This is a genomic window from Aerococcus kribbianus (assembly GCF_026805545.1).
Taxonomy (GTDB): Bacteria; Bacillota; Bacilli; order Lactobacillales; family Aerococcaceae; genus Aerococcus; species Aerococcus kribbianus.
The window spans coordinates 57672-115342 of sequence record NZ_JAPRFR010000002.1; the positions used below are offsets into that span (position 1 = coordinate 57672).

A 57671-nucleotide genomic window follows, 5' to 3' on the forward strand; every position below is an offset into this window, starting at 1 on the left:
ATCGAGCATCTCTTGCACTAAAATTTTCATGCGTTGAATTTCATGTAAAGAGGCGGTTAAGGATTCTTCTAATATCTCGGGGTCTTTCTTGCCCCAACGATTAAGTAATTTGAGATGTCCTTCAATTACAGCGACAGGAGTTCGTAATTCATGAGACACATCTTCCACAAAATTAACCTGCTGTTTGATATAGGAATCCATTTTATCCATCAAATCATTTATGGATTGAGAAATATCAGTCATCTCACCATTATAATTATCAGCATTTAAACGTAAATCAGAGATAGTATCCGCATTAATAGCGACTAATAATTGTTTCATTTGTTGGATGGGGAGTAAAAATAAATAAGCCAAAGAAAAACCAATAAATAAGGCCAATAATCCACTAGCAATAACATAAAGCCACCAATAATTAGGCATAGCTATCCCTAGCTTAAGTGCTTGAAAATATGTAATGGCTGGCCATAACATAGCCGCTAGAAAAATAATCAGGCTTAAGAGGAAACCCCATTTCCATAGCAAAGAAAAGGGGTTAAAAATGGTTTTTATAAATCGTTGTAATCGTTTCTTCATTCGTCCGCTGTCCTCATCACATAACCTGTACCACGTACTGTTTGAATATAGCCCACTTGGTCAGGTAGATCAATCTTGTTGCGGAGATAACGAATATAAACATCAACCACATTAGTCTCCACTTCATTAGAATAGCCCCAAACCTTATTGAGGAGTTCAATCCGTGGCAAAACGACATTGATATTTTCCATCAAAGTTACCAAGAGTTCATATTCTCGTTTGGTCAAGTTAATTAATTCATCACCACGATGAACAATCCGATTTTCCTTCTCAACTGTTAAATCACGGAAGGTTAAAGTCGTTTGTTTTTGTCGTTTATGGGTATCTTCAATATCAACACGCCGTAATAAAGCACGGATACGAGCTAATAATTCTTCGATAGCAAAAGGTTTAACAATATAATCGTCAGCACCATGATCTAAGCCAGATACACGGTCAATAACTGAGTCTCTAGCCGTCATAATAATGATTGGCACATCAGATTCTGGCCGTAAACGTCGGCAGACTTCAATCCCATTGATTTCCGGTAGCATTAAATCGAGCAAAATCAAGTCCCATTCATCATCAAGGGCACGTTCCAATCCCTTGCGTCCATTCATGGCAATTTCAGTATCGAAGCCTTCATGTTGAAGCTCTAACTCAACAAAACGGGCGAGATTCTTTTCATCTTCAATTATTAAAATACGTTGTTTAATCTTTTCATCCATAAGAAATCTCCAATCTAACCCCGTATTGACTCATGCTTAGGCATCGATTTCCTTTTCTTCATTCCATAAGAAGTGGTAGCTTCCTGTTGAGTCAACGCGTTCATAGGTATGAGCCCCAAAGTAATCACGTTGGGCTTGAATCATATTAGCCGGTAAGGTTTCAGTTCGATAACTATCATAATAAGATAAGGCTGAAGTTAATCCTGGCACAGGAATTCCGGCAGTAATTCCTGCGGCCGCCACTTGACGAGCTGCCTCTTGGTAGTCATCAGCAACAGACATGAAGTAATCATCGAGGAGGATGTTGTCTAAGTCAGGATTCTTATCATAAGCTAACATAATTTTTTCTAAGAATTGCGCCCGGATAATACATCCTGCTCTAAAGATTTTTGCTATTTCCTGATAATTCAAGTGCCAATCATATTCCTCACTAGCTACCCGATATTGGGCAAAACCTTGTGCATAAGACATAATCTTAGCAAAATATAAGGCCTGGCGAATTTTCTCCACAAACTCATTTTGATCACCAGAAAATGAATTAGCTGCTGGACCATGTAATAATTGACTAGCTTTTTCTCGTTCTTCTTTTAAGGCAGAAATATAACGCGCATAAACCGACTCTGTAATGGTTGGGAGAGGAACACCTAAATCTAAGGCTGATTGAGAAGTCCATTTGCCAGTGCCCTTATTACCGGCTCGGTCGAGAATAACATCTAGCATTGGTTGACCAGTTTGTGGATCCTTTTTAGTTAGAATATCAGCAGTAATTTCAATTAAGAAGCTGTCTAATTCACCCTTGTTCCACTCTGCAAAATAATTAGCAATGCGATCAACAGAAAGGTCAAGGTAACGACGCATCAAGTCATAAGACTCAGCGATTAATTGCATATCACCATATTCGATTCCGTTATGAACCATTTTTACAAAATGGCCGGCCCCATTAGGCCCCATATAGGCGACACAAGCTTGCCCATCACTTGGTGCTTCGGCAGCAATTTTTTCTAAAATTGGTGCCACTAGATCATAAGCTTCTTTTTGACCACCTGGCATCAGGGACGGTCCTTTAAGAGCGCCTTCTTCCCCACCGGAAACGCCCATACCAATAAAGTGAATACCTGATTGGGCAAGCTTCTCTGACCGTCGCATAGTATCTTGGAAGAAGGTATTCCCACCATCAATTAAAACATCTTCTTCATCTAGCAATGGTAATAAGTTTTCAATCATCTTATCAGTAGCTACTCCAGCCTTAACCATCAAGATAATTCGTCTAGGACGTTCTAAACAATCAACAAATTCTTCTAGGGACTGAGTACCCACTAATTTTTTGTCAGGATGTTCTGCTATAACAGCCTCCATTTTGCTGGTTGTTCGATTATAAATGGCTACTTCATAGCCACGACTCTCGATATTTAGGGCTAAGTTCTTCCCCATAACCGCCATACCGACAACCCCGATTTGTACCTTAGACATTTATGTTCCTCCTCAGCTTAAAAAACGATGATAAATCCTTTACTTATATTATCAAAAAATGAGAATATTGGAAAGTTTTCTTATTAGATAATCTTACCATATAATACGACATTGCAAGTAAATATGGTATACTGGGTAAGAAATTTCTAAGAAAGGGATTGTAAAAATGAGTAAACGTGAAAAAAGACAATTAAAGTCTGAAAAACAAGCAAAAATGACCGCTCAAGAAAAGCATGCCAAGAAAAAAGAAAAACGCCAAAAACGCGGGAAAATTTTTACTTGGGTCATGTTAATTGCAATCATTGCCCCAGTTCTCATCTCTGCTATTATGGCAGTTGGACGTTACTTTGGATTATTCTAATCGATTTTTGCAGCAAACTGGCCACTGCCAATGATTAATAATAGAAACAAAAAATGAGGCTGGGACAAAAGTCCCAGCCTCATTACAATATACGAATAGTATCTTCTAGTTGAGCTCGCACTCGCTATTAGCAGTCATTTGGTCCAAGGCTTCCGTCCTAGCGCTTTTCATCGCACCCTGTTGTTCTTAGTCTTTAACTTCTTCAACAGCAGCAAATGCTTTTTCGTAATCAGGTTCATTAGTGACTTCAGAAACAAGCTCTTGATAAGCTAATTGACCTTGGCTATCAATCACGAAAATTGAACGTGCTAATTTGTCGAGTTCTGGAATATACACGCCATAATCTTTACCAAATTTACTAGCTTCATTATAAAGCGGAATCACAGCTTCATGTTCATCGGCCCAGGTTTTTAAGGAGTCATTGTCATTTAAGGAAATGGTGACTACTGCAATATCTTCAGCAGCTATTTTAGCATAATCGTTAATCTTATCTGATTGAATCGAGCATACGCTAGTGTCAATATCAGGTACCACCGAAATTAGTAGGGTTTTTCCAGCAAAATCAGCTTTACTTACTGATTGCCCTTCAACATCTTGTACTGAAAAATCAGGTGCTGGTTGATTTAATTCTGGTAATTGTCCTTGTAAATCAACACTTTCTCCTTTAAATGTTACGCTTGTCATTCTAAAATCACTCCTTCAAAATTAGTTAACTATAGTATAACAAGGATTCAGAGGGAAGCCCAATCATCTGATTAGAGAAGGTCAGCAAAGTCTTCTGTTTGAACTTTGTTTTTACTATTTGGATAAATTTTTTCAACCTTTATATTAGCTACTGCGCGATCAACTAGTCCATTGATATCCAAACGCTCTTCATAATAAGCAATATCATCAAGACGTGGTTTAGTTTTTGGTGATGGAGGAGCAAAAACGGTACAACAATCTTCAAAAGGTTGTATCGATAAATCAAAAGTATTAATTGACTCAGCAATAGCAATAATATCTAACTTATCCATTGTAACTAATGGACGAATAATCGGTGTCGAAGTCACAGCGTTGATCGCGTACATCGATTCTAGGGTTTGTGAGGCCACCTGACCAATAGATTCTCCATTAACAATAGCTAAACCATTATATTGCTGGCGTAATTGGTCAGCAATCCGCATCATCATCCGCCGAGTAATCGTCATTAAATAAGCGGCAGGGACATGTTCTTTAATAGCTTCTTGGGTCTCAGTAAACGGAATTTCGACAAAGTTAATCCAACCACCAAAGTAAGTCAATTTTTCAGTTAAGGCTTTAGCTTTTTCCAAGGCTTGAGGACTAGTATAGGGTGGTGAAGCAAAGTGAATAGCTGTCAAGCGAATTCCCCGCTTCATCGCGAGATAACCCGCTACCGGTGAGTCAATCCCACCAGATAACATTAAAACCGCGTTTTGGCTAGTTCCTACTGGCAAACCACCAATGCCTTGGATCCAGTCAAAGCTCAGCAAAAAATCTTGTTTACGAACTTTGACACGAACAGTTAAATCGGGTTGTTTCATCTTTACTTGTAAATTAGGAAATGACTCTGCTAATTGTCCTCCCAAGTCACGGTTGATGGTATTGGTGTCATAGTCATAATCGTGGTCAGAACGAGAGGTAGCAACCTTAAAACTTTTAATACTTGGATTTTTTTCTAGCTCTTTTTCAACCAATTTAGTGGCATTAGTCATTAAAGCAGAATAATCCCTAGGCATTTCATAGGCCAAAGAATAACTTTGAATACCAAAGACATTTCCCAATCGCATTTCAACTTCCTCTAGTGGAGCCCCATTCAAATTAATAAACATAAAATCATATTCGCGTTGAATAGTGACTTGGGGATAGTCTTCCAATTGTTGTTTGATATTCCGACCCAGGGTATTAATAAAATCCTTTTTATTTTTTCCTTTAGTCGATAATTCACCATAGCGAATCATAATTTTTTCTTTCATAAATACTCCTTACTGAATTTTTGCAAATTTGGCAACCAACTTATCCATTACTTGAAGAAAATAATCAATCTCTTCCATAGTGTTATCACTACCAAAACTCAAACGACAAGCATAAGAAGCCCAATCACCAGCTACTCCCATGGCTTTAAGGGTAGAAGAAGCTTGATCAGTAGCACGACTAGAACATGCAGAAGTGGTTGAAGCATAGATTCCTTCATTTTCAAGAGCGTGTACCATGACTTCACCACGTACCCCTCTAAGAGCAAAACAGAAAACATGGGGGGCTTGATTGGGAGCAGAAAAGATTTTGAAATCAGAGTTTTTGCTCATATAAGCCCGAATTTTTTCTTGAAATTGTTTATGATTAGCATTTTCTTGGCTAGCATTTTCCATAGTCAACCTCATGGCCTTAGCCATGGCTACAATTCCAGCTAAATTTTCGGTAGAGGACCGAAGTTGCCCTTCTTGGCCACCCCCATCCAATAAAGGACTAAGTTTACGATTAGCCTGCTTATAAAGAATACCGACACCTCGAGGACCATTGAATTTATGCGCCGATAAAGAGAATAAATCCACCCGAGGATGAATAAGAATATCGGTAAATTTTCCTAGGCTTTGCACCCCATCAACATGGTAGTGAATACTAGGATAATCATTCAAAACCTCCCCAATTTCAGCAATGGGTTGAATAGCTCCTACTTCATTGTTGACTGCCATAATACTTACCAGAATAGTATCATCGCGAAGGGCTGCCCGCAAGTCATCTGCTGAGACAAGCCCTTGCTTGTTAACGGGTAAATAAGTGACATCAAAGCCTTGACGCTGCAAGTGTTCAAGTGACCGACGTACTGAGGGGTGCTCAACCTGACTACTGATGATATGACGTCCAAAATTGCCCTTTTCCATTGCCGTCCCTTTAAGAGCAAAGTTATTGGATTCCGTTCCCCCAGAAGTGAAGATAATTTCTTTGGCTTGGCAAGCAAACAGGTCAGCTATTTGCTGGCGAGCACTCTGCAAGAGTTTATTGGCTTGGTTACCCAAATCATGCAAACTAGAAGGATTCCCATAATAGGTTTCCATAGTAGTTAACATAGATTTAAGCACCTGACTATCAAGCTTAGTTGTTGCGGAATTATCAAAATAAATTTCGGTCATCAGTATTTTCCTTTCTGCTTTCCTCTAAACAAGAAGCAACCCTCCTTGCCTAAGCTTAGAGGGTTGACTTCCAACATTAAATGTTTTTATTGGCCTTATCTTCTTGGTAGAAGGCAATAATCTTATCTTTTGCTCCTGGTTCATGTTTTTCAATTTCTTGGGTCAAAAGCTCAAAAGCTTCTTGGTACTTAAATTCCTGATGGAATAGTTGGGTGGCTCGATCAATCACTTGGCCAATTTCTGGAGAGTGTGGCCGGTAGCGATTAGCATATTGAATGGCATCTTCTGTCAAAATAGCATAATCAACAAAAGCTTCCGTTTCTTGGTCTAATTGTTCTAAGGCTTCAGCAATAGCTTGAGACAGAGCTTCAATATCATTCATATCTAATTTTACTCGGTTCAATTTTGTAGATAATTCGACTATCTGATCATCTGTATCAAAATAACGATCTAAGAAGTCGTTAGGTAAGCCGGGGAGGTGATATTTCTCCACTGTTCGTTTAATATTGCGAATATCGAGTTCGTAAGCATAAAGATCATCTTTGGCATCACGTTCGCGTTGTCTTAGGTTAGATAGAGAAATTACAATTTGTGTTTGACCTTTGTCAATCTCATCTAATCGCTGGTCAATTTCTTTGTATCGATTTTCCATGTCGGAGTAAGCAATAGTATGGGCGCCTAATTCTTGATTAGTGGCATCGAGATGGTCTTTTTCACGTTCAATTTGTTCCCCATATTCTTGCATTTTACCCATCTCATTTTCATAGAGAAGGTAGGATTGTGCCACGCGATCAACTTCCAATATCCCATAACGGTTACTTTCCAAAACTTTTTCAACTTTACGTTGTAGACCGCCCTGATGTTTGCCAATATAATCCCGAGCATAAATTTCATTTTCCATGAGTGTATAAGTTTTATCAATTTGTACTTCTGATTTTTTCATCAAACTTTTAGCTTCACTAAGATCACAATCAGCAATTGCTTGATTAGCTTCCCCAACAAATTTTTCAGATTTGGCAATTTCTTCGTCAACAGCAACTGATTGTGGGAAGACAAAATTTTCATCTAACATTTGTTGGTAACCTGAAGCCATATCACTAAGCTGCTCTTCATATTCTTCTTTAACCTTTTGATTAAGCTCAGGTATTTCAGCCATCATGACTTCTAATTCATCAATATCAGCATTCACCTGGTCTAAGACCTCACCGGCTTCGATAAAGTCACCCTCATTCATAATTTGATTAAACTTGGTAAAGTCTAATTCAATATATGAAAGATTTTTCTCCAAAACTTCAGCTGAAGCTCCATAATTATAAGAGTGAGCAAGTAATTGTTTACGAATAGCCGCATAGCGATCATAGCTAGAGTCATAATTTTTCTCATTAGTAGCTTCACTGTTTAGAATATCTGACAGACGTTGATTAATAGCCTTAACATTATCTTCGGTTTCATTTAATAACTCTTCAACCTTACTTGCCGTTTGCCGTGCCTTAATCAAAGAAAATTTATCAGTATCTGCTTGAGCAGTCACTAAAGCTGCTTCAATCTCAGGCAACTTATATTGGTTAACCGTTTGCCAATTTGCCTGTTCACTCTCATAAACACGTCTGGTTTTTCCAGTAACATTTTTATTACGAAGAGTAAATAATTTGTCGGCAACTGGAATCGAAATGATATCTTGTTTCCGCTCATCTAATTCCATATTTGCTTGGGTCTGCTTGCGCCCCAAAAAATATAGAAGACCATAGCCCACTAAGACAATAATAATTAAAATGAGCAAAGCAATTAAAAAATTCACATGCGCTCCTCCAATTCAACTTAAGTCCGGCCCTACTTCCTAGATAAAAGCCTGCCATATAGACATAATTATAGCATAGACGCCAAGCATAATTAAAGACATCTCATTATTTATTTGTGACCTGGCAATTGATTAACATCTTTAGACATAAAAATGCCCAAGTAGGAAAGCTAAGCATGCTTAACTACTTGGACAGAAAATTTATTATGATTAGCCTAACTTGTTGTAGTATTCAACGATTAGGGCTTCATCAATTTCTTGGTTCATTTCGTCACGTTCTGGTAAACGTGTTAATGACCCTTCAAGTTTTTCTTCGTCGAATTGAACATATGGTACATGGCCATATAATCCTTCAACAGAATCCTTGATGATTTGTAATTCTTTAGATTTTTCGCGAACAGCGACAACTTGACCAACTTCTACATGGTAAGAAGGGATGTCAACGCGTTTACCATCCACAGTAATATGGCCATGGTTAACTAATTGACGAGCTTGACGGCGAGTAGAAGCTAATCCTAAACGGTAAACCACATTGTCTAAACGTTGTTCTAGTAAAATCATGAAGTTAACACCATGTTTACCTTCTTTGATTTTACCAGCTTGGATAAACAAGTTAGCAAATTGTTTTTCATTCATACCGTATAGGTAACGTAATTTTTGTTTTTCTTGTAATTGTGTCCCATACTCAGATAATTTACCACGACGGCTGTTACCGTGTTGGCCTGGAGCATAAGGGCGACGAGCTAATTCTTTACCAGTTCCAGAAAGTGAAATACCTAAACGACGAGACACTTTCCAGCTTGGTCCTGTATAACGTGACATTTATAAATTCCTCCATTTTATTATGATTGGAGTAAAATAATCACTGCCTTTGACCGCATTCGTGCAGTTCCCCTTAATTTTCTCCCCTTGCAGCCGCGGGATACTCATTCACCATTCTAGTGTTGAACTGTTGACGAGCTTGCTTCAAAGTTGCTGCATTATTTTACACAAAGACTAGAATAACCGAATCTCCTAATAATGTCAAGGTTAAATTTGCGAAATAAAATCTAAGGTTAGTTTTGCTGAATTCTTACCTGCCTGATCAATAAATTCATCAAATAAGATATTGGCATCCTGGCTGGCAGTATCAGAAATAGCTCGAATAATAAGACAAGGGATATTAAATTGATAAGCTACTTGGGCGATAGCTGCGCCTTCCATTTCCGTACATTGAGCACGCGGGAAGTCAGCCTTAATTTGTGCTAAAACTCGATTGTCGGCAATAAACGAATCACCAGTTAATACTAAGCCACTATGGACAGTATAATCATGAGATTGAAATACTTTTTCAATCGCTTGAGACCATTGTTGGCTTGTTGGATATTCTGCCGGCATTTGGGGAATTTGACCTGGCTCATAACCAAAGGCTTGGGCATCAGCGTCATGGTACCTGGTAGCATCAGAGATAACAATATCCCCCACTGATAATTCCGGGTTAACCGCGCCTGCTGATCCTGAATTAATCAATAAATCAGGTGTTTCTTGTGCCAAGACCGTAGCTGCAATCGCGGCATTGACTTTGCCAATTCCTGATTCCACAAAAATAATCTGATGGCCCTTAAAAGTGGCTTCCCACCAGGTCAAATGGGCTAAGTGATGTTCCTTCTCAATCATTAAATGTTTACGGTAATAGGTAATTTCTGCTTGCATAGCAGCAATTATAGCTATTTTCATTTAGACCTCCTAAAAAAAGAAAGCAATAACAGTAAGAATTATAATTCCTAGTATCAAAACCCCGATACCAATGTTCAAGAATTGAGCCATTTTATTAGCGCCAAAATACTCTCGCCAAGAACTATCATCTTGCTTGCTTGGATTATCTTGACTATGGCGACGCTGATCAGTCGGCCTGTCTTTACTCTGTTGATCTCTCTCTACATTTGACTCAGTTTGTAGGTGAGTTTCTTGAGCGCTTTTTTTAGGCGCTTCTTCTGGATCAGAATTTTCTGCAGCCATCTTTTCTAAATAAGCTTGGATTTCTCTTTGATCAAGTTTTAATTCTCGCGTATAAAAACGGCGCTTATTGGGTTCATATTCCTTTTCCCGATTTTTAAAGTGAAATTCTGGTATAGGTTTGCTTTGACTTGCTGACGGCTCCTTGCTGTTTCGGTTTTGAAACTTCTCCCGATTTTTTTGTTCGCGATAAGCTTTACGCGTCATAATAGTATCTTTTTTGTCAGACATTTTAGTCACCCTTCTCATTTGCTAACCGTTGAATATCCCATTGATTAATCGCATATATGGTTTTCATATCACAAATTTCTCCTTGAGCGATCGCCGCATGGGCTTGTTCATGATTGAGATAATGTAATTCAATATGCTCATCATCGTCTTGGTCTGGTGCTTGGTCTAAGCTATAAATATTTTGGCTAGAAAAAATAGTAATTTTTTCATCTAAAAAACCAGGTGACGTATAAAAGCTATCTAACTCTTGCCAATCATTAGCTGCCAATTGTGTTTCTTCTGCTAGTTCACGCTTAGCCGCTTGTAATAAATCTTCACCAGGGTCAACCAAACCCGCAGGAATTTCTAGAATAGGCTTTTCAATGGCCTTACGGTATTGTTTCACTAGAACAATTTGGTCATCTTGGATTGCTAATATCCCTACAGCTGGTGCGTGACGAATCACTTCACGCTTGGCATGTTGGCCATTAAAAATTTCTACAGTATGCTCTTCCAAGTCAATTAATTGACCTTGGAAAATTGTTTTCTTGTCTATAGTTTTTTCTTGAAATTTCATGGGCTCAACTCCTTTAATCAATGAATGTTTCTTTAATTATCTTGACCTATCATCACTCCAATTAAATCATTCCTAAGTCCGATTCATCTTCTAACTCACCTTGCTAAACTGATATTATAGAAAGTAGGTGGTAGGATGATGAAGCAAAATCCCTTGATTATTGGAGTGGGCATCATTGCAGGATTGGCCTTTTTGGGGGCCGTTCACCAAGAGTCTCTCATAGGAATGGTTCTTGCCATTAGCGGTTTTACACTAGCCTTATTTTACTATTTTTATAGGCAAAAAGATAGTTTAGCACAAAAGCCAACTCTTGATAATAACAAATTGACCCACTATCGGTCGCATGGCTTATCAGATCATGATATAAACTTTTTTAGACAAGAAATGCAAAAAACAACTCAGTCAATCCATCAAATCATGACTGAAGTCAACCAAGACCGTCACTTAAAAATGCTCTTTAGTCGTCACAATGGTATCGCTCTACTCCAAAATTTTTGCCAAGCTTTAATTCAGCAACCTGAACGCTTAAGTGATGCTTCAACCTACATTTACAAGGACTTACCTGACCTTCGAGCAGAACTGATCCACTACCACCAAATAGACTCTAAAACTATGAGTTATTATGATTGCGTCATTGCTAAACGACAAAGTAAGCAAAGAATCAACCAATACCTCAGTGACATCGCTGAGGCTTATAATTATTTTAATAGAAAGGAAAGTCAAAATGACCAATGAAGATAATAAAGAATTAATTGATGACTTGTTAGCTCAACCCTTTATCGAGACTAATAATCCGTTAGATCTAGCAGATAATGATAAGCCCCAAGAAAGCCTTTATCAAGGTCTCAGCGAAAAACGGCAAAAACAAGCTCAAGCTCTAGCCAAGCAAATCGATCAAAACAATCAAGATGCCATCGTAAGTTATGGAAGCCAGGCTCAAAAGCAACTCAGCCACTTTAGTCATGAGATGATTTCCGAAGTAAAAAGCAAAGACTTAGGCGAAATTGGTGACAATTTGCGCGAGTTGATGACCCGCTTAGATAAGTCCGACCCTAAAGAATTAGCCAGCAATAACAAAGACAATCGTATCATCCGTTGGTTTAAGCAACAAAGAGCTACGGTTTATGAGCTTAACGCTAAATATCAAGATATTGGTTATCAAATTGATCGCATTGGTGAAGCCTTAAATCAGCAAAAAAATACACTATTAAACGATAATCAAAAGCTAGAACACCTCTACCAAGAAAATTATCAATACTTTGAAGCCTTAAATGTTTTTATTGCTGGAGCGCAATTGAAATTAGAGGAAATTCAAAAACAAGTTCTACCAGAAATGCGCCAACAACTCGACCAAGGAAAAAGTCAAATGGCTATTCAAGAAATGGCTGATTTAGAGGAATTTGCCAATCGTTTAGAGAAACGTATTTATGATCTCCAATTATCACGGCAAATTACTATTCAACAGGCACCACAAATTCGTTTGATTCAAAACACTAACCAAAATTTAGCAGAAAAAATCCAAGCCTCAGTGAATACAGCTATTCCCTTATGGAAAAACCAGATTGCTATCCAACTTTCACTCTTCCGACAAAAGGATGCTTTGGAAGCTCAACAAGCAGTAAATAATACAACTAACCAACTACTAAGACAAAATGCTGATATGTTAGAACAATCGACCCTTGAAACGGCACGTCAAAGTGAACGCGGTATCGTTGATATTGAAAGCTTAGAACATAGCCAAGAACGACTCCTCCATACTATTGAAGAAAGTCTTAACATTCAACAAGAGGGGCGGATGAAACGAGCCGAAGCAGAAAAATCGATGCTTGAAATGGAAAAACAACTCAAAGAAAAATTATTGAATCAGTAAAAAATAAGTCATATTATTCGTAAATATCAATCAAATGTTTTATACTATGTTTAGACGTTATGTTAAATAACTAATAATCAAAAATGAAATGGAGGCAATATTATGATTTGGTCATTAATTGTTGGTGGTGTCATCGGTTGGTTAGCTGGAGCTATTCTAGGCCGCGACGTTCCCGGTGGTATTATTGGTAATATCGTTGCAGGATTAGTAGGTTCTTGGTTGGGTAACTCCTTACCATTTGTTGCTGATCTTGGTCCTAGTGTTGGTGGAATGGTTATTATTCCTACTCTTATTGGGGCAATTTTAGTTATCGTAATTTTCTCATGGATTGCTAAAACTTTAGCCAAATAATTTTTACAAATAATTTTACAGGGTGTGTCAGCGTCTCAAAGATGACTGGCACACCCTTTTTTATATGAGAGAAGCCCCGTAGATCAGACCAAATATTGGCCAATCTACGGGGCTTAAGTATGCCAGAAACATTTTATGATTATTAAAAGATTAGATTACTTATTGCAAAGAAACATTAACAGCTTGAGGGCCATTCTTTCCTTCAGCAATATCGAATACTACTTCTTGTTCTGGAAATAATTCTGTCAAATCGCCTGATAGCGCAGAGACATGAACAAATAAGTCACCTTCCTCTGGAAAATCTGGTAGTTCAATAAAACCAAAGCCTTTTTCGCTATCGAATATTTTTACTAGACCATAATAATGTGACATAACTATTCCTCATTTTCTGCTAAGGCTTCTGGGAAATGATTGATTACAATATTTGCACATCGTTGACATAATTGTGGTGCTTCTTCAATTGTACCCACTTCTGGACGATAAGCCCGACACCGTTGACACTCTTGGCCTTCAGCAGTTTGTACTACTAAGGCATAGTGGTCGTAATTATCTACTTTTTCCGGCGCTTGGTCTAAATCTTTAATTTCTACTTGGGATACAATTAAATAAGTAGCTAAGTTTTCACCAATATCAGCTAGTAAAGATTGCGTATGGTCATCAGCATAAATAACAAGTTTAGCTTGTAAGGATTTACCAATACGTTTGTCTTCGCGAGCTGCTTCCAAGGATTTATTAACATTATCACGGAAAGTTAAGAAAGCTGGCCACAATTCGTTGAGTTGGTCGTGGTTGCTATAGCTTTCAACTTCTGGAAAATCAGCTAATTGTACATAATCCTCTTCTTCATCCAAATAAGACCAAATTTCTTCAGTGGTATGTGGGATAATTGGCGTTAATAAGATTGTTAGTTTACGGACTACTTCATACATTACTGTCTGCATGTTACGCCGCTTAGGATCATCTGCCAACTCAATATAGGTAACATCCTTAGAATAATCCATATAGAAGTTAGACATTTGTAAGGTGAGGAAGTTCAAAATTGTTTGACTTACACCCATGAAGTCATAACGATCATAGGCAGAACGGACTTCTTTCACGACTTCATTCAATTGATTCAACATAAATTGATCAATAGGATCCAAATCTTCATATGGCACATAATTGGCTGCTGAATCAAAATCAGCAATATTACCTAACATAAAGCGTATAGTGTTACGAATTCGCCGATAAGACTCGGCCACTTGACCTAAAATTTCATCAGAAATTCTCACATCATAATATGAATCCACAGAAGCCACCCATAAACGAAGAATATCTGCACCTCGTTGACCGACTACATCATTTGGCGAAACCGTATTACCGATTGATTTAGACATCTTACGTCCTTCACCATCGTTAACAAAGCCTTGTGATAAAACAGATTTATATGGCGCTTGATCATTAACGGCAATTGATGTCAATAAGCTTGAGTTAAACCAACCACGGTATTGGTCAGAACCCTCTAAGTACATATCAGCTGGGAATTGTAATTCTTCCCGGGCACGTAAGACACCGTGGTGAGAGGAACCAGAGTCAAACCAAACATCCATTATATCCTTCTCCTTAGTGAATTCACCATTAGGAGAGCCAGGATGAGTAAAACCTGTAGGAAGTAGATCTTTGGCTTCTCTTTCAAACCAAACATTCGAACCAAACTCAGCAAATAAATTAGCCACATGAGCAATGGTTTCCGGTGTACAGATTTCACTACCATCTTCAGCGTAGAAAATTGGTAAAGGTACACCCCATGCACGTTGACGAGAAATTACCCAATCTCCACGCCCTTCAATCATGTTATAGATACGACGTTGGCCAGAAGGATGTATCCAATTCACATCATGCTCAATAGCTGATAAGGTTCGTTCCTTAATTTGATCAACTGAACAGAACCATTGCGGCGTGGCGCGATAAATAACTGGTTTTTTTGTTCGCCAATCATGAGGATAAGAGTGAATAAATTTGCTTTCTTTTAGCAAAGCACCCTTATTCGCTAATAATTCTACGATCTCAGCATTGGCATCAGCATAGAACTTGCCTTCTAAGCCTGGAGCTTCACTAGTAAATTTACCTTGACCATCAACAGGACTAAGAATGTCTAAATTGTAAGCTTTGGCAGCATAATAGTCATCTTCCCCGTGACCACCCGCAGTATGAACTAAACCAGTACCAGAATCAGCCGTCACGTGTTCACCTAGAATTAATAGTGACTCACGATCATAGAATGGGTGTTCTGCCACTAAGTATTCAAGTTCTTGCCCTTTGACAGTAGAAACCACTTCAACGTCTTCCCAAGCAAGTTCTTGACTCACTGCTTCTAATAACTCAGCAGCCACTAAATAATGTTGGCCAGCCACTAATACCACCTGATAGTCAAAATTAGGATGCACTGCAACAGCAGTATTAGCCGGTAGAGTCCAAGGTGTGGTGGTCCATATCACTAATTTAGTGTCTTCAGGAATTTTACCCTTACTATCCTTCAAGTCAAAGGTAATATAAATGCTATAAGATTCCACATCTTTATACTCAACTTCAGCTTCTGCCAGAGTTGATTCTGAAGATGGTGACCAGTAAACAGGTTTAAGGCCTTTATAAATTAGTCCCTTGGCAAACATATCTCCAAATAAGCGGACTTGTTGCGCCTCATATTCTGGGTCCAATGTTACATATGGGTTTTCCCAGTCTCCTGCTACTCCTAGACGTTTGAAATCCTCACGTTGTCCTTCAATTTGTTTCCAAGCATACTCTTCGCATAAACGCCGAAATTCTGCCACCGTCATCGACTTACGGTCTACACCTTCATTAGTTAGAGCTTGTTCAATAGGCAAGCCATGAGTATCCCAACCTGGAACATAGGGTGCCCGATAACCAGTCATTGATTTTTCCCGTACAATAATGTCCTTGGTAATCTTATTCATGGCGTGTCCGATATGGATATTTCCGTTAGCATATGGGGGACCATCGTGCAAAATAAATGGGGTTTTATCTTTATTCTTTTCTTGTCGTTGCCAGTAAACACCAGCTTCTTCCCATTCTTTTTGTCGTTCCACTTCTTTAACTGCTAAATTCCCACGCATAGGGAATTTTGTTTTTCCAAGATTTAATGTCTCTTTCATCTTCATTGCTTCCATCTCCTTTATACAAAAAAGACCTCATCCCAAGGGACGAGGTCATCGTGGTACCACCCAAATTTATAGCACTATAGGCTACATCTCATCGCCTTAACGCGGCATACGCCGATAGCTTCGGTCACTCCTGGCTGATAATAACCTTTCTTGGCTTACTCCCTTTCAGCTCTAGGGGAGATTCTCTAAAAACTAGGCAAAGATTATTGTAGTCCATTCTTCATGAAACTTATAAACTAAAATTATCTTACAATAAAAGCAAAATTTTGGCAAGATTCAACCTCGAAATTTCTACTCGGAATCACTTTTATCAAACTCTTCACCTTGATCATCTTTGCTTTGTTCAGTTGCTGCTTCCAGTTCAACTGCTTCGTCGTCAGTTTCCTCGTCAATCTTTTCTACATCAGTAGAAGTTTGACTCATTTTAGCAGCTTCCTCTTCATTTGGTGCTTTGGCTTCAGGATATAGGGCTTCCTCACCTTGAGATTGTAAGATACGTTGGGCTTCTTCAGATAAGACAGCCGGTTTATCATTGTTAAAGAACGCTTCTTTTTCTTGTTCTTTCTCAACCACTTTTTCTTGGTTAGCTAAAATATCTTGTCCTTGATGGTTTCTCACAGGTAAGTCTAAGTCAGCTAAGATATTATCCAAGACCGGTGTCTCGACTTGGCTACTTGGATCTTGATCAAAGTATTCAGCCCAACGAGGGTTCTCAAACATCTCCTTGGCTTGAATTGCCATACCTAAACTTTGGTGCAAATACATGCGGGCTGCTTCTTGAAGTTGATTGCTTTCTCGGTTGACCTCGCTTGCATTTTGTGCGGCTTGGGTGAGGATATCTTGGGCTGTTTCTTCAGCTTGCTTGACAATCATTTCAGCCTCATCCAAAGCAGCATTACGCAAGCGATCTGCTGCTTCTTGAGCCACAACAATGGAACGATTCAGGGTTTCTGATTTTTTGTGAAATTCATCTAATTCAGCATTCCGTTCATAGAGTTCTTGTTGTAAACGTTGGTTGTCCGTTTCCAGGTTATCCATAGTCCGGGCGACATCTTTTAAAAAGTCATCCACTGCTTGACGTTCGTAACCCGACACTTTCTTTTTGAAGTTTTTATTTTTTACATCATTTGCTTTCATTTGCTGACCTCCTTATTTATTAGCAATAATTCCTAATTGAATACGTTGCTTACCTTTACGCGTCACTTGACCTATGTCATCAAGACGTAAGCGTCCATAGCCTCTAACCGAAATAATATCACCCAAGTGGATATCATTATTAGCTGATTCAGTAAGCAACCAGTTAATTTTTACTGCTCCCGCTGTAATCAAATTTTTAGCCTTAGCCCGAGAAATATGCCAAGCCTCGCTAATTACAGCATCCAAACGCAAGGAACTAACTAGGGCCTCTCGTACTGTCCAATCCGACTGGGCCGAAATAATTTGTTCGGCATTAGTCAAGCAATCAAAACTTACCGGACTACGACCAATCCGTTTAACTTCCATACTAAGGTAATCTGCAATTGTTTCATCAACAAAAAACTGCCATACCTCATCATGATTAATGATATCGCCCAAGCGATTACGTTTGATCCCAGATTTGAGAATTGCGCCTAATATCTGCCGGTGCTCCAAATGATGAAACTTTCTAGGATAGTCAATTTCAATAGCTAACAAGGAAAAATCATCATACTGCCAAGTAAAATAGTTGGGAGCTATAAGACAGCGCTGGTTTTCTGCTTCAGGATATCCTCCCCAAAAGACATAATAAAAATCATCTGATTTGCCTAAAATTTGACTCAAAACTATTCGTTGACGAGGATTCAAGAAAGGAGTTAAAACCGGTGCATAAGTACTAGTCACTTGATCTTGCCAATCTAAAACCTTATCGATAAATTCTTGTTCACTAGGATGAAAATGTTGTAACACTTGGTCTGAAGCCACAATTGCCACTACTTTCTAATCAATAGTAGTTTTATTATACAAGAAACCACTCTAAGACCCAAACTTAAAGACAAGCCGACCCTACAATTGCGATCTCAACTAAGAGATAAATAGTTGTATATCACAAAGAGGCTGGGACTTTCCCCAGCCTCTCTCACTAATAATTAATTTATAAGAAAACTAATAAGCCCCGAGAAGCTAAATTCAATACTAAAATACCAATAATGACATTAAAGCTTACACCACCTATTGAGGGAATAATCGCATCAAAAATACTGAGATAAGGTTCAGCTAGGCGTGCTACGATTTGACCCAATTTAGATTCGCGTGCTTGTGGAAACCATGACATTAGGGCATAAACCACTAAAACTAGGGTATAGTAATAGATTAAACGTTGTAAGAGACCAACAATAGAATAAATAGTAATTCTTCCTTTCACAATCAATCTTGTGGTTGAAACATAATAGAACCTAAACGAACATAGCTTGCCCCTGCTGCTACTGCCATTTCAAAGTCGCGACTCATTCCCATTGATAATTCTTTACATGGAGAATTAGCGAGGCCTAATTGAACGACTCGGTCCCTAAGCTGCGCTAAACGACTAAAGTAGGTCATACATTCTTCGGCATTAGCTTGACTAGGGGCCATCGTCATTAATCCTACTACTTCAATGTGATCATAATCAGTGAGTGACTCAACAAAGTCAAGCAATTGACTGGGAGCTAAACCATGTTTACTTGCTTCTCCAGACACATTAACTTGAATAAAACACTTAACTTGAGCCTGGGCATGCTTTTGGATTTCCTTGGCAATTTTCAAGCGGTCAAGGGCATGGTAATAGCTAATACGATTAACCACCGATTTGACCTTTCGACTTTGTAAGTTCCCAATATAGTGCCAGACAATATCATCTGGCAAGTTGGCTTGCTTCTCCAATAAAGATTCAGGACGGTTTTCTGCAAAGTGACGAATACCACAATGATAAAGCTCTCGAGTTTCTTGAACACTATGGTACTTAGAAACGCAAATCAGCGTGACATGTCGAAAAGACTGTCCCGCTGATTTTTGCCGTGCCTGATCAATCCGGTCCTGGATAGCAGCCACTCTCTCCATTGGCGTCATATTAACGACGACGCTTTCTAAAGAATGGAGGGGTATCTAATTCATCGTCATCATTGATGTCATTGTCATAAGAATGATTATCACTGTAGTTATTACTTGGGCGATTATTGAAACTTTGTTGACGTTCACGATCCCGTGATCCATCCCAGTCATCAAACATATCGCGTCCTTCATTACTTTGTCGTGGTGCAGTTTGTTTTTCTTCGAATTTTTCAGGACGATTAGAAATTTCGCGACGAGCATTATTAGCTGAGAAGGCAGAATGACCCCCGTTACGAGCAGCTTTCTTTTCTTCACGACGCTTTTCAGTATCAATACCAGTTGCGATTACAGTAACAACAACCTCATCTTCTAATGAGTTATTGATTGTTGTACCGAAGATGATATTCACTTCGGAAGAGGAAGCCGCAGCTACAATATCAGCAGCATCTTGGGCTTCAAATAAGGTCATATCTTCGCCACCAGTAATGTTCAATAGAATTTGTTCGGCACCATCAATAGAAACTTCCAATAATGGAGAAGAAATAGCCTTCTTGGTCGCATCAGCTGTCCGGTTTTCACCACTAGACATACCAATACCCATTAAAGCAGTCCCTTGGTTTTCCATTACTGTACGAACATCGGCAAAGTCCAAGTTAACGTAACCGGGTGCAGTAATAAGGTCAGAAATACCTTGTACCCCTTGACGTAAAACATTGTCTGCTTCACCAAAGGCTTCACGAATTGGTGTCTTCTTATCAACAATTTCCATTAATCGGTTGTTAGAAATGGTTACTAAAGTATCCACGTGTTGCTTCATTTCAGCAATACCTTCTGCAGCTGAACGCCCACGTTTAGGACCTTCAAAGGTAAATGGACGAGTGACAACACCAACAGTTAAGGCACCAATTTCTTCCTTGGCAATGCGAGCAACAATAGGTGCCGCTCCGGTACCAGTTCCCCCACCCATACCAGCTGTAATAAAGATAAGGTCAGCACCTTCTAATGCTTCCTTGATTTGATCTTCACTTTCTTCGGCGGCTTTTTTACCAACTTCTGGTTGCGCACCTGCACCTAAGCCACGAGTCGATTTAGGGCCTAATTGAATTTTAACATCTGCGTTTGAATTTTTTAACGCTTGTGTATCAGTATTAGCGACAATAAACTCTACACCGCCAACGTTTTCCTCAATCATACGGTTAACGGCATTGTTACCCCCACCACCAACACCGACTACCTTGATATTGGCGTTATTCTCGTCAATTAATTGATTATCAAATTCGAATTCCATGTTTAATCCTCCTGAATCTTTATTTAGCTAAATAGTTCGTCAAAAAAGTCTTTGGCTTTTTGTAATAGTCCTTCATCTGCTCCTTCTTCCTTAACAGGTGCAACGGATGAATGATCTTCCGTATGATGAGGACTAAGCGACTGAGTAGGTGCAGGTTCGTCAAAACCTGCTTGGCTTAACTCTTGGTTAGGCTCACTAGCAATAGACCGCATTTGACTAGTTTTTTCCTTATGGTGACTTGTTTGCGTATTTTGGTCATATTTTTGGGCCACATGGTGAATATCATCTAAACGTGCACCGTATTCAATTAGACCAACCGCTGTCGTATAAACCGGATTACGCAAACCAACATAGTCAGGAACATAAGCTCTCACTTCAACACCTAGGACTTCTTCAGCCAAGTCTAAGGCGCCAGGTAAGGTAGCTGCTCCACCCGTAATGACCACTCCACCTGGTAAGGCAAAGGCTTCGATTTGATCAAGCGGATGCTTAATGGTTTCAAAAATTTGCCGTAAGCGAGCTTCAATGATTTCAGACAAATAATGTTCGTCAATCCGTACTGGTTCACGTTTACCAATGGTCTCAACTGGGAATAGTTCACTCTCACTGGTATCTGCGGGTAAAGCGTAACCAAATTCACGTTTAATCCGTTCAGCGTTATCTATTGTTGTGTTCAGTATAGTGGAAATATCTTTGGTTACATATTCGCCACCTTCATGGTCTACATAAGAAAATTTAAGTAGGTTATCATGGAAAACTGAAACAGAGGTTTGTCCTCCACCCATATCAATCAGAATAGTACCAAATTCGCGTTCACTCTGACTAAGAGCAGCATAGGCATTAGCATAAGGTTGGACAACAAATTCAGAGATGTCCAGACCAGCCTTATTGACGCAACGCTTAATGTTATGAATCAAGGTTTTAGGGCCAGTCACCAAATCAGCATAAAGTTCTAAACGAACACCAATCATTCCACGCGGGTCTTTAATGCCATCAAATCCGTCAACGATAAATTCTTCAGGAATCACAGAAATGATTTCTCGTTCCGGTGGTACGGCTCTTACTTTAGCTGCTTGAAAGACATTAGCAATATCTGTGTCCGTGATCTCGCGATTTTCACTGGCAACAGCAATCATTCCATAACAAGGTTCAATATTGACTTGATTACTTGGGACCCCCACAATAACTTGGGAAATTTCTTGGTTTGATTTTTGTTCGGCTTGTTTAATTGCCTTTTGAATAGCTGCTACTGTTTTATCAATATCAACGATAACACCACGGCTCAAACCTTCTGACTTTTCACTACCTACTCCAATAACATTTAATTGTTGGTTCATATATTCTGCGACGACAACTTTTATTGAAGTGGTTCCAATATCTAAACTAACATAAATTTCTGGTTGAACCATGTTATTGAAACCTCCTATTTCCATTTTAAATTTTTAGTCTATATCGTAATTATTTTAACATAAGTCCACTTGTTTACCAAAGTGTATTTGCCCAAATATAACATTTAAAAAACCTCTAAACTAATCATAGCATTAGTTAGAGGTTTTAGAAACTCAAGAGACCTTAATTTTCGCCGTTTTGATTGACTTGCTCACTAGTTACTGCCGGATCAGACGAGCTAACTTGGTTAGAATTGGCACTGCTTTCACTGCCCTCACTATCATTAGAGTCATTAGCACTACCATCATTAGCATTATTTTGACTATCAGAAGGATTGTTTGTGGTCTCTTCTTGGTCACTGTTGCCAGCTAGGTCTCTGCTTTCTTCCCCGACCTCATCTTCTGTTGATGGATTAGCAGCTTCGTATTCAGCCTTTTCATCGTCTGTAGCAAAAGGATTATTTGCTGGGGTCAATTCTTGATAGAAAACTCCGACTTGCATATCTAGCAATCCGGTTTGACCATCTAACTGTTTAGTAATTGAATCATAATATTGCAACTTGCTGGCAAAAGAATTTAACAAACCAAGGACAATATTGCCATCTCGCATTTTTAAAGCGACAGTTAATTCATTATTCCCCTGATCTTGGGCGTGGATGCTGGCGATTTGCGCTAAAACATCATCAGGTAGAGCCGCCAATTGTTTACTCATTTCAGCAATTTCTTGATCATCAAAGCCCACAAGCAAGGGACGATCATTAGGCAATTGCGACAATTCATCCTTGATAATCATTTCATTTTCTAAAAGTGGGTAGTAGAAATCTTCAATTTGCACATAAGCTAATTGACGAAACTCTTCCACGACTAGTTTTACATCATTCCACCCTTCTTGGTGGATAGATAAGGTCTTAAGACGAGGCATAGTGTCAATCGTATAGTTCTCAATATCACTACGGTTGGCTTTCAGATACCAAGTCGTCATCCTTTGATTTAAACCAGCTGTATTAATAATTTCATCTGCTTCTAATACTTCTTGATTCTGTACTTGAATGTCACCTAGGTGGTGCCATGGACTAAGTAAATAAAGAGAAAAAAGCATCAAGATAAGAGGCAAGGCTAAAATTCCCCATTGTCGAGCAGATAAAGTAGCTATGCCATTAACAGAATGCCGAGGCTTTTCTGTTTTCGCTTTCTGCCCATTAGGAGCAGACCGACGAGGAAGAAATTTAGTCAATTTACTGGTGAACTTTTCATCATCACTTGCTCGTGCTGAAAGCCAATCGCTATTCTTATCGTGATCAAAGTCCGCAGAATGATTCTGCTCGGTTTCATCATCATTAGCAAGCTCGACTGGGTTCGACTGCTTTTTAGCAGCCAAACGTCGCTTCTGACTAGGACGTAAAACCTTGCTTGACTGACTAGTCTCCATGCCCTCACCATCAGACTGCTTAGCATTGGGATCGACACGATCAACCCTATCTTGGTTAGCAGTTGATTCTTCTTCGGATGACTGGTACTTATCCCAATCCATGGCTTCCCTCTTTTCTAAATAATGGATTCAATTGCGGCAATTAATAGGTCGGTAGCATTAGGATAACCTACTGACTGAGCATTTTGACTCATTATCCGACGCCTATCATCATCGCCCATCAGTTGATCAATAGCTTGTAACAGCCTGTCAGGTGTGAGCTCCGCTTCTAATAGCATTTCCGCCCCATCGACCTCAACTAAGGAGCGAGCGTTATATTCTTGATGATTTTCAGTGACATTAGGGCTAGGAATTAAAATACTAGGCGTTCCTAGTGCTGTTAATTCTGTTAGGGTAGTTGCCCCTGAACGACAAACCACCAAATCAATAGTATTAAATAATTCTGGCATATTATCGATATAAGCTTGTACTTTAATATTATCCCACTGGTTAAAATCAGCAAATTTCTGAGCAAATTCTTCGTAATACACCGCACCAGATGCTACTAGAACTTGATAATCTCGTTGCTCCAGCTGTGGAATGATTGCAGCCAAGGCCTCATTAATTTTCAAAGCACCACGACTTCCGCCAAAAATTAAAACGGTTGGTCGCCCATTTTTTAAGCCATATGCCGTCAAGTCAGCTTTTTCTGAAATATTGGCCACTTCTTGGGCACGAGGATTACCAGTAACCACGATTTTTTCCGGATACTTGGCAAAATCCTTCCGTACACGCTCAAAGGCAATAGCAATTTTATCGACATAACGACTCAAGAACTTATTAGAAATCCCCGCTACCGAATTTTGTTCATGAATTATAGTAGGAACATTTAAGCGACTGGCTGCATATAGAACTGGGGCACAAACATAGCCTCCTGTTCCGACAACAACGTCAGGCTTAAAATCTTTAATTAATTGTTTAGCCCGACGCACGGCGCTAAGCATTAACCATACTGTTTTGACGTTATCCAATGAAATAGACCGTCTAAGTCCCTGGATGTCCACCGTTTCAAAAGGAATCCCGGTTTTAGGAATCAATTCTGCTTCTAAACCTTTTTTGGTGCCAACATAGAGAAATTCAGCATCAGGGTATTTATTTTTCAATTCTTTTTGCAAAGCTAGGGCTGGATAAATATGACCTCCTGTTCCCCCGCCTGATAATAGTACACGCATATCGCTGCTCCTTTATTTGTGTATTAACTCCTGTACTGCTTGGATAAAACAATCGCCACGTTCTTCAAAACTATTGTATTGGTCCCAGGAGGCATTAGCTGGTGACAAAAGAATTGTATCGCCTTCTTGAGAATGAGCATAGGCTAAGTCCACAATATGAGTCATTTCTTCTGCTTGTCCAAAAACAGGAATAGCTAATTTCTCTGCTAAGTCAATTAATTTTTCCTTGGATTCACCAAATACAATCATCCCTTTAACATGTTTGAGATAAGGGGCCAAGGCCTCAACACTGTTACCACGGTCAAGACCACCAGCTAACCAAATCACTGGACTAGTAAAACTCTTAAGCGCAGTGATAGTAGCTTCATTGTTGGTTGCCTTAGAGTCATTAAAGAATGCCCGTCCTTGATAGTCCTGTACAAATTGCAGACGATGACTAACACCATAGAAATTTGCTAAAGCCTTTTGAATACTAGCATTATCGACAGCATATAACTTAGCAATAGCCACAGCAACTAAGGCATTAGCCACATTATGATTGCCTGGCAAAGGAAAAAGTTCACGATCAGCCACTTTCTCATCTTGCCACATCAAGGCTTTTTCTTGGCGATTATACCAAGCTCCTTGGTCGAGTTTTTGCTCTAGGGAAAACGGAATAATTGCCGCCTTCGTATGGTAAGATTCTCCTGACCATTGCTCTTGATCTGCATTTAAAATCAAGTAATCCTCTGCTTCTTGGTTAGCTGTAATCCGCCATTTGGCTGCCTTATAAGCCGCCAAAGACCCATGATAGTCTAAATGGGAAGGATAGATATTAGTAATTGCAGCAATATGGGGGCGGAAATCTTGACTCCCTTGTAATTGGAAACTAGATAACTCCAATACTATGCGATCGTTAGTTTCAGCAGTCATCGCCACATCTAAACTGGGCACACCAATATTTCCGGCTAGATAAACATTTCCCTTATCTTGCTTGGCTTGACTCAAAATATTATAAGTGAGTTGACTAGTTGTCGTCTTTCCATTTGAACCCGTAATTCCGATAATCTCTCCAGCAGTTAAACGATAAGCACATTCGATATCAGTAATAACACTCAACCCTTTAGCCATGGCGGCCTGTATTAAGGGATTAGAATAAGGAATTCCTGGGTTCTTAACTATTAAGACAAAATCTTCCTCTAACAAGGACACAGGATGACCACCCGAGACAACCCGAATATTCTCTTCTATTAAGGATTGGGCTTGCGGATTTTCTTCAAGCGGTGCTTGGTCATTCACAGTCACTAAGGCCCCTAATTGGGTGAGATGTCTGGCAACACTCATCCCCGTCTTAGCCAACCCTAGGACTAGGACCTTTTTATTTTTAATGTCATCGGCAAATTTCATCATAATTACAACCCCTTAAAATACTAGTAACGCCAACAATGATGCTAATAATTGTACGGTCCAGAAAACAATGTCAACTTTCCATTCTGACCATCCCTTCATTTCAAAATGATGATGAATTGGGCTCATCAAGAAGACACGCCGCTTGGTTAATTTATAGGACGTCACCTGAATCATCACTGACAGGGTCTCAATAATATAAATCAAACCAACTAATAAAAGGGACCATGGATTATTGAGCAAGACGGAAATCACTGCCAAGACAGCGCCTAGAGCTAGTGATCCAGCATCCCCCATAAAAATTTTAGCGGGTTTGACATTAAAAGCAATAAAGCCGATTAAACCACCCACAATAGCCAAACAAGCGATTGTAATAGCGACCTGCCCTTCTCGCCAAGCCAAAACAGCAAAAGTCAGAAAACTAATAATTCCACAGCCTGAAGAAAGACCATCTAAGCCATCAGTTAGGTTAAAGGCATTTGAAAAACCAGTCATCCAAATCAAGAGAAATACCAGTAAAATCAAAGGTTGTTGCAACTCTCCTATAAAAGGTAAGGGCAAATGTACTTGCAAATCAAAAACATTGAATAAAACCAGCATCAAGGCAGATCCTAGTAGTTGCAATAAAAATTTTTGTTTAGACGATAAGCCTTCATTTTGTTGTTTAAAAATTTTCAAGAAATCATCTAAATAGCCAATCCCAGCAAAGAAAACCAAGGCTAGCATGATAACCCACAAATATGCCAAAGATTTTTGGTTAAATAACATGGTTAATAGTAAGGACAGACAGATTGCGAAGATAAAGACCACGCCCCCCATGGTTGGGGTACCAGACTTGGCTTGGTGCCAAGCGGGCCCTTCCTCTCTAGTTACCTGTCCAAATTGCTTTTGCCGCATAAAGCGAATAAAAAACGGCATAATTAGTAGTGTTAATAGTAAGGAAATAATAAAAGCTAATAACATAATTCACTCCCAAAATTAAGATTCTTGTAATTGCACTACAACTTCGTCACCAGTCTCGAGTGAACTGCCAGCAGACACACTTTGCGCCACAACTAAGCCATCACCCTCAGTGACTAAGTTAATTCCTAGCATATCAGCCAGGGATTTGGCGGTCGTTAAATCTAAACCAGTGAAATCAGGGACACTCTGTTGACCATCTGTCAATAAATAGACCGGTGCGCCCAAAGAATATTCGCTGCCAGGCTTCGGTACCTGGTCAATAATTTGATTTCCATCGCCTAAGACTTGGCCGCCAATAAAGCCTTGCTCAGACAGTAACTGTTGGGCTGAATTTTTATTTTGTCCGGTTAAATCAGGCACCTGTCCAGTTTCATAGCCAGATTGGGTTGCTAATTCGCCATAGTCTAAAGCCCGAGTCATTAACGGAATAAAAATATCCGCTAACATTGCTTGGCTACCATCTGAAGTATTTGACTGTGGCCGCTCAATAGTCAAATAGAGAATATATTGTGGGTCATCCACTGGAGCAAAACCAACCACTGAGAACAAGTAGTCAAATGAGCCTTGCATGTACTGACCGGCATCCGGATCATAAATTTCTGCAGTACCCGTTTTCACCGCAATATCGCGACCATCTATCTGATAGCCTCCAGTAGTTGAATTAGGAATTTCCATGGCTTGTGAGAGATACTCTAAGGTTTTATGCGCAGTTTCTGCAGAAATGGGCTGGCCTTTTTCTTCCGCTGCTTGGCTTACCAAATTACCTGATTCATCTTCATAACGATCAATGCTTTGTAGCGCCATCATCTTACCATCATTAGCTATGGCAGTAAATGCCTGCATCATTTGCCAAGGTGACACATAAATCCCTTGACCAAAAGAAGTTGACGCCTTCTCAAATTCGTATGAATAATTCATTGAACCAGTGACTTCGTTAGCGAAACCAGAATTGGGTTTTTGTAGGAGTCCAAATTCATACATATATTGCTCCCATTTATCATAACCAATCTTGCCCACCAATTCCACCATTAATACGTTAGAGGAATGGGCTAGTCCTTCCAGTTCAGAAATAACACCCCAACCGACTTTATTGTAATCACGAATGGTTTGATTACCAATAGAAATTGCTCCTGATTGGTAAGTAGCATTAGGATTAAAAACACCCTCTTCAATAGCGGCTGCTAGGGTTAATACTTTAATAGTTGAACCCGGTTCAAAAGCTCGCTCTACTAGAAGGTTTTGCCACATGTCATCCAAGCCTTCCTTGCTTTGAGCATTGAAGGTTGGTCGTTGACTGGCGGCAACAATTTTTCCAGTATTAGGTTCCACTAACATAGCTGTCATGGTTTCAGGTTGGTAACGGTCATAAGCATTGGTGAGTAAACTTTCCAAATACGTTTGTAAACGAGAATCTAAACTAGTATATAAGTCTTGACCGTCCACTGGTGCTTCAATGACTTGGTTGCCATCTACAGTGTAATCGTCATGGTTGGTGGTCACTGATTGTTTTCCATTTTTACCTTTGAGTGTATCATCCTTGGCTAATTCTAGACCTAATTGCCCAGCCAAACGACTTTCATCATTGTCTTGGGCATTCTTGAAACTCGCATAACCAATTAAATGAGAAGCAAAGACTCCATTGGGATAGAGCCGAGTTGGTGTTTCATTGAAGGTAATTCCTTGCAAGTTCTCAGCTTCAATTTCCTTCATTTTTGCATAAGACAAGTTTTGACCGGCAGAACCAAATTCCACTTGGCTAACGTCAGGCGTTTGTAGGATTTCTAATATTTCTTCTTTGGAAAGATTGATGTGTTGACTGAGAACTTCTGCTGTTTTTTCCTTGTCTTCAACATGGTTAGCCGGGCCATCAGGATCTGTCCATTGATCCGTTAAAACAGCTAGCAATGAATAAGAAGTAGCATCCATAGCAATAGGATTACCACCGATATCATAGATGGTTCCCCGTTTTGCTTGCAGGGTGCTACTTCTCTCATGTAAAGCTAGGGCATTTTCTCTAAGATCTTGATGGTTTACCTGTCCAAATATCATTAATTGCCCTAATCTTAAGGCAAAGACAAGAAAAACAGCCAAAAGAACCCCCAACATGAGTTTAAGAAATTGGTTACGGTTTTTTTGGCTCTTATGTTTTGTTTTCATTTATCAACGTTCCTTATCGCATCTTCATTCATTTCTAATCCGCGGTCTTTAGCAATGTCAGTTACCCGGTCATAACGAGAGAGTTCTTGAACTTCTTGACCTAAATTTCCTTTTTCTACATTGACTTGTTCAATTTCATATTCAATATCTTGCAATTGCTTAGAAGATTCTACTACTTGATTACGGGAAGTAATTAAGAAAGCAAGTGCTAGCATAAAAAAGGCAAAGGCACAAAAAATTGCAAAGGCATCTTTCCCAGTAAAAAAGGTCGTGGTTTCAACTGATTCGCCAGCTTTGGGAACAGGGTTCACTAAACTTGAATCTGATAAGTTATTATTGCGACGGCGCTCGGGATTAGGGACAGCCTTTTGAGCAGGCATTGCATAATATGCAACTTGTTTTTCTTTTTGCAAGATAAATATAGCCATGACTCTATGTCCTTTCTATTGACTGTTGTTATTACGCTCAATAATACGTAATTTGGCACTTTGAGCTCGAGGGTTAAGGGCTAATTCTTCTTCTGAGGCTTGAATTGGTTTTCTAGTAATTAACTGATAATCAGCCTGCAAATCAGCATCAGGAATCGGAAGTTTTTTGGGTAATTCTTTAGGTGTGGAAACAGCTTTAAACATTTGTTTTAAAATACGGTCCTCTAAAGATTGGAATGAGATTGCAGAAATACGTCCACCCTCATTCAAGAGTGCTAAGGCTTGGTCTAATGACTCTTCAATAGCCGTTAACTCATCATTAACTGCAATTCGAATCGCTTGGAAGACCCGTTTGGCAGGATGACCGCCCTTTCGACGTGCCGGAGCAGGAATTGCTTCTTTGATAATAGCCACCAACTCTGCAGTTCGCGTAATACGATGATCTGCCCGCCGTTTTTCAATTTTCCTAGCAATCTGTTTTGAAAATTTCTCTTCGCCATAACGGAAGAAAATACGGACTAAGTCCTCATAAGACCACTCATTGACCACAATCTCTGCAGTTAAATCTTGACTTTGATCCATCCGCATATCTAATGGCGCATCTTGGTGGTAAGAAAACCCACGACTGGTTTCGTCAACTTGAGGAGAGGAAATTCCTAAATCATAAAGAAAACCATCCACAGAATGCACATGGTGTTTGGCTAACTCTTCCTCTAAGGAGCGAAAATTGTTATGAATTAAAGTTACTCGACCTTCAACAATCTCATCAGCAAGATAAGACTCGGCATGGTTAATAGCCTTCTGATCTTGATCAAAAGCATAGAGATGACCTTCTTTGGAAAGCTGCTTAAGGATTTCCTTACTATGGCCAGCTCCACCTAGGGTACAGTCAACATAGATTCCATCTGTTTTGATATTAAGGCCATCCACTGATTCCTGTAAGAGCACAGAAATATGTTGAAATTCCTTCGTCATTCTAAGCCTCCTCTAACAATTTTCTAGAAACCAAAGTCCAACATGTCTTCGGCAATATCTTCAAAACTTGCTTCCACATTATCAGCAAATGTTTCCCATTTTTCTTGGCTCCAAATTTCGATGCGATCAGAAACGCCAACTATCTGACATGATTTTTGCAAATCAGCATAATCAACTAAGGTTTTAGGAATATTAATTCGCCCTTGCTTATCGAATTCCACTTCAGAAGCCGCTGAATAAAAGAAGCGTGTAAAAGCTCGAGCTTCCTTCTTAGCTAAGGGTAATTTTTTTAATTTTTCTTGGATAATAGTCCAATTATTCAAAGGATAGCCAAAAACACAGCCATCAAGCCCACGAGTAATCACAAAATGTTCCCCAAGATCTTCTCGTAGTTTAGCTGGAATGATGAGACGCCCTTTAGCGTCAATGTTATGTTTAAATTCACCGATTAACATAATCATCACCTGAGCTTCCTTTTACTGTCCTTAGTCTACCACATCTCCCCACTTTTCACCACAAATCCCCCTAATTTTTATAAAAAAGTCTCCAAGTCACCTAAATATCTTTTGGGGTTAATTTCTTAACAAAAATTAAAGAAAATATTGATTAATAAATCATTGATCAGTCCTATAATTGGATAATTAGAGATAAATATTGTATGCTTAATAAAATATTTACACTACTAGTAAAGGAGACTCTTTATGTCTAAGATATTCACCGAAATCACTAGTGAAGATTTCGCTCGCTATGCCCAAAACCACCCTACTAGCTTCCAACAAACAAGCGAGATGGCTGCTTTGAAAGAAGCTAATGGTCACGAGCTTTACTATCTCGGCCTAAAAAATGACCAAGAGCTCACTTTTGCCTGTTTAGTCACACGTACCAAGCTCAGAATCGGTTACAAGTTCTTATTAGAGGATTTAGTTTTAAGCAATAATACCAATGACTTTGCTATTTTTATGCCAGCTTTGATTGATTTTGTGAAGAAACACCAGGGCTTGTATTTACAAGTTTCGCCAATTTTGTTACAGACCCAACGTCTTAATGACGGGACTCTTGAGCCCTTAAATCAAAACTATATCCAGGCTATGGAAGAACTGGGTTTCAGCCACGATGAAACTGGACCTGGCCATGCTTCTACTTCTAGTCCCAACTGGATTTATATCAAAAAACTTACCGGTCTTAACCCAGAAAATGTTTCCGAAAGTTACCAAAAAGAAGGCCGTTATTCCATAAAAAAAGCAAAAAATTTCCATATTTCTCTACGTGCCCTAACTAGTGATGAGCTCGAACAGTTCAAAGCGATTACTGCTGAAACTAGCCAACGTCTTGATTTTCCAGATAAAGATTTATCTTATTACCAAGAGCTTTATCGCATTTATGGCGACGATGCCCGTTTTATCTTGGCTGAACTTGATATTCCTGCCTATCTGGATTCTCTAGCTGCTCAGGAAAGCAAACTGCAAGACCAGCTTAAAAAGATCGAAGCCAAGCTTGCTGAAAATCCTAATAGTAAGAAGAAAAATAACCAACACCGTGAAGTATCTAGTGAAATTGCGAGTTTCGTTAAACGCCAAGAAGAAGCCAAAACTTGGTTAGAGGAAGAACAAAAGGATGTCATTCCTTTGGCTTGTGGCCTATATATTTTCCATCCCAATGAAACAATCTATCTCTTCTCAGGTACTAGAGAAAAATATAAACACCTTTATACCCCTTATTTAATCCAAGACGCTATGATTAAAGAAAGCCTTCGTCGTAACATTCCTCTCTTTAATTTTTACGGCATCTCTGGAGAATTTGATGGTTCTGATGGTGTTCTACGTTTTAAAGAAGCCTTTAACGGCCAAGCGGTAGAAAAAATGGGGACCTTTACTTACATTACCGCTCCACATAAATACCGCCTCTACACAACTTTCAAAAAAATCTTAAATAGATAAAAAAACCAGCTACTAACCCCAATTTCTTGGGAGTGGTAGCTGGTTTTTCACATAATAAATGAGATTAGGATAATGACACCAGGTTAAAATCTTTATACCGTTGATATTGTGGCGAAAACGTCACAAATTGCCTTTGAGACAAAACTTTTAGATTTTGGATTTTATCAATAGTATTTAAAAAGTAAAAAGACCGTGCACACTAATACATACATGGTCTCAGAATTTATTTTTTCCTGTCTACTTGACAAGAGACAGTTTATAAAATGCCTAGCCTCTTTGCTTGGTATGAATATTTAGCGTTGTTAATAAGCAAAAAAGACATGTCCTGTGTCATTGCTTACTTCACAACTCTTAACTAATAACTACTTGAATAATCCGATAGACGACCAAAATATAATACACAACGAAGACAAAAATAAAGGCAGTATTAGATAAGTTCCGCCAAAAATGAGGCCAATCGACCTTTTCTTGTCGACGAAATCGTTTAAATAATCGTACAAAGGCATACAAGGCAATCACAAAAACCAAGGCTGGAACTAGGGAAAAATAGAAAGCATTGGTGGAAATAAAATGAAAGCAAAGCCATAAAATAGGATGGATGACATCAACTACTGCTAATTTAATATGCTTGCCATCTGTCAAATAAGGTCTACCATAACGATTAACAAGTAATATTGTTAATAAAGGCAGAATATATAAGAATATTTCACTCCAATGAAAAGGATACATGTTTAACCTCAATTCTACTGACTAGTGCCTAGCCAACATTTTAATCGTCATTGTCTTCTTGGTCTGAAAATAAGTTTTTTAGCTTAGCCATACGAGGATCAACTGATTCTTCTTGTTCTTCGCTTTCTTGAGCATAACCTTCTTCACTCAAAACTTGCCAATTCTTGCCTTCAGGATAGGCGTCCGCCTCCTTCTCAGCTTCAGTATAAACTTGCAAAGGTAAATGAGTGATCACATTATCTAGCAAGATTTGATTCAAGTCGACTGTTTCACTCGTTAAATCTAGAGGAATCACATCTTCTTCGTCTACAATATCGCTAGCACCATGTTCTGTATATAAGCGTTCCTTGATTGGAAAATTTAAGGAAACATCAACAGCCTCTAATGACCGTGTTGAAGGTAAAACGAGGTCAATAGCCACTGATAACTGTAAGAGAATCGTTCCTTCCTCATACAAAATTATCCCCTGCACTGTTAAAGGCTTCGCTTCAATGATATCCGAATGGCGGTCTTTCAATTGATCAACCAAATCAACAGTTTCATCAATCATCAATGGCTCAGCAGCCAAAACTCTTAGTTCACGTGTTGACCATTTCATTACTTGTCAGTCTCCTTTTTCTTGATTATTATCGGTTGACGTCCAATATTTTCTGAGTCTTTTGTTTGCATTATTAGTGAATAAAGGCGGTCTGCGTTCAACCACAAGGGCCACATCTTTTCACATTGTCGGTTAACCCGACTAATAAGCTGCCACTGAGAATTAGCCGTTGCCTTATTAAGAGTCTTTAGGTAGGACTGTCCTCTTGATGTCATCCCTAAAAGATTTAATGGCTGCGGACCTGCCAAATAATGGGCCATACTTGTTTTTTTTACTCCTAAAACCAGCATAAGAGCTGCTCGTTGCAAGCGACTCACAGACCAATTACGATTACGACAGCGACCAATAAAATCAGTCATATTGTCGGCTTGCTTGGCTGCGGCTAGCATCTTGTATTCAATACCTTCTTCAACCTGGTAATAGTCTGAAAGTTCACTGATTGGTGTTGTCAATAAGCGATAGCGTAAATAAGGGTATAAGGCTGTCCACCCGCCTAATACTGGCGCTTTTTCTAATTGCATCTGAAGTGCTAGAGGGAGCTTGCCTCGATATACTTCTGATTCTTCTATTAAACTCCGACGAATTTGACTCCCGCTCATAAAATTTGAGCCAAGATTAACATCAGTATCATCTTGTCGATGTTGAGCTCCTATGCGTTGGATGGGGTAATAGGCGATTTTTTGCTTAGCCAGGCTAGCTTCTCGAATATAGGCATAGGCTAGAAGGGTATTACTTTTTTGCTGGAAATCCACCTGACTAGCAGAAACTATGTCTTCCTTTACGATAGCCTGATTCAAAGCCCAGTGACGACGTTCAGCATAAGACATATTAGCAGACACTTGGTAGCTGGCCTGTAAATAACTCTCAAATTTTTTTGGATGAGCAGCCTCCCACTGGGCTAAATTAATATAATCAGTAAAGTTAGCGTCCTCTACACCAAAAATTAAAGATTGGCAATCTAAGCCAGTTAATGCACTAACCGCTCCCTTAGCAAAACCATCAGCAGCTTGTGTCGCCCACCATAATGGCAGTTCCACCACTAAATCAGCACCTTGCTTCAAAGCAGTCTCAGACCGTGCCCTTTTAGAAATAATGGCAGGCTCTCCCCGTTGGACAAAATTACCACTCATTACAGCCACAATAACGGCCTCAGGAAATTTCCGTCGTGCTTCTTCAAGTAAGTAAGCATGGCCATTGTGAAAGGGATTCCACTCACAGATAAGACCAAGGCTTTCCAAAGCAACTTACCCCTTTCTACAAGTAAAAAAGACCCGTTTACTAGTTGAAGTTACAGGCTGGTGAGTAAAATCAGCGGTAATCCCTAAAACATTAAAACCAGTTTTTTGTAAAGCTTCTTGGTAATCTGCTATAGGCCAGACATTTTGTTGGTGAATTTCTTCGTGACGTTGGTATAAGCCAGTCTCTTCCTCAACAAAAATATTTAAATTATGGTCAATAGTATTTACCCCTCGAACTTGGTCACTAGTCCAAGTAAATACCACATCATCCCACTCATAAACATATGAATAGCCAGGATAAACCTCATTAACATAATTAGGATGAATAATATCGAAAATAAAATAACCACCTGAGTTTAACTGATCATAAATATGAGAGAAAATCTGCTCTACCTGATCAGAATCAGTGATATATAGGAGACTATCACAGTACAAAGTAACCACATCTAAAGATTGACCCGCAATATCAAAAGTTTGCATATCAGCCACTGAAAAATTAATATCTGTTGCTCTAGCTTTAGCTATTTCTTTAGCTTGGGCAATCATCTCACTAGATGCATCGAGACCTTGGATTTTATAGCCATATTCTTTTGCATATATAGCTAATTTGCCATCCCCACAAGCTAAATCCACCCATTCTTTATTGAGCAAATCTTCTACTTGGTCTTGAGTAAACTGTAGCCACTGATAATAGAGACTATCATCAAACAAGCGACAATAAACTTGACTGAAACGATTATAAATAGCCATTATTTTTTAATCCACTCCTCAATATTAACTAAAGGGGCATCTACCCACATTTTTTCTAAATTATAATACTCACGTTCACTATATAGAAAGACATGGACAACCACATCATAACAGTCGATGAGAATCCAACGTGTTCCTTCTTTTCCTTCGACATTACGGATGGCAAAATCGGCCTCTTCGACACCCTCATAAATACTATCAACAATCGCTTTTACTTGGCGTTCATTGTTCCCACTCATAACCACAAAATAATCAGTCAAAGGGGTTAAGTTGTGGACATCAAGGGCTACAATATCATGGGCTAGCTTATCTTCAGCAGCAAGAACAATGGTTTTCAATAATTCGGTATTTAATCCGTCTGTCATTTAATTCTCCTTTTTTTCCATCCAGTCGTTATAAATAATAATTGTTTCAGGGTAAATTAAGTTTTCGCGTTCGATTTGTAGGGCTAAGGATGCTTTAATCTTATAATTGACGGCAGCATCCAAGTCTTTTTCAGCCAAGGCTCTTGCCTCGTCTACACCCGGAAAATCTCGGCCATCTTCAATATAATCAGCGACAAATAGAATTTTTTGGTTTAGGGTCATGTTCTGCTTGCCTATAGTATGGCCCCAAACCCCACCAAGAATATCAGGGTTGGTAATATTAAAACGATCACGTCCGATATAAGCGGCTAGCGGTCCATGCCAGATAGCTGACCCATAGTTTAACCATTCCGGGTCGAAATTATCTTTATCTTGATAAGTCAGCAAAACATCCTCAGACATTTCTTTAGCAAAATCATGCAATAGACTAGCCAACGACACTATTTCCAAATCACCATTAAAACGCTCAGCTAGTTGCAATGCTTTTTCTTCAACACGTAAAACATGCTTAAAACGTTTTTTCGAGATATTTTCTTTGAGTGCAACTAAAAAATCAGCCCGTGAACAATTCATTAAATCTTCACTATAGTCTTCAATCAAGATAAAGCCCCTTTTCATTAATATAATCTCTAACTTCTTCAGCCACCAAATAGCGAATGGATTGGCCGTGTGCACACTTCCGCCGAATAGCACTAGAAGAAATGTCGCTACCTATGATATCCACGGTAATGATAGGATAAGCTGTTTCCAAAGAATAACCTTCCCGTTTCACACCTACAAAGCTGATCAAATCTACTAAATCATTGATGCGATACCAGTTATCTAAGTCAGCCACCATATCACCACCAATGATGAAATAAAAATGTGTATTAGGATACAGGGTAGTGAGTATTTCCATAGTATCAACGGTATATGATTTGCCTTTGCGGTCTAACTCAATCGTTTCAATAGCGAAGTGATCGTTATCCCTAATGGCTAAGTCTAACATGTTTAAACGATGGTCATCAGCAAGGGTCTCCTTAGGCGTTTGATGGGGAGGTATAGCGTTTGGCATAAATAAGATACGATCTAATTGTAACTGATTATAAACTTGTTCAGCAATCAAAGTATGACCGTTGTGAACTGGATTAAAGGTGCCTCCTAAAATACCGACACGTTCTTTCTTGGTTTCCCCTAGTTTTTGACTTTGACTGACAAGCTCAGGCGCCTTCATTAATGTTTTTGTTTGACAGAAATTTCCCATTAGCCATCAATCCTTAACTTCTTGGCGAAGAGCTGATGAGATTTTTTGGTGCTTATTGTCTTTAGCGGGGCGATAAAGTGTCATCACTCGTCCAATCGTCTGGAGCAATTCCGCATTGAGTTCTTGACTCAATATTTGACCAGCACTTTTGATATCTTCATCCGAATTTTGTAAGATATTTACTTTTATGAGCTCACGCTTTTCTAATAAGTCATCGAGTTGCTTGACAAGTTCGGGGTTGAGACCGTTCTTCCCAATTTGAAAGAGTGGTTTAAGTGAATGAGCTTCTTTCTTCAGAAATTTCTTTTCCTTATTAGTTAGCATAATCTCTTCCTTTCTAAATTAATGGTGACCGTAAATAAACAGCAATACCGCGTGGTACATGAATAGCAATATCAGCGGCTTTGGGAATATTTAACCAACCTAAACCAGAAATTACTAGGTCTGTATTCTCACGAATATGAAATTCGCGACGTACCAAGGTTGGAAACTCAGCTATTGTCCCGGCTTGAGGTGGTGTTAAAAGCCCGCCTAGATGTTTATCATAAAATTCATCTGAGCCTTCAAGCTTGCGGCGATGGATATCTAAGCGTCGAGAGAAATAAGCGGTAATCCCCATTTTCTCACCCGATAAATAATCAAAGCGAGCTAAGCCCCCCATAAACAATGTCTGTTGATCATTCAACTGATAGGTTCTAGGCCGTAATTCATCTGCAGGCATCACTAATTTCAAATCATCTAAATCTAGTAACGATGTCATTTGATTGCTATGAATTATCCCTGGTGTATCAACAAGAACGCTATCATCTTCAAAAGGAATTTCAATCAAATCTAAAGTTGTCCCCGGATATTGACTGGTGGTAATCACTTGGGCATCCACACCAGTTGACTGAAGGAGCCGGTTGATTATGGTGGACTTTCCAACATTAGTCACTCCCATAATATAAACATCCTTACCATGGCGCATGCTTTCAATTTTATCTAATAATTCATCCACCGCTTTACGTTTCTTAGCTGATAGTAAGAGAATATCATCAACCTTGATTCCCAAATCCTTTAATTGACCTTGTAACCAATTCTGTAGTCGGTTAGGATTCAATGATTTAGGTAAGAGATCCAATTTATTGGCGACCAACAAGACAGGATTATCACCAGTAAAACGATTCAACCCCGATATAATTGATCCTGATACATCAAAAATATCAATCACATTGACGATTAACGCATCCTTATTCGATAAATCGTTTAGCAAGGCAAGAAATTCATCCTCACTAGTGGATACTTTTTCTAATTGGTTATAGTGACGTAATTTAAAACATCGTTGGCAATAAAGCTCACCTGTTTCGATGCCTTTATCATATGATGATTGGGGCGTATAGCCTCGTTCTCCTGCTTGTTCTGATTGTAGGCGGGCCCCACAACCAATACAATAAACTGCTTCCTCTTTAGTCAATCATTTTCCCCCATTTCAGTTCTGGATTTCCTTTTAATACCCGTTTAAAAATAGCTTGTTCAATACGGCGGTTGAATTGAGTGACCTTACCGTCCGAACTTGCTATTGGTTTCACTAGAACACTTTGTAGACCTAGACGATTAGCGGTAAATATATCAGTTAGTAACTGATCACCAACTACCACAACTTCTTCTTTAGGTAGAGCTAATTTTTTCAAAGCTTGGCGCATACCATGCCGCAACGGTTTCTTAGCCATAGCCTGATAACGAATACCATAATCAGCTGCTACCCTTTCGACTCGTTTCTTAGAGTTATTGGACACAATAACCACAGGAATTTCGGCTTGAGCCATCATCTGTAACCAATCAGCCATCTCTTCACTAGCATCTGGTTCATTCCAAGCAATTAGAGTATTATCTAAGTCGGTAATCACTCCTTTTATGTGTCGTTTCTGTAATTGTTCTGGCTTTAATTGATAGATGGATTCGACCATCCAAGTTGGTTTAAAATATTTAGTCACACAATTGAGCCCCCTAGTTTTTATCCCCTTAAGTATATCACAGCCACTTAGAAAACGGTAGGATTGGCCCTGACACATTACGCAGTGAGAATAAGATTAAATAGAAAAAAGACTGGGAATCTCATCCCAGCCTTTTTTTGTGATATATGACCATTGATCTCTTAGTCGAGTTCTGAAATGCAGCTCCTTCAACTGTGTCATAAAATCATTTGGATATTGTTTGTCTAGTCATCAGTTGGGCTCTCAAAAGCAGGACTGACGTGCGTTTCCCAAAAGGCTTTGGTAGTGTGTCGCTATCTTCAGCCTTTTGGTCCAACGCTTCCGTCCTAACGCTTTTCATCGCACCCTATCTAGTCGAGTTCTAAAAAACAGCCCCATCAGTATTTTTTGCAAATGAGTCAGTATTCTGCGAATACTTCCTATTTTTAAACAAATTCTTTGGGGCTAACCGTTTTTCATCTCATCCTTATTGTCCTAATATAGGATAGATACGATCGATACTTATCCCATCAATGTTTTCTATTTCTGCAATCAATTCCTTGCTATCTTGCCAGGTCATTGCTTGGCTGATTGCCAACACATGGTGGCGTCCAATGGGAGTTAATTGATTGAGACTAGCCCCGTATTTTTCAAACAAGGCCGTTAACTTAAACAAGCCCTTGTCTCGATCTAGCAATTTAAAATGATAGAAATTAGCAAAGATTTCTCGATCAGCGGCAGATAAGTTTAAGGGCACATGATAACGGGATAAAGCAGGGATGTGTTCTTGATGAACAAGAGCATCGACAATTTTTAGAATATCAGCTACAACCATATTTCCTGTTGGTAGCGCACCAGTGCCTGGCCCGTAAAACATCACTTCTCCACTAGCCCAGCCTCTGGTATAAATAGCATTCATTGGGCCAGTAACAGTAGCTAACTGATGATTCTTTGGCACTAGACTTGGCCCTACCTGAACAGATAAAGCGCCATCATCATCCAAAATAGCTGTTGCTAAAGGCTTAATCAGATAACCTAACGTACTAGTATTTTTAATATCTTCTGACGTCACATGATCAATACCGCGAATGGCCATTTTATCTAGAGGAATAGTCATCCCAAAGGCCAAACGACACAAGATGGCAAGCTTACGCGCAGCATCCAAGCCGTCAATATCATTAGTCGGGTCAGTTTCGGCAAAACCTTTATCTTTTGCAGCTTGCAAGGCTTCTTCAAAGGACAGGCCTTGGTCAGTCATTTCACTCAAAATATAATTACTAGTTCCGTTGATAATCCCTGACAAGGAATGAAGGCCTTCAGCACGGAAACTTGTCCGTAAACTCTCTAAAATGGGAATACCACCCGCAACGGCAGCCTCATAGTACAAGGCCAAGCCTTGGCTTTGGGCCAAGTTTGTCAACTCTTCTCCATTTTGAGCCATTAAAATTTTATTAGCAGTCACCACATGTTTGCCTGCCTTCAGCGCAGCTTCAATACAATCTTTAGCAAAGTCCACTCCACCCATGGCTTCCACAACAATCGTAATGGATTCATCTGTCAGTATGGCATCTAAAGAATCTACAAGTTCAAAGTCATGATGGGCTGTTTTGACATAGTTACCGCGATTTCTAAGCAAGGCCTTCTTTACTTGCACCTGACAAGCCATTGACGTAGCAATTTTCTCTTCTTGTTGTTTAAGCACCTGATAGGTCCCACTTGCAACTGTCCCGAAGCCTAAGAAGGCGATATAAATTGTCTCCATCACAGTCTCCTTTATTTTTGACTATTATAATGATTAATGTAGTCTTGGATAAAATCAGTGTCTGCTTGGTAGTCTTCCTTTTGTCCGTTAATTAAGAAATAGGCATCTGACCCTTTACCTGCAACTAAAACAACCACTCCTTGCTCTAATTCTTGAGCATCAGATAAGGCTTGGCTAATTGCAGCGTGACGGTCATGAATAAAATCATTAACTTCAGCATCAGGATTGACTTCATAGATGGCTTGAGCAATTTCACTAGCAATGGCTGAAGGATCTTCAAAATTATAGTCATCTGAAGTAAGGTAAGCTTTGTCAGCGGCCTGACCAATAACTTGTCCCATATCCTGACGACGACTTTGTCCTTTATCACCAGCTGAACCTGTTACCACCCAAACTAAGTGGTCTGGGAATAGAGAATGAGCAGCTTCTATCAACTGTTCCATACTAAGTTTATTGTGAGCATAGTCAACAATTGCCTTGACCTGGTTGTCCTCAGAACGATAGACTTCCATCCGCCCTTCAGCCTTGGCATCAGATAAGGCCTGGTTAATTATAGTATATGATACACCATAGGCTCGTGCCATGATTAAAGCCATCAAAGCATTGTCAATATTAAAAATACCTGGCATGCCCAAATGAATTTCTTCTACTTCATCGCCATGGTGAACCTTAAATGTTTGTCCATTATCATCAGCTCTAATTTCATCCACCCAATAATCTGCCGCTGAATCATCACGACTAAAAGTGATAATTTCTTCAATTGACGAACTTGCCTCAGCTGCTGCCAGTACTTGGTCTCGGTAATCAGTGTTCCAATTAATCACTGCTAAACGCCCATAGTCAAAGAGACGGAGCTTGCTCTGGAAATAATCCTCAAAATTAGGATGCTCACTGCTACCAATATGGTCAGTGGAAATATTGAGAAATCCCACTACATCAAAAGACATCTCATCAACACGATGGTATTTCAAGGCCTGACTAGATACTTCCATGGTGAGAAAATCAATACCTGATTGTCTGACATGATCTAACTGTTCAAATAAGGGCAGGGATTCTGGAGTCGTTAATGCTGACGGTTTACGATCAACCCCATCATAAGTCAATGTAGATGAGAAATAAGCCGTTTCTTTGCCACCAACTGACTTCTCATAACAATCTAAAATCTTTTTAAGAAAGGTTGTGGTAGTTGTTTTGCCCTTTGTTCCGGTAATTCCTGCAAGCTTGTAAGCTTGCCAAGGCTGGTCATAGAAATAATTTGCTACAATTGGCATTGCTTGGCGCACATCTTTAACAATTAAAGCAGGCAAGTCAATTCCATAATCTCTTTCACTCACATAAGCCACCGCTCCAGATACTTGAGCTGCCTTTAAATAGTCAACACGAAAATGAGCCCCTTTACAAAAGAACAAGGTTCCCGCACTGACTTCTCGAGAATCATAAGTCAAACTAGTCACAGTCGCATTGCCATTATCAGGTCCAGTTACAAGAAGGCCCCGCTTAGATAATTTATCAGCAATATCACTCAATTTAAAAGTCATTATAGTCTCCTTACACTTAGTAAAGAGGTTGAGACATCTGTCCCAACCTCTTCCAATTCATTTGGGCAAATACAAGCCTACCCGATTATCTACTCATTCTATTGAAGTAATTCAAAAATTTCCATAGCGACAACGTCAATATCATCAAATTGGAAGGTTTCCTTTACTTCATGATCGTCTAATTCAAAACTTTCATTTTCGCGATTATAGCGAACCAAACATTTCTCTACGCCTTCTTTTTCAAAGCGACGAACTTCAACAGCAGAATCATCGGCTGTCATCGCTTCTAAACGAGAAATAATGGCTTTTAACTGTGATGGTTTCATGAGTATTCTCCTTTCATAATCCTACCTAGATTATTGTAACGAAATAACCCGCAAATAAAAAGAGAAAGCTGTTATTAAATTAATCTTTTTTATGCTTATTACGTTTATCGTTGTAACCCATTCGTTGATCCATTTTTGGTACATAAAATAATTTCTCAGTGAGCTGGCTTAGGTCCGTCACTAGGGATTTTCTGGGTTGGACTTGACTATATATAGCATAGAGTTGTTCATAAAAATGCTCTGCCGATACATGGTGAATTAATTGGTCTAAGTGACTTGAATACTCTTTACTGTTTGCCTTAACTTCCAATACAGCAGCCTCGAATTTATCAGGATGATCAAGCAGCACTCCGAATGGTTGAATTTTAGCTAGATTCATTAAATAATCGGAAGCATAAGCAACAACAGGTAAACGATTTGTAATCGCCTCTAAAAAGGTTAAACCCTGTGTTTCTGAGGTAGATAAATTAACATAGAGATCAGCCATCTGGTAATAAGAACTAAGTTTTTCGTGATCAATAGCCCCAGTGAAATGAACATGGTCTCCTAAACCACGACTAGCGACTGCATTTTCCAGGTTTTTTCTTTCCGGTCCGTCTCCCACTAAAACTAAATGGGCATGAGGCAAGTGCTTGAGCAAGTTTGGCAAACGATCAATAATAGCAATTAAGTTTTTCTCATAGGCAAGTCGGTTTACTGACAGCATAACAAAATCATCAGCACTTAAAGTCAATTTGTGCCGCAAATCCATTAGTTCTGCTTGAGAACAACAATCTGGAATCGGAACCCCAGTTGGGACGATAGCAATTTCTCTTGTTACCCCATAGGATTCTAATACTTCCTTGATAGTTTGGCTTGGGGTAATCACTTCGTCCGCTTGCTGACAATAGAGCCGCGATAGCTTACGTACAGTTTCCTTGGAAATCAGCTTCCCATTCATAATATAGTGTAAATATTTCTCATACCAAGTATGATAAGTATGAACCAGAGGGAGACCTAAAATCCGTGATGCAGTGATACCTAACATACCCATAGAAAATTCAGTTTGAGTATGAATAATATCAATCTTTAAATCTTTTACTTTCTTAACCACCGGGCCAAAGAAGGTAACTGCCACTCGTCGTTCTTTGAAGAATAGAAAAGGAATAGATTCATAACGAAAAATATGATCCTCGTCTTTATTAGCTTGAGGGTCAGTAGTGGTGAAAATATAAACCTCGTGACCATGCGCTTCGAAGGTATCTTTTAAGACCTTAACAGAAGTCGCAACGCCACTTAACTGAGGAAAATAAGTGTCAGTAAAAATGGCAATTTTCATTCCTTCCCTCCTTTGTCTTCATCATATTACACGCCTCAAGAAAACACAATAAGCCCCTATAAAATTAAAGAAAAAAATAAAATTCTAAATTTTCCAATCAATAAAAAATGCCATGCATGACTTACCATACATGGCATTTACTAGAATTTCACTAGTTATGAGTTGACACTTAGCACGACAACTCAATTCATTCTAGCAAGCTTTATTCAATCCCGGAAACATTAGCTTTAACCAATTCTGCGACTTGGTCAGAAGTTGTACATTCATACAAAGCTTTTTCTACTAATTTTTCCATTTCACTCTTGTCTAATTTAGACATCAAGCTCCGTGTCTTCAAAACAGATGAAGCAGACATAGAGAATTCATCTAGTCCCATCCCAACTAATAATGGTACAGCTGTTTGATCTCCAGCAACTTCACCACACATACCAGTCCATTTGCCTTCTTTGTGGGCAGCATCAATCACATATTTGATTAAGCGTAAAACAGATGGATTATATGGTTGATAAAGGTAAGACACATGTTCATTCATCCGGTCAGCAGCCATTGTGTATTGGATAAGGTCGTTAGTTCCGATTGAGAAGAAATCTACTTCCTTAGCGAATTGATCAGCTAATACAGCAGCGGCTGGAATTTCAATCATGATACCTAATTGAATATCATTAGCAATTTCAATACCATCTGCTTGTAGTTTTTCTCTTTCTTCGTCTACGATTGCCTTAGCATCACGAAACTCTTGTAAATTGGAAATCATTGGGAACATAATCCGTAATTTTCCATAAACAGAAGACCGTAATAAAGCACGAACTTGAGTCCGTAATAAGTGGTCTTGGTCTAAACCAATTCGAATTGCCCGGTAACCTAAGAACGGATTCATTTCCTCAGGCAATTGTAGGTATGGTAAGTGTTTATCTCCACCAATATCCATGGTTCGAACCACTACTGGACGGTCACCCATATTCTCTAAGACTGCCTTATAGGCTTCAAACTGTTCATCTTCAGTTGGCATTTCATCGGAATCCATGTAGAGGAACTCTGTTCGGTATAAACCAATTCCTTCCGCCCCATTTTGGTTAACCCCTTCTAAATCTTTAGGTGTACCAATGTTGGCAGCAATTTCGAATTCAGTGCCATCTGCAGTAAGCGATTTAGCATCAACCAATTTAGCCCATTCTGCTTTTTGGTCTAAGAAGGCCTTTTGCTTGGCTTTGTATTCCTCAACAGTATCTTGGTCAGGGTTAACTAGTACATTGCCATCTAAGCCATCGACAATCACTAAGTCACCATTAGAGACTTCTTTGGATATGGAACCGGTACCAACTACGGCAGGAATTTCCAAACTCCGTGACATAATAGCGGAGTGAGATGTTCTACCACCAATATCAGTGGCAAAGCCCTTCACATAACGTTTGTCTAATTGTGCAGTGTCAGAAGGAGTAAGGTCATAAGCCAATACGACTACTTCGTCATCTAACATTGATAAATCAGGCATTTGCACACCCAATAAGTGGGCAATTATTCGGTCAGTAACGTCTTTAATATCCGCAGCCCGCTCTTGCATGTAAGGATTGTCTTCCATGTTTTGGAAGAGTGTGATAAACATATCAGCAGTTTCACGAACAGCTGATTGAGCATCATAGCTTTGTTCCTTAATTTTCTCAACGAAGGCATTCTTCATTTCAGGGTCAAGCAAGATTGATAGGTGAGCATCAAAAACAGCCGCTTCTTCTTCAGAAAGACTTTCAGCAGCCTTAGCTTTGATTTTTTCAATTTCTTGCCGAGACACTTCAACGGCATCCTCAAGCCGAGTCACCTCGGCCTCAGGATCGTCATTTTTGCCTAATTCAAAACTCAAGTTTGGTTCGGCCAATAAGAATGCTTTGGAGATTGCAATGCCATCACTTGCAGCAATTCCCATTAATGTATTCATCTTATTCAGATAACCCTTCTTTTTGCATAGTTTCGCTGATTGCTTGGATAGCTTCTTCTTCGTCTTCACCATCAGCAGTAATTGTAACATCAGAACCTTGGCCAACACCTAGGGACATAACACCCATAATTGACTTCAAGTTAACTGATTTTTCTTTGTATTCTAAGTTAATTTCAGATTGGAATTTGCTAGCAGTTTGCACTAATAGAGTCGCAGGACGTGCGTGAATTCCTGTTTCAGCTGTAATGTTAAATTCTTGTTTCTTCATAGTAAAAGACAACTCCTTTTTTAATTTAATAGACTCGCGAAAAGTTTTTGTAAAAGAAAACTCTTTCACATAATAATTTACCACGAATCGCTATTATGAACAACTATTTTAGCCTATTTCTCTTGATTTTGCTAGTCAAAGCAAGCTTTTCTAATCAAAAAAGTTGAAAGTCAATATTGGTCAGTATATAATACTTATATAAAGGTCAAGTAAAATCAAAACATTTCGCTTGATCAAATAATTCTAATGATTCCATCACAAGGAGTGATTAAATGAAATGTCAAAATTGTGGTGAACGCCAAGCTGTTGTCCATATGTACGCCAACATCAATGGTCAACGCCAAGCCATTAACCTCTGCCAAGATTGCTATGCCAAAATTGCGCATGGCCAAAGTAATTCTAATAACTTATCAAACTACTCCAATAACCCTAGTGGTTTTGGTGACTTATCAGACTTATTCCGCCAACTCCAAAACAACCAAGCCAACCCTAATCGAGCTAATCCTTTCCAAGCCGCCCAAGCCCAACAAGGCGGTGGCAATAACGGAAACTCCCTATTGGATTCCTATGGCCATAATATTACTGACCAAGCACGACAAGGTTTGATTGACCCTATTATTGGTCGCGACAAGGAAATCAACCGGGTCATCGAAATCTTAAACCGGCGATTAAAAAACAATCCTGTACTTATTGGCGAAGCCGGAGTAGGTAAAACAGCCGTTGTCGAAGGTCTAGCACAAAAAATTGTTGAAAAAGCTGTTCCCGAAAAATTACAAAACAAAGAAGTTATCCAATTGGATGTGGTCTCTTTAGTTCAAGGAACAGGCGTTAGAGGCCAATTCGAAGAAAAGATGCAGCAATTAATCAATGAAGTTCGTGTTAACGAGAATATCATTCTCTTTATCGACGAAATTCATGAAATAGTAGGAGCTGGTAGTGCGGAAGGTTCAATGGACGCTGGTAATATTCTTAAACCCGCTCTTGCCCGTGGCGACATGCAACTGTTGGGCGCCACCACCCTTAATGAATACCGGCAAATTGAAAAGGACGCTGCCCTAGAAAGACGTCTTCAGGCGGTCCGTGTTGATGAACCTTCTGTCGAAGACAGCCTTGCTATTATCGAAGGCATTAAAGAGAAATACGAAGAATACCATAACGTCACTTATGATTCCGACGCGATTGAAGCCACGGTAAAACTTTCTGATCGTTACATCACTGACCGTCAACTACCTGACAAGGCTATTGACTTACTTGATGAAGCAGGCTCTAAGAAAAACCTTACCATCCCTTTTGTGGATAAGGAAGCGTTAGAAAAACAAGTGGCCGAATTAGAAAAACTGAAAACTATGGCAACTGATGCCGAAGATTATGAAAAGGCTGCTTACTATCGGGACCAACTCAGTAAATATAATGACATGTTAGCTAAAAACATCGATCTTCCCGAGAAGCGTCCTGTAGTAAGTCGCCAAGACATCCAAAATATTGTCGAAGAAAAAACGGGTATCCCTGTTGGTGACTTAGAAGAACAAGAACAAAGTCAACTTCTCGACCTTGATAAGAACTTGAAAAAGCATGTTATTGGTCAAGATCAAGCCGTGGATCAAGTAAGCCGAGCTATTCGGAGAAACCGTGTTGGCCTTGCTCGTCAGGACCGACCAATCGGCTCCTTCCTATTCGTGGGACCAACCGGTGTCGGTAAGACTGAATTAGCCCGGCAACTGGCCTTAGAACTCTTTGGCTCTAGTGATGCCATGGTTCGATTTGACATGAGTGAATATATGGAAAAACACTCAGTGTCTAAATTAATTGGTTCTCCTCCAGGTTATGTTGGTTATGAGGAAGCTGGACGTCTTACTGAACAGGTGCGGCATAAGCCTTACTCACTAATTCTCCTGGATGAAATCGAAAAAGCCCACCCTGACGTTTTAAACATTTTCCTACAAATCATGGAAGACGGTCGTTTGACCGACGCTCAAGGGCGGACTGTCTCCTTCAAAGATACCATTGTAATCATGACTTCTAATGCTGGTTCAGAAGGAGTAGAAGCTAGTGTTGGATTTGGTGCCTCACAAACAGGCAAACAAAACTCTATCCTTGATAAATTAGGTGACTTCTTTAAACCAGAATTCTTAAATCGATTCGACGATATTATCGAATTCGATTCCCTAACCAAGGACGAATTAATTGTGATTGTTGACCTTCTGCTAGCTCAAATGAATGCCATGCTCGCTGGTCAAGAAATCCAAGTCAAAGTCACCGATAAAGTCAAAGACCAACTCGTTGAGCTGGGTTATAATCCTAAACTTGGTGCACGTCCATTACGCCGAGTCTTACAAAACTATATTGAAGACCAAGTTGCCGATGCTTATCTAAAGAATCCGCAACTACATGAAATCCAATTCGATATAGATGATGACAATAAAATTATCGTGTCACAAACAAATTAGTGGTAAAATTAAACCATGAAAAAGGACCTGGAAAATTAATTTTCCAGGTCCTTTTTATAGCTTCATTAAATCGGGGAGGTAGATTTATTTACTCTGAAAGTTAAACAGTAGTCTAACTAATTTTCCGATTTAATCGACTTGATGGATAATTCACTTCCCACCTAGCTACTCTTAGACTTTTTCAATCCTAATCAAAAACTCTATAATCATACAAAACAATGAGCTATTATATACGTCTTGCCTCTCATATAATATAGAGTCCCTCATCTACTAGGCCTATTCTTCTGTTTCCAACAATGAGTCCAACGTCACATCAGGATACTTGCCAGCAAACCAATTAAGGGCAAATTGATTTTCAAACAAGAAGACTGGCTGTCCAAAGCGGTCCTTACATAAGAGATTCCGACTAGATGACATCTTAGGATCCAGGTCATCCTCTTTAATCCAACGAGCCATTTTCCGTCCCATAGCTTCCATAGTTACCTCAGAATTATATTCATTTAAAAGCCGTGCTTGGAACACTTCAAACTGCAATTGTCCCACTGCTCCTAGAATATACTCTTCTGTATGCCAAGTTTTATAGAGCTGTATAGCCCCTTCTTGCACCAACTGCTCCATCCCTTTATGGAAGGATTTTTGTTTCATGACATTTTTTGGGGACACCTTCATAAACAATTCCGGTGTAAATTGCGGCAAAGCTTTAAAACTTACAGCTTCCTTGCCAGAGTAGATCGTATCACCAATCTGGAAGTTCCCTGTATCATAGAGACCAATGATATCACCAGCAACCGCCGCCTTAACATTCTCCCGGCTATCAGCCATAAAACGAGTGGTATTATTTAGACGGATTTTCTTATTGGTACGCTCAACGTTAACTTCCATGCCTTCTTCAAAAGACCCAGAACAAATACGGACAAAGGCAATCCGGTCCCGATGACGGGGGTCCATGTTAGCCTGAATTTTAAAGATAAAGCCAGTTAGCTTTTCTTCTAATGGGTCGACCACACGCTCTGGATCACGTGTTTCCACTGGACCAGGAGCAGGAGAAAAGTCAACAAAAGCATCTAAGAAAGTTTGTACCCCAAAACCAGTTAAGGCTGACCCAAAGAAAACTGGAGTTAATTGACCAGAGGCAATTGCTTCAGCATCAAAGTCGTTACCAGCTTCACTTAATAACTCTACCTCTTCTAAGGCTTGGCTATAAATGGTCGATTCCTTAAAGTCATGGTCACCTAATGCTTGACCATCGTCATCCACAGAGACGATAGAATCATCTTCACTCTCTTCTGATAGGTTTAATTCAATGCGTTTGTTATGGATATCGTATAATCCCAGTAAGTTTTTCCCCATACCCATAGGCCAATTCATTGGATACGCATCAATACCTAAGACCTCTTCTAGTTCTCCCACTAAGTCAATAGCTTCGCGCCCATCACGGTCCAACTTGTTCATAAAGGTAAAAATAGGAATACCCCGCATAGCACAAACTTGGAAGAGTTTCTTGGTTTGCGGTTCAATCCCCTTGGCGGTATCAATAACCATAACCGCGGCATCAACAGCCATCAAAGTCCGGTAAGTATCTTCAGAGAAATCCTCATGGCCAGGGGTATCGACAATATTAATTTGGTGGCCATCATAATCGACTTGCATAACTGATGAAGTCACGGAAATCCCCCGTTTTTGTTCAATCTCCATCCAGTCAGACTTAGCAAATTTTCCTGATTTTTTCCCTTTTACCGTCCCTGCTTGACGAATAGCCCCTGAGTACAAGAGTAACTGTTCGGTAATGGTGGTCTTCCCAGCATCGGGATGGGAAATAATCGCAAAGGTCCGGCGTTTATCCACTTCTGTTTGTAATGTCATTGTCGTCATCCTTCTTTATTTGTCCTGTTTATTCCAACCCAGTCTCCAACCAACAAACACTGAAGACTAGCTTAAATGCCATACTATCATAACATAGTTTAGCCGAGAAAAATATGCTATAATAAGCCTAACTATTATTCAATTTAAGGAGTTGTGTTATGAACATCATTTGGACAACCGACTTAAACAGTGAGGCTTACCAGGATAGCTTAGCCATACGTCGTCAAGTATTTATCGATGAACAGGGGGTAGCTGAAGCTATCGAAATCGATAAAAATGAGGAAGATTGCTATCATGTTGTCGGTTATGAAAACGGCACGGCACTAGCTACCGCTCGTTTACTAGCTAAGACTCCAACTGATGTTAAATTACAGCGGGTAGCAGTCTTAAAAGACTGGCGTCAACAAGGTTACGGACGTGATATCGTTTTTTCTGCTCTCGAAAAAGCCCGTGAAGAAAAATTCAGCACGGTTATTTTAGGCGCCCAAATGAAAGCTATCCCCTTCTACCAAAATCTTGGTTTCGAACTTGATGACAGCGAACCCTACAAAGAAGCAGGTATCTTACACCGTGACATGATTTATAAACTGTATCAAGACCAAGATTAAGACACCCGCAAAGCAAAACCAATATATATAAAACTCCCCTATAGTTTTCACACTTTAGGGGAGTTTTTTAGAACTTTGTATTAAGCCGTTATTGTAAGTATGGCATGAAATAAGAGGCAATAGAAAAATAAATTAACACTGAAGTTAAGTCAGACAAGGTAGTAATAAAAGGTCCAGAGGCTACGGCTGGGTCAAAACCTAATTTATCCATTAAAATCGGAATCAATGATCCAGCTAGGTTGGCTACAGTAATAGCTGCTAGCATGGCAATCCCAATCACTAAACCAAGGGCAATATTTTGTCGCCAAACCGAAATCACTGCAAAAATAACAAAACCAGTAATGGCTCCAGAAATAAGTCCTGTAGTAATTTCACGAACCACCATGTCGAAGAAGGAACTCACTTCATCGTCAGGTGTCGCCAAGCGCCGTACAGCCACAGCCAAAGATTGGGTTCCTGCATTACCGGCTGTACCAGTAATCAAAGTAATAAAAATCGATAAAATAGCAACTTCTGCAATCATATCTTCAAACTGGCTAATTAATGTAGACGTTCCCATCCCTAAAAAGAGTAAGGTGATCAACCATGGCAAACGTGATTTAGATGATTTTAACGGGTTTTCGTATTGTTCATCAACATCAACCCCGGCCAAACCAGAGTAGTCTTGGGTCGCTTCATCATCGATAACATCAATAATATCATCAACGGTAACAATCCCAATCAATTCCCCGGTTTCCTCGATAACCGGTATAGCCAAGAAATCGTAGTCTTTAATCGTTTTAGCAATAGAATTTTGGTCTTCCTTAACATCGACGGCCACAATCCGATCAGACATCAAATCATACACCATTTCATTTCCCTGACTTATAATCAAATCACGCAAAGAAAGTACCCCGACCAAGCGATTATCATCATCAACCACATAGAGATAGTAAATAGTCTCTGCTGAACTAGCCTTAGCCCGCAACAAGGTCATAGCTGATTTCACCGTTTGATTAGCCTTAATACTGACGAATTCAGTTGTCATAATGGCCCCAGCCGTCTCATCAGCATAATTCATCAAGGATTTAATATCATCCGCTGACTCTTTGGGCATTAGACGCATGTAGGTTCTGACTTGTTCTAGGGACAATTCATTTAAAATATCTACCGCATTATCAGTATACATAAAGGATAGCAAATTAGCAGCATAACGATCATCCATGTCAAATAAGAAGGTGAAAATTTGTTCTTCATCTTCCTCATCAATAATGTCATAGACTTCAGATAGTTCTTTGGGGGTCAGGAAATGGTGAACTTTTTGCCGTTGTTCAGGATCCAAATTCAAATACATTTGCGCTTGGTCAAAAGAGTGATTCTGTAGAAATTCTTCTCTAAATCCTTCGCGGTCATTGGCTGCTAAAAGGTCAATAACATGGGCTTGAATTTCCTCTTCTGTCATTTGGGCCTTATCGTATAGTTCAACCTCATCGACCTTGTTAATTTCATCTTTCTTGGACATAAGTCACCTCATTTTCACTGCTGGGATAATTCTTGTAAATCTTGGGGAACCGGAGCTTCAATCGTGATTTTTTGCTCAGAAATAGGATGGACAAAGGAAATTTTCTGGCAATGCAAAGCTTGACGCTCTATGCCATAAGCTAAAGACCCTCCATACAGATCATCCCCTACTAGAGGCGCCTGGCAATGGGCAAAGTGGACGCGAATCTGGTGGGTCCGTCCAGTATGTAAAATCACTCGATAATAATTGAAGCGCGGATCTTGTTTCCACAACTCATATTCTGTCATCGCTGGTTTACCATCCACACTGACTTGACGTTCAATAATAGAGTTGGGGCTTCGACCAATAGGAGCCTCAATAAAACCATGAGCATGGTCCCCTACTAGTTTATCAGTAATTGCCAAATATTGCTTCATTATCTGCTTTTGTTGCAGAATTTTGTCTATTAAGGAATGGGCAAAGGCGTGTTTGGCAAATAACATAATGCCTGAAGTGTCGCGGTCTAAACGGGTTACCACATGAATCACTTGGTTGGCGTAATCTTGACGTTGGTAATAAGCCTTCAAAATATTGGCCATAGACCCTTGAGGATTATATTGAGAAGGAATAGACGTATAGCCAGCCGGTTTATTGACCGCAATATAATGGTCATCTTCATATAAAATATCAATCGCCTGATCTATTGGCGGGATAATTTCTTGTTTACCCTCTGGTGGCAAGACCACGCGAATATGGTCGCCAACAGCCAATTGGCGGGTAGCGATAGCCTGGCGCTCATTGACATAAATATTGCCCCCATGAAACTTAATCCGTGAGAGCAAGCGCCGGGATATTCCCTTTTTCTTCAAAAACTGTTTCACCACGGCAGGTTCATCAACCCACCAATCAAAAGTTAACATAAACGTACTATATCCTTTTCTAATCTCTTATTTATCACTATCAATGTTACTAATGAAACTATTCTTTACTCGGTCCCAAAAATGAGTGTGCCGATAACGAGCAAAATGCACCCGTTCCTTAGCTACTCGATAAATAATCTTTTCAACATCCTCGGCCTGATAAATCTCGTGGTCAATAGAGAGTGTCACTCCTGACATCTGACCGTCTTGAGGAATAATTGTCACATACTCATCACTAGGAAATAACATAGAAGACGACAAGGTACGGTAAACACGATTATTAATTGAGGCAATTTCAGTTAATTGGATAGCGTCTAAACGAGGATGAACGACTGCCCCACCCAGTGATTTATTTAAACCAGTGGACCCGGTTGGGGTAGATAAGCATAAGCCGTCACCTTTGAAGAGTTCAAAATGTTCCTTTCCAATGAAGACTTCAGTAGTCATTGTGCCCTCGTAGCGGCGAATGGCTGATTCATTAAGAGCTAAATAGCGTTCACGACGACCATCACGTCGGGTGACAGCCACCTCTAACAAGGGATAAGACACACTATCTGTTTCTCCATGAGCTCGGTCTGCCAACAGGGCATGAATAAACTCATCTAGTTCCTCAACCAACCAATCTGTATAGAAGCCTAAGTGGCCAGTGTGGATACCCACAAAGCGAACTTGGTCCAATAAGTTTTCATAGGCGTGAAAAGCATGCAGAAGAGTCCCATCACCGCCAATAGAAATTACTAGATTTGGGTTTTCCTGGTCCATTTGCAAGTTATCCTCATTAATGACTTCAAGAATTCGCCCCTTAATCGTTAAGGCTTGCCTACCCTCACCGTTTACTATAGCTATCCGCATACTTAGCCTCCTCTTAATTCAGCTTAGCCCTTATTCGTTTTAAAGTAATCCTGTGCAATCTGAATTTCTTCACGAATTTGTGACATTTCCTCATCTAACCGGAAGGCGGCTTCCGCTGCCCGTTCTAAACGTTTGTGTAGGCTCTGGGGATAATCACCATCATACTTATAATTCAATGAATGTTCAATGGTTGCCCAGAAGTTCATAGCCAAGGTACGGATTTGAATTTCCAATAAGATATGATGGGCACCAGTCACTCTTTCCACAGGGTAATCGATTACAAGATGATAGGAACGATAACCAGAATCCTTTTTGTTTAAGATATAATCGCGTTCTATGACAATATCAAAGTCTTGTCGCTCCCGCAATAGTTGAACGACAAGGTAAATATCCTCAACAAATTGACACATGACCCGCAAACCGCCAATATCTTGTACTTCTTCTTCTAAACGACTAGCATCCAATTTTCTTGCTTGAACCTTTTCACGAATACTATCTGGTGTTTTCACTCGTCCAGTCACAAATTCAATCGGTGAATGCTGTCCAACTTCCAAATATTCTCGGCGAATTCCCTTGAGTTTAACTTTCAATTCTTCAACAGCCTGGTAATAGGGAGCTAGCATTCTTTCCCAATCTTCTACCATGCAATCACCTTACTTCCTTTATCTACCATACAAATCCTTGCCACCATAGTCACTAAATTTCAACCATAATTTTGGGCATTCACCCTATTTTAGCATATTCTACCCACTGATAGCTCCTCAAAGGAACAAAAACCTAGAATTAATTGCTCTCATTTGGCAATTACTTGCCGTTCTTGATACAATAGCCAAAAGGGAGCGATACTATGGCACAAGAGTTAGAAATCGAATTCAAAAATATCATTTCTGCGCAAGAATATCAGGCTCTATTTCAGGCCTATAGTTTTTCTGATCAAGACAAAAGTAGGCAACGAAATATTTATTATGATACCCCTGACCATCTCTTAAAAGAAAAGGACGCTGCCCTCCGTTTAAGAGTCACTGATCATTATGCTCACGTTACCCTTAAACAAAGTATTGAAGAAAATCAAAAACTTGAAACTACCGATAGTATTAGCCATGACGAAGCCAATAAAATCTTAGACAATCAAGAAAGCACTGCTTTTTCTCCGGAAGTGAGTCGTGTGCTCAAAAATTTAGGTGTAAACTCTGAAGACTTATATGCTTTCGCTGACTTTACGACAATTCGTTATGAAAAAGAATTGCCAATAGGGCTCTTAGTCTTAGACCAGAGCTATTTTTCTCATTTTACCGATTATGAACTCGAATTAGAGGTAGCTAACCACCAAGATGGCCAAACTGCTTTCCAGCAATTATTAGAAGACCATGGCATCAGCAAACGTCCGGCGCAAAATAAAATTGCTCGCTCACAGTTAGACCAGGCTACTTATCGCTTTGACTAAGTCATATTCTTTGCACTCTAAAAAACTCATGATACAATACATAAGTGCAAAATCAGATAGAGTTAATGAGAAAATGAAAGGAGTGTCTCCAATGGCTCAATCTTATCGATCACATAAGAATAACTTTGAGTCAAACGACCACCACATTTTTGAGTTATTCTTGTTTGTAAACCCCATCGGTAACCACTGTTTAAACTGTGAAAAAGAAGTGATGAATTTTGTCAAAAACACTGACAAAAAAGTATATATCCGCTTCGTTGCCTGTAATAATTTCCAAGTTTTCAATGAATCACTAAAACATAGAGAAAACCGTCCTAATAGCCTTAGGGAGCGTAATCAAATGTATTATTCAGCTCGCGAAATTGCCATGGCTTTTAAAGCGGCCCTACTTCAAGGTAGAAAAATTGGTCGGTCCCTACTCATGCAATTACAAGAACATTTCGGTCAAAACCAACACCCCTTTTCTCGAGAAGAGATGATTCGTATCGCCACTAATAATAAGGGGGTTGATATTGACGTTTGGCTAGAAGATATCGACTCCCCTCTAACCGTAGATAGTTTCAAAATGGACCAACAATTATCTAAACAAATGAAGATCAAAACGACACCTACTCTAGTGATTTTTGATAATAGCAATTATTCTTATGGTCTTAAATTAGAACATGATATCAATCAAAAAACTATCGCTGAAATTATTAGCCAAATGGAAGCCGAATCTGACCGTTTAAATCATCAAAAAAAGCAAAAATCTTGCTTGCATATCCTACCGGCTCGTTTTGAAGAAAGTTAATGTTAGTAACAAAGACAGGTAAGTTAAAACCAAAATTCAAATAAAGCGACAAAAAGGCTGAGACCAATGTCTCAGCCTTTTTCTTATATACAACTATTTATCTTCTAGTCAGTTTCCAAAAAGTCAAAACAGACTGCCTTTCCTAAACTGTTTAGATTCGGATTGTCTCCTTCAGATATGATCCGCCCCTACCACGATTGACCCATATCCTTTTTAATCGTTGACTAATTGCTTCAATTCATCTAAGCGCTCTTGGAATTGTTCCATGGCATCTTCAATATAATTAGCATTAGTCATATCAATTCCCGCTCGTTTCATTACTTCAATAGGATAATCACTAGACCCCGCTTTGAGATAGTTGAGGTAATCTTCTCTGGCTTGTGGGTCTCCTGATAGTAATCTTTTGGCAAGGCTATTCGCAGCCGCAAAACCAGTGGCATATTGATAGACATAGTAATTCATATAGAAATGCGGAATCCGCGACCATTCATAGGCGATAGTAGGGTCATCCCCTAAAGCTTCTCCATAGTATTTATGGGTCAATTCATAATAGTTTTCTGACAAGAAATCAGCGGATAGGGCTTGACCATTCGCATCAGACTCATGCATAAATTGTTCAAATTCAGCAAACTGAGTTTGTCTAAAAATTGTTCCCTTAAAACCATCTAAATATTGGGTCAATAAATAGATTTGTTCCTGATCATCAGCAAGCTCTTCTAATAAATAGGCAGTTAAGAGGTTTTCGTTAGTGGTGGAAGCAATTTCTGCCACGAAAATCGAATAATCGCCATAAACATAATCTTGGTTTTGCCGTGTGTAATAAGAATGCATAGAATGTC

Annotated in this window: 58 protein-coding genes (2 of these 58 cut by a window edge); 9 read left to right on the forward strand and 49 right to left on the reverse strand. The window is 39.4% G+C overall.

Going from position 1 to position 57671, the window contains the following annotated elements; genetic code table 11:
• The 3 genes in view from OW157_RS05245 to gndA are tightly spaced (at most 36 nt apart) and all read right to left on the reverse strand, a layout consistent with a single transcriptional unit that may run on beyond the window.
• A protein-coding gene (locus OW157_RS05245; protein WP_268752306.1) for a sensor histidine kinase crosses the window boundary here: on the reverse strand, positions 1-573 show its 5' portion. 510 nt of this gene lie to the left of the window's left edge; only the first 573 of its 1083 coding nucleotides appear in the window; the start codon lies at positions 571-573; its stop codon lies beyond the left edge, outside the window.
• The gene (locus OW157_RS05250; protein WP_268752307.1) at positions 570-1280 is read right to left on the reverse strand and encodes a response regulator transcription factor; all 711 of its coding nucleotides are present in this window, start codon (positions 1278-1280) and stop codon (positions 570-572) included. The genes OW157_RS05245 and OW157_RS05250 overlap by 4 nt, the downstream gene beginning before the upstream one ends.
• A 36-nt stretch (positions 1281-1316) precedes the next feature.
• On the reverse strand, positions 1317-2750 hold the full coding sequence (gndA, locus tag OW157_RS05255) for an NADP-dependent phosphogluconate dehydrogenase (protein WP_268752308.1): 1434 nt from the start codon (positions 2748-2750) through the stop codon (positions 1317-1319).
• Positions 2751-2916: 166 nt separating this feature from the next.
• Here gndA and OW157_RS05260 point away from each other — a divergent pair, with 166 nt between their 5' ends.
• A complete protein-coding gene (locus OW157_RS05260) occupies positions 2917-3111 on the forward strand; it encodes a MerR family transcriptional regulator (RefSeq protein ID WP_268752309.1) in 195 nt (64 codons plus the stop codon).
• 186 nt (positions 3112-3297) lie between these two features.
• Here OW157_RS05260 and OW157_RS05265 read toward each other — a convergent pair whose 3' ends face one another.
• The 8 genes from OW157_RS05265 to OW157_RS05300 all read right to left on the reverse strand — a co-directional run bounded on the left by OW157_RS05265 (position 3298) and on the right by OW157_RS05300 (position 10822).
• Positions 3298-3795 carry a thiol peroxidase gene (locus tag OW157_RS05265; RefSeq protein WP_268752310.1) on the reverse strand — a complete coding sequence of 166 codons (498 nt, stop codon included), beginning with the start codon at positions 3793-3795 and terminating at the stop codon, positions 3298-3300.
• Positions 3796-3866: 71 nt separating this feature from the next.
• On the reverse strand, positions 3867-5087 hold the full coding sequence (thiI, locus tag OW157_RS05270; protein WP_268752311.1) for a tRNA uracil 4-sulfurtransferase ThiI: 1221 nt from the start codon (positions 5085-5087) through the stop codon (positions 3867-3869).
• Positions 5088-5096: 9 nt separating this feature from the next.
• Positions 5097-6242 carry a cysteine desulfurase family protein gene (locus OW157_RS05275; RefSeq protein WP_268752312.1) on the reverse strand — a complete coding sequence of 382 codons (1146 nt, stop codon included), beginning with the start codon at positions 6240-6242 and terminating at the stop codon, positions 5097-5099.
• Between the two features lie 76 nt (positions 6243-6318).
• Positions 6319-8040 carry a septation ring formation regulator EzrA gene (locus OW157_RS05280; RefSeq protein WP_268752313.1) on the reverse strand — a complete coding sequence of 574 codons (1722 nt, stop codon included), beginning with the start codon at positions 8038-8040 and terminating at the stop codon, positions 6319-6321.
• 210 nt (positions 8041-8250) lie between these two features.
• Positions 8251-8862, reverse strand: a complete 612-nt coding sequence (rpsD, locus tag OW157_RS05285) for a 30S ribosomal protein S4 (RefSeq protein ID WP_268752314.1) — start codon at positions 8860-8862, stop codon at positions 8251-8253.
• A 207-nt stretch (positions 8863-9069) separates the two neighbouring features.
• The gene (locus OW157_RS05290; RefSeq protein ID WP_268752777.1) at positions 9070-9756 is read right to left on the reverse strand and encodes a 5'-methylthioadenosine/adenosylhomocysteine nucleosidase; all 687 of its coding nucleotides are present in this window, start codon (positions 9754-9756) and stop codon (positions 9070-9072) included.
• Between the two features lie 9 nt (positions 9757-9765).
• Complete coding sequence (locus OW157_RS05295; protein ID WP_268752316.1) at positions 9766-10266, reverse strand: hypothetical protein; 501 nt, start codon at positions 10264-10266, stop codon at positions 9766-9768.
• Position 10267: 1 nt separating this feature from the next.
• The gene (locus OW157_RS05300) at positions 10268-10822 is read right to left on the reverse strand and encodes an NUDIX hydrolase (protein ID WP_268752317.1); all 555 of its coding nucleotides are present in this window, start codon (positions 10820-10822) and stop codon (positions 10268-10270) included.
• A 135-nt stretch (positions 10823-10957) separates the two neighbouring features.
• On the opposite strand from OW157_RS05300, the gene OW157_RS05305 reads away from it, so the two are divergent.
• The 3 genes from OW157_RS05305 to OW157_RS05315 all read left to right on the forward strand — a co-directional run bounded on the left by OW157_RS05305 (position 10958) and on the right by OW157_RS05315 (position 13043).
• Complete coding sequence (locus tag OW157_RS05305; RefSeq protein WP_268752318.1) at positions 10958-11557, forward strand: 5-bromo-4-chloroindolyl phosphate hydrolysis family protein; 600 nt, start codon at positions 10958-10960, stop codon at positions 11555-11557.
• A complete protein-coding gene (locus tag OW157_RS05310) occupies positions 11547-12692 on the forward strand; it encodes a toxic anion resistance protein (protein WP_268752319.1) in 1146 nt (381 codons plus the stop codon). Before OW157_RS05305 ends, OW157_RS05310 begins: the two co-directional genes overlap by 11 nt.
• Before the next feature lie 102 nt (positions 12693-12794).
• On the forward strand, positions 12795-13043 hold the full coding sequence (locus tag OW157_RS05315; protein ID WP_268752320.1) for a GlsB/YeaQ/YmgE family stress response membrane protein: 249 nt from the start codon (positions 12795-12797) through the stop codon (positions 13041-13043).
• Positions 13044-13202: 159 nt separating this feature from the next.
• On the opposite strand, the gene OW157_RS05320 is transcribed toward OW157_RS05315, so the two are convergent.
• The 16 genes from OW157_RS05320 to mraZ all read right to left on the reverse strand — a co-directional run bounded on the left by OW157_RS05320 (position 13203) and on the right by mraZ (position 30929).
• Positions 13203-13415: a cold shock domain-containing protein gene (locus tag OW157_RS05320; protein ID WP_268752321.1), complete on the reverse strand. Its 213-nt coding sequence runs from the start codon at positions 13413-13415 to the stop codon at positions 13203-13205.
• Between the two features lie 2 nt (positions 13416-13417).
• Positions 13418-16201 (reverse strand): isoleucine--tRNA ligase, encoded by a 2784-nt coding sequence (gene ileS, locus OW157_RS05325; protein WP_268752322.1) that lies wholly within the window; start codon positions 16199-16201, stop codon positions 13418-13420.
• 294 nt (positions 16202-16495) lie between these two features.
• On the reverse strand, positions 16496-17341 hold the full coding sequence (locus tag OW157_RS05330; protein WP_268752323.1) for a DivIVA domain-containing protein: 846 nt from the start codon (positions 17339-17341) through the stop codon (positions 16496-16498).
• A gap of 12 nt (positions 17342-17353) precedes the next feature.
• On the reverse strand, positions 17354-18145 hold the full coding sequence (locus OW157_RS05335; protein WP_268752324.1) for a YlmH family RNA-binding protein: 792 nt from the start codon (positions 18143-18145) through the stop codon (positions 17354-17356).
• Between the two features lie 169 nt (positions 18146-18314).
• On the reverse strand, positions 18315-18584 hold the full coding sequence (locus OW157_RS05340) for a YggT family protein (protein WP_268752325.1): 270 nt from the start codon (positions 18582-18584) through the stop codon (positions 18315-18317).
• Between the two features lie 2 nt (positions 18585-18586).
• Positions 18587-19258: a YggS family pyridoxal phosphate-dependent enzyme gene (locus OW157_RS05345; protein WP_268752483.1), complete on the reverse strand. Its 672-nt coding sequence runs from the start codon at positions 19256-19258 to the stop codon at positions 18587-18589.
• 10 nt (positions 19259-19268) lie between these two features.
• Entirely contained in the window at positions 19269-20537 is a 1269-nt protein-coding gene (gene ftsZ / locus OW157_RS05350; protein ID WP_268752326.1) for a cell division protein FtsZ, read from the reverse strand.
• 23 nt (positions 20538-20560) lie between these two features.
• A complete protein-coding gene (ftsA, locus tag OW157_RS05355) occupies positions 20561-21946 on the reverse strand; it encodes a cell division protein FtsA (protein ID WP_268752327.1) in 1386 nt (461 codons plus the stop codon).
• A 163-nt stretch (positions 21947-22109) separates the two neighbouring features.
• Positions 22110-23456 (reverse strand): cell division protein FtsQ/DivIB, encoded by a 1347-nt coding sequence (locus OW157_RS05360; protein ID WP_268752328.1) that lies wholly within the window; start codon positions 23454-23456, stop codon positions 22110-22112.
• Between the two features lie 14 nt (positions 23457-23470).
• Positions 23471-24565 (reverse strand): undecaprenyldiphospho-muramoylpentapeptide beta-N-acetylglucosaminyltransferase, encoded by a 1095-nt coding sequence (gene murG / locus OW157_RS05365; RefSeq protein ID WP_268752329.1) that lies wholly within the window; start codon positions 24563-24565, stop codon positions 23471-23473.
• 12 nt (positions 24566-24577) lie between these two features.
• A complete protein-coding gene (gene murD, locus OW157_RS05370; RefSeq protein WP_268752484.1) occupies positions 24578-25951 on the reverse strand; it encodes a UDP-N-acetylmuramoyl-L-alanine--D-glutamate ligase in 1374 nt (457 codons plus the stop codon).
• Between the two features lie 15 nt (positions 25952-25966).
• Positions 25967-26914: a phospho-N-acetylmuramoyl-pentapeptide-transferase gene (mraY, locus tag OW157_RS05375; RefSeq protein WP_268752330.1), complete on the reverse strand. Its 948-nt coding sequence runs from the start codon at positions 26912-26914 to the stop codon at positions 25967-25969.
• Positions 26915-26929: 15 nt separating this feature from the next.
• A complete protein-coding gene (locus OW157_RS05380) occupies positions 26930-29071 on the reverse strand; it encodes a penicillin-binding transpeptidase domain-containing protein (protein ID WP_268752331.1) in 2142 nt (713 codons plus the stop codon).
• A complete protein-coding gene (ftsL, locus tag OW157_RS05385) occupies positions 29068-29499 on the reverse strand; it encodes a cell division protein FtsL (RefSeq protein WP_268752332.1) in 432 nt (143 codons plus the stop codon). Before ftsL ends, OW157_RS05380 begins: the two co-directional genes overlap by 4 nt.
• Positions 29500-29514: 15 nt before the next feature.
• Complete coding sequence (gene rsmH / locus OW157_RS05390; RefSeq protein WP_268752333.1) at positions 29515-30474, reverse strand: 16S rRNA (cytosine(1402)-N(4))-methyltransferase RsmH; 960 nt, start codon at positions 30472-30474, stop codon at positions 29515-29517.
• A gap of 23 nt (positions 30475-30497) precedes the next feature.
• Entirely contained in the window at positions 30498-30929 is a 432-nt protein-coding gene (mraZ, locus tag OW157_RS05395) for a division/cell wall cluster transcriptional repressor MraZ (RefSeq protein WP_268752485.1), read from the reverse strand.
• A 246-nt stretch (positions 30930-31175) separates the two neighbouring features.
• Here mraZ and OW157_RS05400 point away from each other — a divergent pair, with 246 nt between their 5' ends.
• Positions 31176-32411, forward strand: a complete 1236-nt coding sequence (locus OW157_RS05400; RefSeq protein ID WP_268752334.1) for a peptidoglycan bridge formation glycyltransferase FemA/FemB family protein — start codon at positions 31176-31178, stop codon at positions 32409-32411.
• Positions 32412-32762: 351 nt separating this feature from the next.
• On the opposite strand, the gene OW157_RS05405 is transcribed toward OW157_RS05400, so the two are convergent.
• The 16 genes from OW157_RS05405 to OW157_RS05480 form a co-directional block, all read right to left on the reverse strand.
• Positions 32763-33140 (reverse strand): DUF3397 family protein, encoded by a 378-nt coding sequence (locus OW157_RS05405; protein WP_268752335.1) that lies wholly within the window; start codon positions 33138-33140, stop codon positions 32763-32765.
• Positions 33141-33180: 40 nt separating this feature from the next.
• Entirely contained in the window at positions 33181-33738 is a 558-nt protein-coding gene (locus OW157_RS05410) for a YceD family protein (RefSeq protein ID WP_268752336.1), read from the reverse strand.
• The gene (locus OW157_RS05415; protein WP_268752778.1) at positions 33738-34976 is read right to left on the reverse strand and encodes a tRNA(Met) cytidine acetate ligase; all 1239 of its coding nucleotides are present in this window, start codon (positions 34974-34976) and stop codon (positions 33738-33740) included. Before OW157_RS05415 ends, OW157_RS05410 begins: the two co-directional genes overlap by 1 nt.
• A 6-nt stretch (positions 34977-34982) precedes the next feature.
• Entirely contained in the window at positions 34983-35726 is a 744-nt protein-coding gene (locus tag OW157_RS05420; RefSeq protein WP_268752338.1) for a class I SAM-dependent DNA methyltransferase, read from the reverse strand.
• Positions 35726-36091 (reverse strand): ribosome silencing factor, encoded by a 366-nt coding sequence (gene rsfS / locus OW157_RS05425; protein WP_268752339.1) that lies wholly within the window; start codon positions 36089-36091, stop codon positions 35726-35728. The genes OW157_RS05420 and rsfS overlap by 1 nt, the downstream gene beginning before the upstream one ends.
• Positions 36092-36691 (reverse strand): bis(5'-nucleosyl)-tetraphosphatase (symmetrical) YqeK, encoded by a 600-nt coding sequence (gene yqeK, locus OW157_RS05430; protein ID WP_268752340.1) that lies wholly within the window; start codon positions 36689-36691, stop codon positions 36092-36094.
• Complete coding sequence (locus tag OW157_RS05435) at positions 36684-37334, reverse strand: nicotinate-nucleotide adenylyltransferase (protein WP_268752341.1); 651 nt, start codon at positions 37332-37334, stop codon at positions 36684-36686. Before OW157_RS05435 ends, yqeK begins: the two co-directional genes overlap by 8 nt.
• 6 nt (positions 37335-37340) lie before the next feature.
• Positions 37341-37658, reverse strand: coding sequence for a ribosome assembly RNA-binding protein YhbY (yhbY, locus tag OW157_RS05440; protein ID WP_268752342.1), 318 nt, complete (start codon positions 37656-37658; stop codon positions 37341-37343).
• A gap of 13 nt (positions 37659-37671) precedes the next feature.
• The gene (gene yqeH / locus OW157_RS05445) at positions 37672-38787 is read right to left on the reverse strand and encodes a ribosome biogenesis GTPase YqeH (RefSeq protein WP_268752343.1); all 1116 of its coding nucleotides are present in this window, start codon (positions 38785-38787) and stop codon (positions 37672-37674) included.
• Positions 38780-39307: a YqeG family HAD IIIA-type phosphatase gene (locus tag OW157_RS05450; RefSeq protein ID WP_268752344.1), complete on the reverse strand. Its 528-nt coding sequence runs from the start codon at positions 39305-39307 to the stop codon at positions 38780-38782. Before OW157_RS05450 ends, yqeH begins: the two co-directional genes overlap by 8 nt.
• A 466-nt stretch (positions 39308-39773) precedes the next feature.
• Positions 39774-41048: a homoserine dehydrogenase gene (locus OW157_RS05455; protein WP_268752345.1), complete on the reverse strand. Its 1275-nt coding sequence runs from the start codon at positions 41046-41048 to the stop codon at positions 39774-39776.
• Between the two features lie 11 nt (positions 41049-41059).
• Positions 41060-42586 (reverse strand): Mur ligase family protein, encoded by a 1527-nt coding sequence (locus tag OW157_RS05460; RefSeq protein WP_268752346.1) that lies wholly within the window; start codon positions 42584-42586, stop codon positions 41060-41062.
• Between the two features lie 98 nt (positions 42587-42684).
• Positions 42685-42912 (reverse strand): YkuJ family protein, encoded by a 228-nt coding sequence (locus tag OW157_RS05465; protein ID WP_268752347.1) that lies wholly within the window; start codon positions 42910-42912, stop codon positions 42685-42687.
• 79 nt (positions 42913-42991) lie between these two features.
• The gene (locus tag OW157_RS05470) at positions 42992-44230 is read right to left on the reverse strand and encodes a glycosyltransferase (RefSeq protein WP_268752348.1); all 1239 of its coding nucleotides are present in this window, start codon (positions 44228-44230) and stop codon (positions 42992-42994) included.
• Positions 44231-44432: 202 nt separating this feature from the next.
• Positions 44433-46160, reverse strand: a complete 1728-nt coding sequence (ptsP, locus tag OW157_RS05475; RefSeq protein WP_268752349.1) for a phosphoenolpyruvate--protein phosphotransferase — start codon at positions 46158-46160, stop codon at positions 44433-44435.
• 1 nt (position 46161) lies between these two features.
• The gene (locus OW157_RS05480; protein ID WP_268752350.1) at positions 46162-46428 is read right to left on the reverse strand and encodes a phosphocarrier protein HPr; all 267 of its coding nucleotides are present in this window, start codon (positions 46426-46428) and stop codon (positions 46162-46164) included.
• Positions 46429-46700: 272 nt separating this feature from the next.
• On the opposite strand from OW157_RS05480, the gene OW157_RS05485 reads away from it, so the two are divergent.
• Positions 46701-48875, forward strand: coding sequence for an ATP-dependent Clp protease ATP-binding subunit (locus tag OW157_RS05485; RefSeq protein ID WP_268752351.1), 2175 nt, complete (start codon positions 46701-46703; stop codon positions 48873-48875).
• A 276-nt stretch (positions 48876-49151) separates the two neighbouring features.
• Here the strand turns inward: OW157_RS05485 and OW157_RS05490 are convergent, their stop codons facing one another.
• Complete coding sequence (locus OW157_RS05490; protein ID WP_268752352.1) at positions 49152-50738, reverse strand: peptide chain release factor 3; 1587 nt, start codon at positions 50736-50738, stop codon at positions 49152-49154.
• Positions 50739-50896: 158 nt separating this feature from the next.
• Here OW157_RS05490 and OW157_RS05495 point away from each other — a divergent pair, with 158 nt between their 5' ends.
• Positions 50897-51346, forward strand: a complete 450-nt coding sequence (locus OW157_RS05495; RefSeq protein WP_268752353.1) for a GNAT family N-acetyltransferase — start codon at positions 50897-50899, stop codon at positions 51344-51346.
• A gap of 88 nt (positions 51347-51434) precedes the next feature.
• On the opposite strand, the gene mgtE is transcribed toward OW157_RS05495, so the two are convergent.
• The 4 genes from mgtE to yjbM all read right to left on the reverse strand — a co-directional run bounded on the left by mgtE (position 51435) and on the right by yjbM (position 55242).
• Entirely contained in the window at positions 51435-52787 is a 1353-nt protein-coding gene (mgtE, locus tag OW157_RS05500) for a magnesium transporter (RefSeq protein ID WP_268752486.1), read from the reverse strand.
• A 74-nt stretch (positions 52788-52861) separates the two neighbouring features.
• Entirely contained in the window at positions 52862-53746 is an 885-nt protein-coding gene (locus tag OW157_RS05505) for an RluA family pseudouridine synthase (protein WP_268752354.1), read from the reverse strand.
• A 27-nt stretch (positions 53747-53773) separates the two neighbouring features.
• Complete coding sequence (locus OW157_RS05510) at positions 53774-54598, reverse strand: NAD kinase (protein ID WP_268752355.1); 825 nt, start codon at positions 54596-54598, stop codon at positions 53774-53776.
• A gap of 23 nt (positions 54599-54621) precedes the next feature.
• The gene (yjbM, locus tag OW157_RS05515; protein WP_268752356.1) at positions 54622-55242 is read right to left on the reverse strand and encodes a GTP diphosphokinase; all 621 of its coding nucleotides are present in this window, start codon (positions 55240-55242) and stop codon (positions 54622-54624) included.
• Between the two features lie 203 nt (positions 55243-55445).
• Here yjbM and OW157_RS05520 point away from each other — a divergent pair, with 203 nt between their 5' ends.
• Positions 55446-56042, forward strand: a complete 597-nt coding sequence (locus OW157_RS05520; RefSeq protein ID WP_268752357.1) for a CYTH domain-containing protein — start codon at positions 55446-55448, stop codon at positions 56040-56042.
• Between the two features lie 91 nt (positions 56043-56133).
• Entirely contained in the window at positions 56134-56832 is a 699-nt protein-coding gene (locus OW157_RS05525) for a DsbA family protein (protein WP_268752358.1), read from the forward strand.
• Between the two features lie 213 nt (positions 56833-57045).
• Here OW157_RS05525 and pepF read toward each other — a convergent pair whose 3' ends face one another.
• Positions 57046-57671, reverse strand: the 3' end of a protein-coding gene (pepF, locus tag OW157_RS05530; protein WP_268752359.1) for an oligoendopeptidase F. It continues 1171 nt past the right edge of the window; only the last 626 of its 1797 coding nucleotides appear in the window; its start codon lies beyond the right edge, outside the window — the gene reads right to left on this strand; its stop codon occupies positions 57046-57048.

Coding starts and splice junctions, on each gene's coding strand:
- OW157_RS05250 (WP_268752307.1), bottom strand. CDS start 1,280: ATGGATGAAAAGATTAAACAACGTATTTTAATAATTGAAGATGAAAAG.
- gndA (WP_268752308.1), bottom strand. CDS start 2,750: ATGTCTAAGGTACAAATCGGGGTTGTCGGTATGGCGGTTATGGGGAAG.
- OW157_RS05260 (WP_268752309.1), top strand. CDS start 2,917: ATGAGTAAACGTGAAAAAAGACAATTAAAGTCTGAAAAACAAGCAAAA.
- OW157_RS05265 (WP_268752310.1), bottom strand. CDS start 3,795: ATGACAAGCGTAACATTTAAAGGAGAAAGTGTTGATTTACAAGGACAA.
- thiI (WP_268752311.1), bottom strand. CDS start 5,087: ATGAAAGAAAAAATTATGATTCGCTATGGTGAATTATCGACTAAAGGA.
- OW157_RS05275 (WP_268752312.1), bottom strand. CDS start 6,242: ATGACCGAAATTTATTTTGATAATTCCGCAACAACTAAGCTTGATAGT.
- rpsD (WP_268752314.1), bottom strand. CDS start 8,862: ATGTCACGTTATACAGGACCAAGCTGGAAAGTGTCTCGTCGTTTAGGT.
- OW157_RS05290 (WP_268752777.1), bottom strand. CDS start 9,756: ATGAAAATAGCTATAATTGCTGCTATGCAAGCAGAAATTACCTATTAC.
- OW157_RS05295 (WP_268752316.1), bottom strand. CDS start 10,266: ATGTCTGACAAAAAAGATACTATTATGACGCGTAAAGCTTATCGCGAA.
- OW157_RS05300 (WP_268752317.1), bottom strand. CDS start 10,822: ATGAAATTTCAAGAAAAAACTATAGACAAGAAAACAATTTTCCAAGGT.
- OW157_RS05305 (WP_268752318.1), top strand. CDS start 10,958: ATGATGAAGCAAAATCCCTTGATTATTGGAGTGGGCATCATTGCAGGA.
- OW157_RS05310 (WP_268752319.1), top strand. CDS start 11,547: ATGACCAATGAAGATAATAAAGAATTAATTGATGACTTGTTAGCTCAA.
- OW157_RS05315 (WP_268752320.1), top strand. CDS start 12,795: ATGATTTGGTCATTAATTGTTGGTGGTGTCATCGGTTGGTTAGCTGGA.
- OW157_RS05320 (WP_268752321.1), bottom strand. CDS start 13,415: ATGTCACATTATTATGGTCTAGTAAAAATATTCGATAGCGAAAAAGGC.
- ileS (WP_268752322.1), bottom strand. CDS start 16,201: ATGAAGATGAAAGAGACATTAAATCTTGGAAAAACAAAATTCCCTATG.
- OW157_RS05330 (WP_268752323.1), bottom strand. CDS start 17,341: ATGAAAGCAAATGATGTAAAAAATAAAAACTTCAAAAAGAAAGTGTCG.
- OW157_RS05345 (WP_268752483.1), bottom strand. CDS start 19,258: ATGGAGAGAGTGGCTGCTATCCAGGACCGGATTGATCAGGCACGGCAA.
- ftsZ (WP_268752326.1), bottom strand. CDS start 20,537: ATGGAATTCGAATTTGATAATCAATTAATTGACGAGAATAACGCCAAT.
- ftsA (WP_268752327.1), bottom strand. CDS start 21,946: ATGGTTCAACCAGAAATTTATGTTAGTTTAGATATTGGAACCACTTCA.
- OW157_RS05360 (WP_268752328.1), bottom strand. CDS start 23,456: ATGGATTGGGATAAGTACCAGTCATCCGAAGAAGAATCAACTGCTAAC.
- murG (WP_268752329.1), bottom strand. CDS start 24,565: ATGCGTGTACTATTATCAGGCGGGGGAACAGGAGGTCATATTTATCCA.
- murD (WP_268752484.1), bottom strand. CDS start 25,951: ATGAAATTTGCCGATGACATTAAAAATAAAAAGGTCCTAGTCCTAGGG.
- mraY (WP_268752330.1), bottom strand. CDS start 26,914: ATGTTATTAGCTTTTATTATTTCCTTACTATTAACACTACTAATTATG.
- OW157_RS05380 (WP_268752331.1), bottom strand. CDS start 29,071: ATGAAAACAAAACATAAGAGCCAAAAAAACCGTAACCAATTTCTTAAA.
- ftsL (WP_268752332.1), bottom strand. CDS start 29,499: ATGGCTATATTTATCTTGCAAAAAGAAAAACAAGTTGCATATTATGCA.
- rsmH (WP_268752333.1), bottom strand. CDS start 30,474: ATGACGAAGGAATTTCAACATATTTCTGTGCTCTTACAGGAATCAGTG.
- mraZ (WP_268752485.1), bottom strand. CDS start 30,929: ATGTTAATCGGTGAATTTAAACATAACATTGACGCTAAAGGGCGTCTC.
- OW157_RS05400 (WP_268752334.1), top strand. CDS start 31,176: ATGTCTAAGATATTCACCGAAATCACTAGTGAAGATTTCGCTCGCTAT.
- OW157_RS05405 (WP_268752335.1), bottom strand. CDS start 33,140: ATGTATCCTTTTCATTGGAGTGAAATATTCTTATATATTCTGCCTTTA.
- OW157_RS05410 (WP_268752336.1), bottom strand. CDS start 33,738: ATGAAATGGTCAACACGTGAACTAAGAGTTTTGGCTGCTGAGCCATTG.
- OW157_RS05420 (WP_268752338.1), bottom strand. CDS start 35,726: ATGGCTATTTATAATCGTTTCAGTCAAGTTTATTGTCGCTTGTTTGAT.
- rsfS (WP_268752339.1), bottom strand. CDS start 36,091: ATGACAGACGGATTAAATACCGAATTATTGAAAACCATTGTTCTTGCT.
- OW157_RS05435 (WP_268752341.1), bottom strand. CDS start 37,334: ATGGGAAATTTCTGTCAAACAAAAACATTAATGAAGGCGCCTGAGCTT.
- yhbY (WP_268752342.1), bottom strand. CDS start 37,658: ATGCTAACTAATAAGGAAAAGAAATTTCTGAAGAAAGAAGCTCATTCA.
- OW157_RS05455 (WP_268752345.1), bottom strand. CDS start 41,048: ATGGAGACAATTTATATCGCCTTCTTAGGCTTCGGGACAGTTGCAAGT.
- OW157_RS05460 (WP_268752346.1), bottom strand. CDS start 42,586: ATGACTTTTAAATTGAGTGATATTGCTGATAAATTATCTAAGCGGGGC.
- OW157_RS05465 (WP_268752347.1), bottom strand. CDS start 42,912: ATGAAACCATCACAGTTAAAAGCCATTATTTCTCGTTTAGAAGCGATG.
- OW157_RS05470 (WP_268752348.1), bottom strand. CDS start 44,230: ATGAAAATTGCCATTTTTACTGACACTTATTTTCCTCAGTTAAGTGGC.
- ptsP (WP_268752349.1), bottom strand. CDS start 46,160: ATGAATACATTAATGGGAATTGCTGCAAGTGATGGCATTGCAATCTCC.
- OW157_RS05480 (WP_268752350.1), bottom strand. CDS start 46,428: ATGAAGAAACAAGAATTTAACATTACAGCTGAAACAGGAATTCACGCA.
- OW157_RS05485 (WP_268752351.1), top strand. CDS start 46,701: ATGAAATGTCAAAATTGTGGTGAACGCCAAGCTGTTGTCCATATGTAC.
- OW157_RS05490 (WP_268752352.1), bottom strand. CDS start 50,738: ATGACATTACAAACAGAAGTGGATAAACGCCGGACCTTTGCGATTATT.
- OW157_RS05495 (WP_268752353.1), top strand. CDS start 50,897: ATGAACATCATTTGGACAACCGACTTAAACAGTGAGGCTTACCAGGAT.
- mgtE (WP_268752486.1), bottom strand. CDS start 52,787: ATGACAGAAGAGGAAATTCAAGCCCATGTTATTGACCTTTTAGCAGCC.
- OW157_RS05505 (WP_268752354.1), bottom strand. CDS start 53,746: ATGTTAACTTTTGATTGGTGGGTTGATGAACCTGCCGTGGTGAAACAG.
- OW157_RS05510 (WP_268752355.1), bottom strand. CDS start 54,598: ATGCGGATAGCTATAGTAAACGGTGAGGGTAGGCAAGCCTTAACGATT.
- yjbM (WP_268752356.1), bottom strand. CDS start 55,242: ATGGTAGAAGATTGGGAAAGAATGCTAGCTCCCTATTACCAGGCTGTT.
- OW157_RS05520 (WP_268752357.1), top strand. CDS start 55,446: ATGGCACAAGAGTTAGAAATCGAATTCAAAAATATCATTTCTGCGCAA.
- OW157_RS05525 (WP_268752358.1), top strand. CDS start 56,134: ATGGCTCAATCTTATCGATCACATAAGAATAACTTTGAGTCAAACGAC.